The sequence below is a fragment of the Agromyces sp. Y558 genome (assembly GCF_059445415.1).
In genome coordinates, this window is record NZ_JCAIUH010000004.1 from 1 (window position 1) to 56,322 (window position 56,322).

A 56,322-nucleotide genomic window follows, 5' to 3' on the forward strand; every position below is an offset into this window, starting at 1 on the left:
CCGGATGGGGTTCAAAAATTGGCATTGAACATAGTGCACGCTGTTGAGTTCTCAAGGAACGGACGCACCCGAGTTTCAGCCACATGGCCTGCCCTCAGGGCAACCTATCTACCGTACCACTTCAATCGCCGGACCCGATCACTCGGATTCACACGGCTGTTGCTCTCACAACAAGAACACGACTCGAGAGCCATGTTCGTTCTGAAGTGGGGGTTTCATCTTAGGCTTGAAATCACCGAGTCGCAATGCGACTTCGAGGCTATTTGGCTAAGAATCTCGCCGTCTCGGCCGGGAAGCCCTGATCTCTCAGCCGCTTCCCGCACCGCCGTGGCGATAAGTAAGAATTTACGCGGATCCCCGCACCCCGGCAAATCCGGTGTACATCCCGGGCGTGTCGCGCCGAAACGCGGGGATCCGAGGCATCCGCTCAGTTAACGTCGTCAGGGTGCGAGCCCACCCGGCCCTCGCGCTCGAGCGCGGTGATCGCCTGCACCTCGGCCTCGCTCAGCTCGAAGTCGAAGACGTCGAAGTTCTCCGCCATGCGCTCGCGCCGATTCGACTTCGGGAAGACGATGTGGCCGCGCTGGATGTGCCATCGGATCACGACCTGCGCAGGACTCTTCCCGTGCGCGGCAGCAGCGTCGGCCACCTCCGGCAGCTCGAACAACGGGTACTTGCCCTGGCCGAGCGGCCCCCACGCCTCGATCGCGATGCCGTGCGCCTCGGCGAACGCGGTGGTCGCCGGCTGCTGGTGCGCGGGGTGCAGTTCGATCTGGTCCACCGCAGGCACGACGTCGGTCTCGGCGAGCAGCCGCTCGAGATGCGGAACGAGGAAGTTCGAGACGCCGATCGAACGCACCCGGCCGCTCGCGCGGAGCTGCTCGAACGTCTTCCAGGTATCGACGTACCGGTCGTTCGCCGGTGCCGGCCAGTGGATCAGATACAGATCGAGGTAGTCGAGGCCGAGCCGCTCAAGGCTCGCGTCGAACGCGTCGAGCACCGATTGTGTGCCCTGGTCGTCGTTCCACAACTTGGTCGTGATGAAGAGCTCTTCACGCGGGATGCCGGAATCGGCGAGCGCGGCGCCGACTCCCGCCTCGTTGCCGTAGATGCGGGCGGTGTCGATGTGGCGGTAGCCGACCTCAAGCGCATCCGTCACGATGCGCTCGGTCTCCTTCGGGTCGACCTTGAAGACACCGAAGCCGAGCTGGGGAATCGAGTGGCCATCGTTGAGCTGGATGCGGGGAATAGAAGTCATGCTCCATCCCACCACGCCATCCGAAGCATGCGACAGACCGGTTCGCTGCCCGCGAATCACGCCGCAGCGTCTTCGTCGGTGGCGGGCGCAGCGAGCAGTGGATGCCTCGTGGCGAGCCGCTCCCCCGCGCGCAGTGCGACCGGCCAGCCGACGACCTCGGTGCCCTGCACCCGCCAGCGACCGGGCGCACCGGTGAATTCGACCACGACCTCGCTCACGCCGCATACGATGGAGGGCTGTGCTTGCTGCGATCACCTACCCCGCCGAGCTGCCCGTCTCCCGGCAGCGTGAGGAGATCGCGCGCGCCATCCGCGAGAACCAGGTCGTCATCGTCGCCGGCGCGACCGGCTCGGGCAAGACGACGCAGCTGCCGAAGATCTGCCTCGAGCTCGGCCGCGAGGCCATCGGCCACACCCAGCCGCGACGGCTCGCCGCACGCACGATCGCCGAGCGCATCGCCGAGGAGCTCGGCGAAGAGGTCGGCGGGCTCGTCGGCTACCAGGTGCGATTCACCGACAAGGCGACGGCATCGACCCGCATCAAGCTGATGACCGACGGCATCCTGCTGAACGAGATGCACCACGACCGGATGCTGCGCCGATACGACACGATCATCATCGACGAGGCGCACGAGCGCAGCCTCAACATCGACTTCCTGCTCGGCTACCTCAAACAGCTGCTGCCGAAGCGACCCGACCTCAAGGTCATCGTCACGAGCGCGACGATCGACCCCGCGAGCTTCGCGAAGCATTTCGCGGATGCTTCGGGCGAGCCCGCCCCGATCATCGAAGTGTCCGGGCGCACGTATCCGGTCGAGATCCGGTACCGGCCGCTCGTCGCTGAAGATGCCGGGTCGGACGATCCGGACGACGACCCGGTGGTTTCGACAAGCTCAACCAGCAAACGGGCAGGCTCAACCAGCAGCGGGGCTTCGACCGGCTCGATCAGCGGGAAGGCCGACGACAAGGACTACCTGCAAGGCATCATCGAGGCGCTCGACGAACTCGACAGGGAGTCGCGTGGCGACGTGCTCGTGTTCCTGTCGGGTGAGAACGAGATCCGCGACGCCGAAGAGGCGGTTCGCGGCCACTACGCCGGCGGCGGGGCATCCGTCACCGAAGTGCTGCCGCTCTACGGCCGCCTGTCATCGGCCGACCAGCACCGCGTCTTCCAGCCCTCGACGGTCGCCGGTGTGCGCCGACGCGTCGTGCTTGCGACGAACGTCGCCGAGACGAGCCTCACCGTGCCCGGCATCAAGTACGTCATCGACGCCGGAACCGCCCGCATCAGCCGCTACTCGGTGCGCTCGAAGGTGCAGCGGCTGCCGATCGAGGCGATCTCCCAAGCCTCGGCGAACCAGCGAGCGGGCCGCTCGGGGCGCACGAGCGACGGCATCGCGATCCGGCTCTACTCCGAAGACGACTTCACGAGGCGCCCGGAGTTCACCGAACCCGAAGTGCTGCGCACCAACCTCGCCGCCGTCATCCTGCAGATGATCTCCCTCGGTCTCGGCGACATCGAAGCGTTCCCGTTCCTGACACCACCCGACTCTCGCGGCGTCAAAGACGGCGTCGAGCTGTTGCGCGAGCTGGGAGCGGTCGCCCCTTCGACAAGCTCAGGGAGCGGATCGACCGGGTCAGGGCGCGGATCGACCGCATCGGGAGCCGGGCCGCGGCTGACGAAGGTCGGTCGCGCACTCGCGAAACTGCCGATCGAACCACGTTTCGGTCGCATGGTCGTCGAGTCGAAGCAGCACGGCGTGAGCCGTGAGGTGCTCGCGATCGTCGCGGGTCTCACGATTCAAGACCCGCGGGAGCGACCGCTCGAACGGCGCCAGCAGGCCGATGAGCGCCATGCCCGGTTCGTCGACCCGACGAGCGACTTCATCACGCTGCTGAACCTCTGGAATCACCTCGAGACGCAGCAGCGCGAGCTCGGCTCGAGCGCGTTCCGGCGCATGTGCAAGAACGACTTCCTGAACTACCTGCGCGTGCGCGAGTGGAACGACGTCTATCGGCAGCTGCGGCAGATGGCGAAGCCCCTCGGGCTCACGATCGACGACCCTTCGACAGGCTCAGGGAGCACAACGGGCTCAGGGAGCACAACGGGCTCAGGGCGCATAAAGGGCTCAGGGAGCACAGCCGATCTCATCCACAAGTCGCTGCTCGCGGGCCTGCTCAGCCACATCGGGCTGAAGGATGCCGCGGCGAGCACCCAGCAGCCGGCGACACGAGGCGGAGCGACATCCGCTGGCCGGAAGCTCAGGGGCGAATACCTCGGCGCCCGGCAGTCGCGGTTCCTGATCTTCCCGGGTTCGGCGCTCGCGAAGAAGCAGCCCGACGCGATCATGAGCGCCGAGCTCGTCGAGACCAGCAGACTCTTCGCCCGCATGAACGCGGCGATCGACCCCGCGTGGGCCGAACCGCTCGCGGGTTCGCTCGTGAAGCGCAGCCACAGCGAGCCGCACTGGGAGAAGCGGCAGGGATCCGCGGTCGCCTACGAGAAGGTCACGCTCTACGGTGTGCCGATCGTGCCGCGCCGGCGCATCCAGCTCGCGCGCATCGACCAGGCGTACGCCCGCGAGCTCTTCATCCGGCACGCGCTCGTCGACGGCGACTGGCCGAACGACATCCGCCGCGACCGGCTCTTCGACTTCGACCGGCAGAACCGCAAACTCCGCGCGGAGCTCGAAGCAGTCGAGGAGCGCAGCCGCCGCCGCGACATCCTCTTCGACGACGAGGCCGTCTTCGACTTCTACGACTCGCGCATCCCCGCCGACGTCACGTCGACGCGTCTGTTCGAGACGTGGTGGCGAGCGACGAAGCCGGAGTCGCCCGAACTGCTGACGATGACCGCCGAGACGCTCGCTCCCGATGACGCGCCGGCGATCGACGAAGCTGCGTTCCCGCCGACCTGGCGGCAAGACGACCAGACGCTCACGCTGCGCTACCGCTTCGAGCCCGGGGCATCCGACGACGGCGTGACCGTGCAGGTGCCGCTCGTGCTGCTCGCCCGGCTGCGGCCGGAGGGCTTCGACCGGCAGGTGCCGGGGCTCCGCACCGAGCTCGTCACCGCGATGATCAAGGCGCTGCCGAAGATGATCCGCCGAAACGTCGTGCCCGCTGCCGACTGGGCTGCGAAGATCGTCGCCGAGTTGGGCGAGACGGATGCCCCGGCGGGCATGTCGTTCGCCGACGAGGTCGCCGCCGTCATCAAACGCCTCACCCACACGCCGGTGACCGCCGCCGACTTCGCGATGGACCGCATCCCGCCGCACCTGCGGATGTCGTTCCGCGTCGTCGACGGCCGAGGCAAGCAGCTCGCCGTCGGCAAGGACCTTCGCGCGCTCCAGGCCCAGCTCGCAGAGAACACACGAGACGCGATCGCCGACACGTTCGCGAATCCCTCCCGCGGCGAGCGCGGGCCCCGCGGGCCGAAGCCCGTCGACGGCACCGGCGGAGTCACGCCGGGCACGATCGCGGCAACGGGCGAGGCGCCCGGCGCCGGCATCGAGCGCAGCGGCCTCACGAGCTGGGACTTCGCCGAGTTGCCCCGTTTCGTCGACACGACCGTCGGCGGCAATCGGGTGCGCGCCTACCCCGCCCTCATCGATGACGGCGCGGTCGTGAACATCAGGCTGCTCGCAACCCCCGAGGAGCAGGCGCGGGCGATGCCCGGCGGCATCCGTCGCCTGCTCATGCTCGCGACCCCTTCACCGGTGAACTACGTGCAACAGCACCTCACGGGCAACGAGAAGCTCATCCTCGCCACGAGCCCGTACCCGAGCACGGCCGCCCTGTTCGCCGACTGCCTCGTCGCCTGCGTCAACGACGTGCTCTACCGCGTCAAGGAAGACGGCATGCTCTTCACGAAAGTGGAGTTCGACACCGTGCGCGACCGCGTCTCGGGCGTCGTCATGGACACGATGTTCGAGACGGTCGGACTCGTCGCCGGCACCCTCGGCGCGCTCCGCACTGCCGAGAAAGCGGTGAAGTCGGCGACCAGCATGGCGCTGCTGCCCGCCCTCAGCGATGCGAAGGAGCAACTCGCCGGGCTCGTGTTCCCCGGCTTCGTCGCACGCACGGGGCTCGAGCGGCTGCGGCATGTGCCGCGCTACCTCGAGGGCGTCACGATGCGGGTCGGCAAGCTCGTCGACAACCCGGGGCGCGACCGGGTGTGGATGAACGAAGTGCAGACGGCGCTCGCACGGTTCGCCGACGCCGGTGGCACGATCCCGCTCTCCCCGGACGCCCCGGCGAACCTCGTTCGCGCGCGCTGGCTGATCGAGGAGCTGCGCATCAGCCTCTTCGCGCAAGAGTTGCGCGCTGCCGAGAGCGTCTCGCTGCAACGCATCACGAAGCTGCTCGCGGGCTGATCCCGCTCGCGGAGCACGGACCCGAACGCGGCAATCGAACTCGCCGCCGCGGCGTTCGCGAGCGACGCGATTCTCCTCCGAGGCAGGTGCCTCCGCGGCATCCGCCTCGATAGAGTGATCGCACCGTGGGAAGCTACTCCGATCTACTGAAGACCTCGGGCGTCGCTCGCATCATCGCCGCCCAGCTGACGGCACGATTCCCGTCGGGAATGCTCTCGCTCGCGTTCCTGCTGCACGTCGAACAGCAGACGGGCTCGTACGGTTACGCCGGCCTCGTGCTCGCGGCCGCCTCGATCGGCCAGGCGATCGCCGGTCCGCTGACGAGCCGGCTCATGGGACGACTCGGCATGCGACCCGTGCTCATCACAACCCTCATCGTCTGCGTCGCGGCCGTCGTCGCGATCGGCGTGCTGCCGCTCACGGTGCCCCTCTACATGGCGGTCGGCTTCGTCGCCGGCATCGCGACACCGCCGGTGCAGCCGGCCGTGCGCACGATCTACCCGAAGATGGTGAACTCCCGTCAGCTCACCCCGTTGTTCTCACTCGACGCGTCGGCACAAGAGATCATCTGGGTCGTCGGGCCCGTCGTCACGACCTTCGTCGCGACGCAGGTCGGCACGGTCTGGGCGATCCTCCTCGCCGCCGTGCTCATGGTGATCGGCGGCATCTGGTTCATCTCCTCTCCCGAACTCGGGCGCGTCCGCATCCCGCGTTCGAAGCGGCGATTCGGCGTCGTGCTCGGCCGGCCGGCCGTGCTGCTCGCGACGATCGTCGGCTTCCTCCTGATCGGAGCGACCGCGGCGGTCGAGGCCGGCGTCGTCGCCGTGTTCGGTCACGACGGCGCCGAAGCGGGCATCGTGCTCGCGATCTTCGCGCTGGGCTCGCTCGCGGGCGGCCTCTTCCTCGGGCACGTGCCGATCGGCCCCTGGTCGACCGCGCGCCGCATGTTCATCGTGTTCGCGGGCATGTCGCTCGCAGCCGGGCTCATGGACTTCTGGTGGCTCTCCGCCACCCTCTTCATCGCGGGCATCGGCATCGCGCCCGCGCTCGCCGTGCTCTTCGCGATCGTCTCGGCGAGCGTGAAGTTCTCCGACACCGCCGAAGCCTACGGCTGGGTCGGCACCGGCCAGCTCATCGGCGCCGCCCTCGGCTCGGCCCTCGCCGGATTCCTCATCGACGGCTACGGCGCGCAGGGCGCATTCTGGGCAGCCGCGGCGCTCGCGCTGCTCGGGTTCATCGTGCCGGTTCTCGGTCGGCGATGGCACCCCGACCTCAGGAACCGCGATGCGAGCCCGATTCCCGACACCGAGCCCGTTCCACTGCAACCCAGCTAGACCGATTCAGAGAGGCGCTCCAGATGCCGCAACCACTCCCTCCCGCACCGCGCGTGCCGCTCGCCGACGGTGCGAGCATCCCGCAACTCGGCTACGGCCTGTACAAGGTTTCGCCGACGGATGCCGCACGCCTCTGCCTCGACGCGATCGATGCGGGCTACCGGCATCTCGACACGGCCGCCTTCTACGGCAACGAGCGCGAAGTCGGTGAGGCGGTGCGCGCATCGAGTCTGCCTCGCGATGAGCTCTTCGTCACGACGAAGGTGTGGAAGGACGACAACGGGTTCGATCGGGCGTTGCGCGCGTTCGACGACTCGATGCAGCGTCTCGCGCTCGAACAGCTCGATCTCCTGCTCATCCACTGGCCGGTGCCTTCGACCGACCTCTACGTCGACACGTGGCGTGCGCTCATCCGGTTGCGCGATGAGGGACGGGTGAACTCGATCGGAGTCTCCAACTTCCACACGCACCACATCGAGCGGCTCGTCGAGGAGACCGGTGAGACCCCAGTCGTCAATCAGGTCGAACTGCACCCGTGGCTGCCGCAGACGGCGCTGCGAGAGTTCGATGCTGCGCGCGGCATCCGCACCGAGGCGTGGTCGCCGCTCGCACGCGGGCGGGTGCTCGGCACTCCCCTGCTCGACGACCTCGCGGCCAAGCACGGTCGCACGCCCGCGCAGATCGTGCTGCGTTGGCATGTGCAGCTCGGCAACCTCGTGATCCCGAAGGCGTCATCGCCCGAGCGCATCCGCGAGAACCTCGACGTGTTCGGCTTCGAGCTCGACGCCGACGATCTCGCTGCGATCGCCACGCTGGAGACGGGCGAACGCATCGGGCGCGACCCCGACGACGACTGAGTCGGTCGTTGAGCCCGAGGCGACGCCGGGTCTCGTTGCGCCCCTTCGACAGGCTCAGGGGGCTTTTCACAAGCTCAGGGAGCTTTTCACGAGCTCAGGGAGCGACTGAACGGGCGAACCGCGCCGAACGTTGTGGCCGCCCGATCATTCACAGCGAAGCGCAATTCGATCGTGATCCGACTCCCAGTGGGCTTCCAGACATCGGGTTCCGGCCGCGGAATACAGTGAGCGCATGAGACGACGACTCGCACCGACAGCGGCAGCAGCGGCAGCGCTCACGGCCCTCCTTCTCACCGGATGCAGCGCCACCGGCACCAGCAGCCAGAGCGCCGATCACGGCGTCTCGACGGGCGAACTCGCGCCGGTTCCCGACGCGCCCCAGTCGTTCGAGGGCGGCGACGCCGCGGCCGACGGCCCCACGCTCAAGGCCGAGGCCGAGCGCAGCGTCATCACGACCGGATGGATCTCGGTCACCGTCGACGACCCCATCGCGACGGCCGAAGACGCCGCCGGCATCGCCGAGCAGTCGGGCGGGCGGGTCGACAGCCGCACCGAGACGCCCGCCACCGACACCCAGCCGCCGAGCGCATCGCTCACGATGCGGGTGCCCTCCGACGAACTCGACGGCGTGGTGGCGAAGCTCCGCGAGCTCGGCTCCGTGAACTCCGTGTCGATGAACGCCTCGGATGTCACGCAGCAGCGCCAAGACCTCGACGCGCGAATCGACGCGCTCACGGCGTCGGTCGATCGGCTACGCGAGCTCCTCGGCACTGCCACCTCGATCACCGACCTCATCGAGATCGAGTCCGAGCTCACGACCCGGCAGGCCGAACTCGACAGCCTCACCCAACAACGCGACTGGCTCGTCGACCAGGTCGACTACTCGACGATCACCCTCGAGCTCATCACCGAGGATGTGGCTCCCGATGCGGCGCCCGGCGATTTCTGGAGCGGCTTCGTCGCCGGGTGGGGCGCACTCGTCGCGTTCGCATCGTGGATCGGCGTCGCGTTCGGCGTGCTCCTACCCTGGCTCGTCACGGCGCTCGTCATCGCCGCGATCGTCGTGGCGATCGTCGTGGCCTCGACACGCGGCCGGCGCAACGGGCGAGCGGATGCCGCGGCATCCGTCGAGCCTGAAGCGGTCGTCGACGGGTCCGCCGTCTCGGCCACGCCGCCCCGGTCGGGCACCACCCCTGAGGCGTAGTCTGGCGGCGTGAGCGCCACGCCGGAGACCCCGAGACCCGAGACCCTGCTGCACGACGATCTGCTTGAAGGCTTCCGCGAACGCGCGGCCGGCTACGACCGTGAGAACGCGTTCTTCGACGAGGATCTCGCCGAACTCCGTGAGGCGGGCTATCTGACCGCACTTGTGCCTGTCGAGCTCGGCGGGCTCGGCTGGGGCTTCGCCGACGCCGTTCGCGGACAGATGCGACTCGCGGGCGCGGCACCGGCGACCGCCCTCGCAGTGAACATGCACCTCGTGTGGACGGGCGTCGCGAAAGTGCTCCGCGACCGCGGCGACGACTCGCTCGACTTCGTGCTCCGCGAGGCGGGCGCGGGCGAGATCTTCGGCTTCGGCATCAGCGAGGCCGGTAACGACCTCATGCTCTTCGGATCGCGCACCGACGCAGACCCGCAGGAGGGCGGCGGCTACCGGTACACCGGCCGCAAGATCTTCACGTCGCTCTCACCGGCATGGACCAAGCTCGGCACGATGGGCCTCGATACGACCTCGGCTGACGCGCCGAAGATCGTCTACGGCTTCATCGACCGCGAAGACCCCGACGTGCGCATCCTCGACGACTGGGACACGATGGGCATGCGAGCGAGCCAGAGCCGCACCACCGTGCTCGATGGCGCGTTCGCGGCAGCCGACCGCATCGTGCGCCGGCTCGACCCCGGACCGAACGCCGATCCGCTCATCTTCGGCATCTTCGCGAACTTCGAACTGCTGCTCGCCTCGGTCTACGTCGGCATCGGCGATCGCGCGCTGCAACTCGCCGTCGCGGCGGCGCACCGGCGCACCTCGATGAAGAACGACGGCAAGCCGCTCTCGCAAGATCCAGACATCCGGTGGCGCATCGCCGACGCGGCGCTCGCGCAAGAGGCGATCGAGCCCCAGCTCCTCGCGATCGCGCGCGATCTCGACGGACTCGTCGACCACGGCGGCTTCTGGTTCGCGAAGCTCGTCGGGGTCAAGGTGCGCGCGACCGAGACCGCCAAGCACGTCGTCGACCAAGCCGTGCGGGTGTCGGGAGGATCGACGTACTTCGCGGGCTCTGAGCTCGGCCGCCTCTACCGCGACGTGCTCGCGGGCATCTTCCACCCCTCCGACGACGAATCCGCCCACTCGACCGTCGCGAACGCATGGCTCGGCCCGCTCGAATCGTGACCCCGTCGGGCGCGCCGCCCGAACGATAGACTTGGCCGGGCGGTTCGGACCGCCACCGGAATTCTGGAGGTCGCTGTGAACGTCGTCGCCTTTCTCATCTCGATGGGACTCTTCATCTTCGGCCTGTGGCTCATGGGCACGGCGCCCGTCGCGACCGAATTCCAGGCGCCGCTGTTCTTCGGAGGCATCGTGAGCGTGTCACTCGCGATCGGGATCCCGTTCCACGTGCTCGGTCGCAGCGACGGCGTCTGAGCCTCGAGTTGCTTCCCTCGCGCGATACCCGCATCACGTACGCCGACGGCGCCCTCGAGGCCGAGTCGTTGGTGCTCCATGTGGAGACCGCCGGTGACGGACTCCTCGCCGTCATCACCGAGACGACGAGCTTCCATCCCGTCGACGCGGCTTGGCCTGACCAGCCGGCCGACACGGGCGCGATTCTCGCGGGCGGCACCGAGTTCCCGATCGTCGACGCCGTTCTCGCCGCGACCGACGGCAGTGCTCTCTTCCTCGGCACCGACATCCCCGTGCGCAAGGGCACTGAGGGCTGGGTGTTCCTCGTCGCGCACCTCGTACGCGACGATGCCGCGATCGGCGAGGGTGATGCGGTGACGGTGCGAGCGGATGCCGCGACGCGACGCGCCCTCTCGATCGGACACACCGCCTGCCACGCTGCCTCCCTCGCGTTGAACCGCGCGCTCGCAGGGCACTGGTCGAAGCCCGCCCGCGAAGACGCACTCGGCAATCCCGACTTCGACGGCATCGCGATCACCTCGAGCCGCATCCTGCCCGACGGCTCAGTCGACGTCTACCGGCTGAACAAGTCGCTGCGCCGCGCCGGGTTCGACACCGGGGCGCTCGCGGCCGACGGGCTCGGCGAGCTCGCGGCATCCGTCACCGCCGCCATCGCGGACTGGGCCGACGCCGGCGTCGCGGTGCGCGTCGAACGCGAGGGCGATGGTCTCACCGACCGCCGGTTCTGGGTGGCCGGGCTTCCGGGCGGCGATGCCCGCATTCCGTGCGGCGGCACGCACGCCGAATCGCTCGCCGAGCTGGGCACGGTGACGGTCGAGCTCGAGGCCGGCGACGACGACGGCACCCCCGTGCTGACCATGCGCACGCACGCCGAATCGCGCGGCTGAGCGCGGCGGGCCGCGTCACCCTCGCGCGGGGTTACGATTGCGACGTGGGTATTCGCATCGAAAAAGTCGACCTGCCCGGGATCGGCATTCGTCACGACCTCGTCACCGAAGGTGGACGTCGGGTCAGTGTCGTGTCTCATCGTGACGGTGAGCGCGACCTCGGACTCTTCGACGAAGACGACCCCGACGCATGCCGGTACTCGATACCGCTGAACGACGACGAGGCCGCTGCGCTCGCCGACGTGCTCGGCGCATCGGTCATGCTCAGCCGCCTCACGAGCCTCAGCGATGAGACCGCGGGGCTCTACACCGAGCAGATCGCGCTGCCGACCGACTCGCCGTACCTGAACCGCACGCTCGGTGCGACGAAGGCCCGCACTCGCACGCACGCCTCGATCGTGGCCATCGTTCGCGACGGCACGATCATCCCCTCACCCACGCCGGCAGAGATGCTGCGCGCGGGTGACGTCGTCGTCGTCGTCGGAACTCGTGAAGGACTCGACGGAGTAGCCCGCCTGCTCGCCAACGGCCCCGACTGAGGCCCGGCGTATGCACGAGACCACGCTGCTCCTCATCGAAGTCGGCGCGCTGCTTCTCGGCATGAGTCTGCTCGGTCGCCTTGCCAACGCGCTCGGCATCTCGCCGGTCCCGTTCTACCTGGTCGTCGGCCTCGCCTTCGGCAATGGCGGACTGATCCGACTCGACGCGAGCTCCGAGTTCTTCGAGACCGGCGCTGAGATCGGCGTCATCCTTCTGCTTGCACTGCTCGGTCTCGAGTACACCGCTTCCGAGCTGTTCGGGAGCCTGAAGTCGGCGCGCACCGCCGGCCTCCTCGATGCAGCGCTGAACGCCACACCGGGCGCCGTGCTCGCGCTGCTCCTCGGGTGGGGGCCGGTCGCCGCCGTCGCCATGGCGGGCGTGACCTGGGTGTCGTCATCGGGGGTCATCGCCAAGCTCCTCCGCGACCTCGGGCGTCTCTCGAACCGCGAGACCCCGTCGATCCTCGCGGTGCTCGTCATCGAGGACCTCGCGATGGCGTTCTACCTGCCGGTGCTCTCGGCGCTGGTCGTGGGAGTGAGCCTCTTGCAGGGATCCATCGCGGTCGCGATCGCCGTCGGAGTCGTCGCTCTGCTCCTCTACATCGCGCTACGCCACGGGCACATCGTGTCGCGCCTGTTCCCGGCCGACCAGCACGAGCCGTTGCTGCTCGGCGTGTTGGGGCTCACGATGCTCGTCGCCGGCCTGGCCGCCGAGGTCAGCGTGTCCGCCGCGGTCGGCGCGTTCCTCGTGGGCATCGCGCTCTCGGGCCGAGTCGCGGCCAACGCGAGCCAGGTGCTCACGCCACTCCGCGATCTGTTCGCCGCCATCTTCTTCGTCTTCTTCGGTCTCACGACCGATTCGTCCGCGCTGCTGTCGATGCTGCCCGCAGCCCTGGCTCTCGCGCTCGTGACGATCATCACGAAGCTCATCACGGGCGCGTATGCGGCCCGACGCGCCGGAGTCGGCACGCTCGGCCAGTGGCGCGCCGGGCTCACCCTCGCACCCCGGGGCGAGTTCTCGATCGTCATCGCAGGGCTCGCGGTCGGCGCAGGGGTGGCGCCGGAGCTCGCGCCGCTCGCCACCGGCTATGTGCTCATCACGATCATCGCTGGCACGTTCCTCGCGAGGCTGCCCGAGGCGACGTGGTTCAGGGCAGCCGTGCGCAAACGGCGGCCGTCAGCGGCGTCAAGCGCCGCGCCACCTCCCGTGTGAGTGCCGAAGCGGGCTGCGGGTCGAGCCCTCGAGCGGGCGGTAGGGCCGGTTTCGACAGGCTCAACCGGCAGGGCCCGCCGGTTCAGTCGAGCGGCCGGTCGGCGGATGCCGCGGCATCCGCTCGATCTGCAGCACCGAGGTCAGCGACCGCCGCGAGTTCGGCATCGGCGGCATCGGCGCCGGCGAGGAGTTCGCGAACGCGCGGAACCACGTCGGTGGCGTACAGCTCGATGCTGTGCATCATCGCCTCGTGCCCCAGCCCGCCGTTGGAGTACTTGAGATCGAAGCGGGTCGCCCCGATCGAGCGCATCGCCCCGGCGATCTTCACGGCCACCTTCTCGGGTGAGCCCGCGTACAGCGCGCCGTTCGGGCCTGCCTCGTCTTCGAAGTGCTCACGACTGACCGGCCCCCAGCCGCGTTCGCGGCCGATGCGATCGATGATGATCTTGTAGTGCGGCCAGAGCGTGTCGAGCGCCTCGTCATCGCGGTCGGCGATGAAGCCGGGCGAGTGGATCGCGATCGGCTGCAGCGGATTGCCGAACTGTGCGAGGGCACGGCGGTAGAGGTCGGCGAGCGGGGCGAACCTGGCCGGGCTGCCGCCGATGATCGCGAGCACGAGCGGCAGGCCGTAGCGCGCAGCGCGGACGACCGATTCGGGGCTGCCGCCGACACCGATCCAGGTCTTCAGCCGGCCGTGCTCGACGCGTGGAAACACGAGTTGCTCGGTGAGCGGCGCTCGGAGATCGCCGTTCCAGGTGACGGGCTCCTGCGGGAGCAGCGCGGCGAAGAGGTCGAGCTTCTCGTCGAAGAGCTCTTGGTACTGGTTCAGCTCGAAACCGAAGAGCGGGAACGACTCGATGAACGAGCCGCGGCCGAGGATGACCTCCGCCCGCCCACCCGAGACGCCGTCGAGGGTCGCGAAACGCTGGAAGACGCGCACGGGATCGTCGGAGCTCAGCACGGTGACGGCCGAGCCGAGGTGGATGCGCTCGGTGCGCCCCGCGATCGCGCCGAGCACGACCTCGGGCGCCGAGACGGCGAATTCCTCACGATGGTGCTCTCCGATGCCGAAGAAATCGAGGCCGAGCCGGTCGGCGAGCACCGCCTCCTCGACGACGTTCCGCAACACCTGCGCGTGCGGCAAGGGGGCCCCATCGGGCCCGATCGTGATGTCGCCGAAGGTGTCGAGTCCGAACTCGTAGCGCTCAGGCATCCTGTTCCCCTTCCGTGGTTCCATGCCTCTGCATGCACATGGCGGAACTCCCGTGAGGTCGAGACTATTCCCCGGATCCCCCGCGGTCACGCCGCGGGAATGCACTCCGCGCAGCGCACGTTCCATTCCATGACGACGCATCGATCGAATGCGCCGATGGATGGGAGAATCGAAGCGTGACGGATCGGCCGATCATCGGAATCTACGGCGCGGGCAAGGTGGGCACCGCTCTCGCCCGGCTGCTCGTCGCATCCGGCCACCGCGTGCTCATCGCCGGCTCGCCGCGCCAGACCGCCCTCGAGCTGCTGGTCGAAGTCGTCGCTCCCGGCGCCGAGGTCACCACGCCAGAGACTTTGGCACACACCGCCGACGTCATCATCGTCGCCGTGCCGTTCAGCAAGGCGGGCACCGTGCCGTGGCCCGAGTTCGACGGACGCATCGTGGTCGACGCCATGAACTACTGGCCCCCGGTCGACGGCAACATCGCCGAGATCGACCACGACCCGCGCACGACGAGCGAGATCAACGCCGCCCGCAACCCTCGCGCCCGCGTCGTCAAGTCCCTGAACCACCTCGGATACCACGAGATGGAAGATGACACCATGGAAGCCGGCTCCCCGCTTCGTCGGGCTCTCGCGGTCGTCGGCGACGACCGCGAAGCACGCGCCGTCGTCGCCGCGATCATCGACGACCTCGGGTTCGATCCGGTCGACGGCGGCGACCTCATCCACGGCGTCGCCCTCGAGCCGGGCCACCCCGCCTTCGGCCGTGAACTCTCCGCCGGCGAGCTCGCGGCTCTCCTCACGCCCGCCGCCCATCTGGCCGCTTGAGGCACAGGGAGGGTGTGATGCACCCATCGCGAAGGAGCCTCCATGTCGCGCGCTGTCAGGCTCGGACCGGTCGCTGCGATCGTCGGATTCCTCGCGTTCGTGCCGAACTCGCGTTCTCAGACAGCCCTGTCGCCGAGGCATCCGCCGCCGTACGCTGATCCCCGAAGACGAGAGGCGTCGATGACGGATGCCGCGGGGCTGATCGCGACGCTCGAAGGGCTCGCGAGCGACGAAGAGCGTGAGAAGTACACGAAGTACTTCCCGCCCGACCCCGACGCGCCGTTCATCGGGGTGCGCATGGGCGCGGTGTTCGAGCTCGCCAAGTCGGCCCTCGAGCTCGCGCCGGAAGAGCTCGAGACGTTGCTCGAGCAACCGACGCACGAAGTGCGCGCGCTCGCCTGCAGCATCATGGGCAAGTCGGCTGCACGTGCAAAGACCCCCGAGGCCCGGCGCACCGAGCTGTACGAGCTCTACCTCCGGCGACACGACCGCATCGACCAGTGGGACCTCGTCGACCTCGCCGCTCGCGATGTCGTCGGCGGCTACCTGCTCGAACGTGATCGGGCGCCGCTCGACGGGCTCGCGGCATCCGCGTTCTGGCCCGAACGCCGCACCGCGCTCGTGGCGACCTTCACCTTCCTCCGCCGCGGCGAACTCGACGATGCGTACCGGTTCGCCGAGATGCTGGCCGACGATGCGGAACCGTACGTGCAGAAGGCGCTCGGGTGGGTGCTCCGCGCGGCGGGCGACCTCGACCGGGCACGTCTCACCTCGTTCGTCGACGCGCACGCGGCGACGATGCCGCGTACCGCACTTCGGGCGGCCATCGAACACTACGACAAGCCGGAACGCACTCGAATCCTCGCTCTCCGCTGAGGCGATCAGGTATTCGGGCGGTCGGGCATCTGCGCGGTCAGCCAACTGCGCGGTCAGGCCTCGCCGATGTCCGCTCCGCCGAGTGCGCTGCGCTGACGCCGACGCGCCCCGAGATCGGCCACGCCGATCGCGAAGGCGATCGCGACGAGAATGGCCACAGCGAGCATGCCCACGCCGTAGGCGTCGTGGTAGACGGCGAGGTCGGGATCGCCGTCGGACTCGCGGAAGATCGTCGAGTAGAAGAGCGAGAGCGTCACCGCCGTGCCGATCGCCGTGCCGATGCGCTGGCCGAGCTGACCGACCGAGCCGGCCAAGCCACCCTGCTTCACCGGGATGTCCATGAGCGTGAGCGTCTGGTTCGGCGAGACGACGAGACCACCGCCCGCACCGCCGACCACCATCGCACCCGCCATCGCCCACGGCGTCACCTCAGGCGGCGTCACGATCGCGAACAACACGAGCAGTCCGATGCCGACGAGGAGCAGCGCGAGGCCCCACACGACCAGCGGCCGCCCGAGGCGGTTCACGAGCGTGCCGCCGACCCATGACCCGACCGCGCTCATGAGCGCGAAGCCGATGCTGACCATGCCCGCGAAGACGGCTTCGAGCCCGAGCCCGAGCTGCAGGTAGAGGGTCGTGAGCAGGAACATCGACGGCATCGCGGCGAAGTACACGCTCGCGAGCGCCGTGCCGTTTCGAAACGAGCTCACGCCGAAGAGCGTGAGCGGCACGAGCGGGTGCTTGCCGGATGCCGTGTAGCGCCGCTCCCACGCGATGAAGGCCGTGATCGCGAAGACGAAGACGACGAGCACCCACCATCGGGCCGGGTCATCGCTCGGCGAGCCCGTCGTGAAGAGGAATGGCCACAAGAGCGAGATGACGGTCACCGCGAACAGCGCGAGCCCGACCGGATCGAGCGACAACGGCTTCGTCGACGGATGCCTCGTGACCGGCAGCAGCCAGATCGCGGCCGCGATCGCGGCGAGCGCGAGCGGCACGTTCATCCAGAAGATGCCGCGCCAGCCGTCTTCGGCGCCCCCGATCGCGATCGCGAGGCCACCGAGCGTCGGTCCGAACGCGGTCGCGAGGCCGATCGTCGCGCCGAACAGGCCGAATGCCTTGCCGCGCTCCTTGCCGGTGAAGAGCTCTTGGATGATGCCGAGCACCTGCGGCATCTGGATGCCGGCGGCGACGCCCTGCAACAGCCGGGCGACGAGGAGTACCGTGACGTTCGGTGCGAGCGCCGCAACGAGACTCGTGATCGTGAAGAGACTGAGACCCACGACGAAGAGGGTCTTGCGCGAACGCTGGTCGCCGATGCGCCCGGCCGGCACGAGCGTCAGCCCGAAGGTGAGCACGTAGCCGGCCACGATGAGCTGAAGCTCGGTGGAACCCGCGCCGAAGGCCTCCTCGATCGCCGGGAGGCCGACGTTCACCTTCGACAGGTCGAGGATCGTCAGCGCCGCGACGGCGACGCACACCCAGTACGCGCGCCACCGGTGCCCCTCGGGCAATGTGATCGACCGGGTCTCAGGCGCTTGCGACATCCGTTCCACCATATGCCCGGTGTGCTCCGGCCCGCGCTCGGAGCGCGCGCATCGCTGAGATCGCCCGACGATCGCGAATGGTTCGTCGGTACCGGGCACCGGCTCCATGGTGTTGGCCCGGGCGCGCTCGAGGATCGCATCGAACGTCTGCCCCAGCACCGTGCCACTGCCGGAGACGGCAACAGCCCTGCCTCTCGAACGGGGCAGGACTGTCGCTTCGGATTGGTGGACCCAGGGGGATTCGAACCCCCGACCTTCTCATTGCGAACGAGACGCGCTACCAACTGCGCCATGGGCCCGAGCGAGAAAGAGCTTATCATCTCGCGAGTGGCGACTCGGACCAGTGCGGCCGTCAGCCTGCCTGTCGACGGCGGCGCAGCACGGCATCGAGATCGTCGATGCCTGGTCGCGTGTCATCGACGATACCCATGCGGGCATACGGACTCGCGGGAGCGTTCTCACGCAGTGCCCCCGCTACCTGCCGAGCACGGTCAGCGGATGCCGCAGCCGGCGCGACCGGCCTGATGACGGGCACCTCGGGCACGAGCTCGGCGGCCCTGCGCGCGATGTCATCGCCGGCCCCGGCGCGCTTCAACTCTGCTGCGGCTTCGATGGAGGCCATCGCCGTCGCAGCGATCGTGCCGCGTGAGAGGTGCAGCGGTCGCGGGAGCGGCTGAGGGGTCCAGCTCTCGGTGAGCGGCTCTGTTTCGGGCAGATCGATCGGTTCGAATGTCGCAGCTTCGACGGTACGCGCGGGTCGCGACGCGCCGGCGACGGCCGGGCGCACGCGAGCGAGTCGGGCGACACCGGCGATCGCGAGTACGACACCGAGGGCGCCGACGGCAGGCACGATGAGCGTCGCGCCGAACGCAGCGGCGATGCCGCCGGCGACGAGCGTGACGAGCGAGACCAGCAACACGAGCGAGCACAGCGCTCGTTTGCGCCGAAGCGCACGGCGGGCGGCTGCGCCGGTGCCGACCGTGCCGCGTTCGCTCGTCGACGACTTGGGCGCTTCTGCAGCGGCGTGCGTGACCACGGAGATCGGCTCGCTGACAGCGGCCCCGGTGGCGAGCGCCTCAACCGCACGACCGCGCGCGGCATCCGCTGCCTCTTCTGCTGCGCGGAACTCGGCGAGTGCCTGCTGCTCGGCTGCTTCGGCGGTCAGCCTGGCCGTGGCTTCACGCTGCTGGAGGATGCGCTGCTGGGTGGCGACCTCGCGGGCCGTCGCTTCGACTCGAACGGGTTCGGGCGTCTCTGCGGTCTCGGCGAGGATGCGGAGGGTCTGTTGGAGGCGAACGGCATTGCGCTCGGTCGCGAGGTATTGGCGGCGCCCCAGCCAGCTCGGCAGGAGGTACGCGATCCACAGCGCGGCTGCCACAGCCACGAGCAGTCCCCCACCGATCACGTCCATGGGACAACGCTAGATCACTGCATGCCTTCAGCCGTACTCGACGCCCGCGTGTTCATCGATCGGCGAGCGGCAGGGGGTGGGCGGATGCCGCGCGGTCCTCTGCGTTCACCCGCGCGACCCCTTCGGTCACCCGCCCTTCACGCCAGCGCCGCAGGACTCCCCGGGGTACCTCTTCGGACACGAGCGCGAACGCGAAATGGTCGCTCCATGCGCCATCGATGTGGATGAAGCGCCGCCGGAATCCCTCATAGCGGAAGCCAAGCTTCTCGACCACGCGCAGCGACGGACCGTTCTCGGGGCGGATGCAGATCTCCATGCGATGCAGGCGAAGCACGCCGAAGCAGTAGTCGGTCGCGAGCGCGACGGCCGTCGGCGTGATGCCTCGCCCCGCCACGTCTTGCGCGACCCAGTATCCGATCGCCGCCGAGGAGAGTGAACCGTACGTGATCGACGACACGTTCAGTTGGCCGACCATTTCACCCTCGAATTCGATGATGAACGCGAGGGCATGACCGGAACGGGTATGCGCCAGGAGATTTCGAATGCTCGAACGTGTGTCGATGACCGAGCCGCCGCCCGGATACGTCGCCTCCCACTGCCGCAGCCATCCGCGATTGGCCAGCAGCACCCGTTCGAGCGACTTCGCATCGCGAACTCGGATCGGGCGCAGCGTGACGTCTCCGTCGCGCAACGTGGGAACGGCGACTGCGGGCATGCTCAGACTGTATCGAGTCCTGCAGCGTACTCGACGAGCCATGGGCGCAGCTCGGGGCCGAGATCGTCACGATCCACGGCGAGCTGGATGACCGCCTTGATGTAATCGAGCTTGTCACCCGTGTCGTAGCGGCGCCCGCGGAAGATGACGCCGTAGACACCGCCGGTGCCCTCGACATCGTTCGCCATCGTCATGAGCGCGTCGGTCAACTGGATCTCGCCGCCCTTGCCGGGCGGAGTCTGCTCGAGGATCGCGAACACCTCGGGCTTCAGCACGTACCGGCCGATGACGGCGAAGTTCGACGGTGCGACCTCCTTCGCGGGCTTCTCGACCATTCCGGTGATGCGCACGACGTCGGGATCGTCGGTGGGCTCGACGGCGGCAGCGCCGTAGAGGTGGATCGAATCGGGGTCGACCTCGAGCAACGCGACGATCGAGGCATCCCTCGCGACCTGCTCGTCGAGCATGCGGGTGAGCAGCGTGTCGCGGGCGTCGATGATGTCGTCACCGAGCAGCACGGCGAACGGCTGGTCTCCGACGTGCATGTGGGCGCGGAGCACCGCGTGGCCGAGACCGAGCGGGTCTCCCTGACGCACGTAGTGCATGTCGGCCAGGTCGGTGGACTCGTTCACCTTCGCGAGCTTGGCCGTGTCGCCCTTCGCTTCGAGGGTCGCCTCGAGCTCCGCCACTCGGTCGAAGTGGTTCTCGAGCGCATTCTTGTTGCGCCCCGTCACCATGAGCACGTCGGTGAGTCCGGCTTCGACCGCCTCCTCGACGACGTACTGGATCGCGGGTTTGTCGACGACGGGCAGCATCTCTTTCGGCATGGCCTTGGTCGCGGGCAGGAAGCGGGTCCCCAGTCCGGCTGCGGGGATGACGGCCTTCGTGATGCGTGAGGTCATGCATTCGAGCGTAACGGTCGGGACCGCCTAGCACACGGGGCGCGGGGCGAGCGCAGCTGCATCCGCCTAGGATGTGTGCCATGCCCGAGGATCCGGATGTCCAGAAGCGCGTACTCCGCGCGGAACTCCGCGAACGCCGGCAGAACATGCCTGCGCATGAGCGCGAGCTTGCGACCGAAGGCTTCACCGCTCGGCTCGAAGAGCTGATCGGATCGACCGAGGCCGAGTCCATTTCGTGCTACCTCTCGATGCCGACCGAGCCCGACACCCGACCGTTCGTGAACTGGGCTGAGGCCCGTGGCATCCGCGTGCTGTTCCCGGTGACGCGCGAAGACGGCCTGCTCGACTGGACGGTCGGTGAGGAGGAGACCGAGACGCCCGGCCTCTACGGCATGCCGGAGGCCGTCGGTGAACTGCTCGGCCCGATGGCGATCAACGACGTCGACCTCATCATCGTGCCGGCAGCGGCGATCGATGCGACCGGCATGCGGCTCGGCTGGGGTCGGGGCTATTTCGACAAAACCCTCGGATCAATGGGAAAATGTCCTCCGGTGTACGCCGTCGTCTTCGACAGCGAGTTCATCGAGACCGTGCCCCGCGAAGTGCACGACCAGCCCGTGAACGGCGTCGTGACGCCCACACGCATCATCGCGTTCTGACCGGCCCGGTGCCGGCGCGCGACCAGAAATCGGAAGAAGCTCCATGCCCACGTATTCCTACCGTTGCACCGAGTGCGACAACGCCTTCGACATCCACCAGGCGTTCACCGACGACACGTTGAGCGTCTGCGAGGTCTGCGGCGGCAAACTGCGCAAGCTCTTCAACACGATCGGCGTGACGTTCAATGGATCGGGCTTCTACAGCACCGATTCGCGGAGCGATGGATCCGGGTCGGGTTCGAAGGCCGGCTCCGGCGGATCGAGCGGCTCGTCGGAGTCCGGCTCGGGCTCCGGCTCGTCGGGGTCCGGTTCGGGCGGGTCCGGTTCGGGCGGCTCCGGCTCGTCGGGCTCCGGTGGCGGATCCTCCGCAAGCGGTTCCGGATCGTCATCATCGACGGGCGGCAACTCCTCCGCTAGCGTGGCCTGAAGGAGGCCACCCACGCGGCCTCGACTCCAGGAGGAACCATGCTCAAGGGTTTCAGGGATTTCATCACGCGAGGCAATGTCATCGACCTCGCCGTCGCGGTCGTCATCGGTGCCGCGTTCACCGCAGTCGTGAATGCGCTCGTCGACAGCCTCATCAATCCGCTCGTCGGACTCCTGTTCAACGCCGAGAGCCTCAATGACGCGATGATCGTCGCAGTCGGCGACGCGCAGCTCAAATTCGGCGCCGTCCTCGCCGCGATCATCACCTTCCTCGCGGTCGCACTCGTCGTCTATCTCGTCTTCGTACTCCCGATGAACACGTTCCGAGAGCGTCAGGCAGCGAAGGCAGCGGCCGGACAACCGACCGACGAGCCACTCACCGAGGCCGAGCTGCTGACGCAGATCCGCGACCTCCTCGCCGAGGCGCGGGGTGGCAGCGGAGCCCACCGCGACTGATCAGGTCTGCTTCCAGTGAGGCGGCCGGTCCCGCGTCAATCGTTCGTCATCGGATGACGCGGGGCCGGCCTTCTCCGTCTGGGTCGGCGCTGGTCCGTCAGGGCGGTCGACCGGCACCTCCGGCGACGGATCTGAGCCCGGTGCCGGCGTGAGCTTGGCACGGCGTGCCCGGCCCGCCGCACGTTCGACGCGCTGACGTGGTTCCTCGGTCATCGGTGCGCGGCTGCGGCATCCGTCGACTGCTCGGCCTCGGGCCGTCCGAGCAGTGACGCGACCCTCGAGGCGACCGCCTCGGGGTCGCCGAAGAGTTCGAAGCTGTGCACCCGCAGATAGTGCCAGCCGAGACGGCGCAACACGTCGGGGCGCAGCCGGAGCGACTCGCGAAGGCTGAGACCGGTGAGCGCGTCGTCGGTCTCGACGACGACGGCCTTGCCTGCGCTCGCGGCGGCGAGCGCCAGCCGGCCACGGTGACCGACGCTCACCCGGATACCGCGGCGCTCGAGTCTCGCCGCGAGATCGTGCAGCATCGATGGCGCGTCGCCGGTCTCGTCGGCTTCTGCCGCGCGCTCCTCGGTCTGCGTGAGTACGTTCGCGAGGGCGAGCACGCCGTGGCTCTGCCGGTCTTCGTCGATGTCGTCGGGGCGGAACGCCGAGACGAGGTCCATCGATCGCCTGGCGCGGGTCATGCCGACCGCGAGCAGGCGGTCTCCACCCGGTTCGCCGAGCGAGCCGAAGCTCGAGAGCAGGCGGCCGTGCGGTGTGCGACCGTAGCCGACCGAGAAGATCACCCGGTCACGGCTCTGCGCCACGGCCTGCTCCAGGGTGAGTACGGTGAACGGTTCCGCCCGATCTTTCAGGATGAAATCGGAGAGGTCGGTGCGCTTGGCGAACGCGGCGAGCACCGACTGGTGCACGCGGGCGGCATGCCTCGTGCTCGCTGTGATGACCATGAGCGATTCGCGCGGGCGCTTCACCGCATGCTCCATGACGAGCTCGACGACCTTCGCGACCTCGGAGTCGATCGACTCGACCGTGCCCGTCACCGAGTCGGGCAGGCCATTGCCCGAGACGTAGTGCAGAGCGAGGCTGCCGTGGCCGAGGAAGCTGCCGGCCCATGGCAACGACACGATGCGCCCCGCGTAGAAGCGGTTGTTGACGAGTTCGGCGAGGTCTGCGCCGCCCGCCCGGTAGCTGCGAGTGAGCGTGAGCGTGGGCAGCAGCTCGCCGAGGCGGGCGAGGGCGGAATCGGCGTGGAGGGCGTCGACGCCGTGCTCCGTCGCCGGCGCGCCCGACTGCTCGACGTCGTCGATACCGGTCTCGAAGACGGTCGGCGTCTGAGTCACGGGGTCGCCGAACGCGACGACCTGCTTCGCGCGGCGGATCGCACCGAGGTTCTCGGCGATGCTCGTAGCGCCGGCATCGACGAGGATGACCGTGTCGAATCCGATCGAGTCGTCGATCGCAGCAACGTCGTAGGGCGACGCGAGCCAGACGGGGGCCAGCGCGCGGAAGAGGTGCGGTGCGTCAGCCTGCAGGGCCTCGGGGCGTACACGATCGCCACGGAGCATCCGCTTCAATCGACCTGCCTCGTCGGGATGGTCGACGAGCGCGACCTTCCAGTTTTCGGCGAGCCGCCATGCGAGTTGCGGCCCGGCGGCGGAGGCATGGGCTTCGTCGACGAGCCGGAAATCGCTTTCGAGCCGGTCGAGCACCGTCGTGTTCGCACCGAGCAGGGCCTTCTCGCCGGCGAGCACCGATTCCAGCACCGACTGCCACCAGGCCAGGTCGAGCTCGGCCGCGACGGCCCGCTCGGGCACATGGCGCTTGGCGAGGTCGAGCAGCAGCGGGTCGAGACCCAGGTCGCGAAGGCGCCCGAGCACCGCAGTGCGTTCCTGCAGGTTGGTCAGAACTTCGGACTCGGCGGCGAGTCCGGCGAGCGTCGAGATCAGCTCGCGCACCGGTCGGGCGGCGAGCTGCCGCGGCGTGCCGACGATGCCGAGCGGGGCGTCGAGGGCTGCGAGATCGGTGGCGACGTGCTGGTAGGCGACGTGCACGTCGTCGATGCCGACCGGCACGCCGGGGATCGCCCCTGCCTCCGAGTAGCGCTGCCAGAGCGTGCGCTGTTGCTGGATGCCGCGGAGGGCGGAGTTCAGGTCGGTGACGTGCACGCCGGGGCGCACGTATTCGAGCGCGTGCCGGCGCAGACGCCGGCGATTCGCACCCGACATGCCTGGCGAGTCGCGCCGCGAGGACGTCGCGGCGATGAGTTCGCCGAGCGGACGGTCGAAGACGGCGGGCTGGAACCGGTCGAGCGTCTCGCGCACGTCGAGCAGCAGCCTGAGGAACACCCCGAGCTCGGCCACCGACTCGAACTCGCGCACGCGGGTCTGCGCGATGAGAGCGCGGCCGCGATCGAGCAGTCGCGGCAGGTCAGTCGCCGAGAGGCGCTTCGCGAGACCGTGCGCAGTGCTCGCCTCATCGGACGAGGTGAAGGAGGCGCCGTACCACGGCGAATCGCCTGGGCCGTAACGGAATTCGCCGAGCGCTGCCGCACGAGCGAGGTCGCGAGCGACTTCGTCACGGCCGTCGGCGATCGCGACGAGCGCGTGATGGTCGAGCCGCGCGGTGGTCGATGGCGACTCGGGCGCGAGCGCGAGACGCGCGAGCTCGCCGAGCGCTTCGAGCACTGAGACGTGCAGATCGGGGTCGCTGCGGGTGAGCGCCGTTCGATAGTCGAGGAGCACCTTCCGCAGGCGAACGAGTGCGTCGTCGACGTCGGCGACTCTCGGTCGCTCGGCCTTCTCGTTGCGCGAGATCGACTGGATGAGTTCGCGGCGAAGGCCGGCGGTCGTCACCGCGGCGCCGCCCAGCCCGACCTGGCCGAGCCGGTGGGCGATGCCGTCGAGGCTCGCTCGGCGCGCTCCGACGACGAGCACGCGCTTGTCTTTCGCGACGAGTGCACCGATCGCGTTCACGATCGTCTGAGTGCCGCCGGTGCCGGGCAGGGTCTTCACGACGACCGAGTTGCCGGCCTCGATCTCGGCGACGGCCTGCTCCTGTTCGGGGTCGGCGTCGAGCAGCAGGGTGTCGGTCGACGGTGGGCGGGCATCCTGCGACACCGCGCGCACTCGTTCACCCGTCGCTGCGACGACGATCGCGCGAGCAGCGGGGTTGCCGGCGATCGCATCGATGACGGGGTGGTCGAGTTTCGCGGCATCCGCTGCCATCGACGGCCCGACCTCGGCGAACGAGGACACGACGAGCCGCGGGGCCACGTGGAACCAGGGCAGGTGGCTCGTGAGGCCCCGAAGCCGGTCGATCACCGGCTGCGGCTTGAACACGCCGTTGGTGATGGCGAGGGCGACGAAGGCTTCGGCGTCGAGCGTGATCTGAAACTGCTCGCGAAGCTCGCGGGCGAGGGCGGGGTTCAGGAATGGCTGGCCCTTGAGCTTCAGCTCGAAGTCACGGCCGTAACGACGGACGGCGAGCGGCCGCAGCAGCACCGGGGCGAGGTACTCTTCACCGGCGTTGCGCCACGACGCGAGCCCGATGGCCAGATGCACCGACTCGATGCCGCGCACGGAGCGCAACTCGATACCCTTCTGGGTGATCTCGGCAGCGGCCAGTCGGGCGTTGCGGAGGGCCAGCTCGTCGCGGATCAGACTCGAGAGCAAGGTCGACTTGCCGGTGATGAACTGCGGCAGGCCCCCCGGATGCGTCGTCGAGAGCTCGATGCGAGTGCGCGGAGTGTCGATGAATCGGGCAAGCGGCGAGCGGCCGCCGACGCCGGCGAGCTCACTGTGCCAGCGATGCCACGCGGGCTCGGCGACATTGCCCGCGACGAGTTCGGGGTCGCCGAGGCTGAGGCCGTCAGGGCTGGTCAGGTCGTGTCGCATGGGATCCGGTGTGAGTTGTTCTGCGGCAGCATCGGTCTCGGAGTTGAGGATGTCCTCCTCGTCGTGATTTCGATCGAGCCGCCGCACACGGACACCATACGTGGTACCACGCGGAATCCATGGCAGCATCGCCGCAGCGCTGAGGACTGAGACCCCGGGTAACGTTGGATGGCACCCTCGCCGACCACTCCAGGAGCTCCGATGCGATCCGCCATTCCCCACGACGTGCACGCGATCGCCGACGCCGTCATCCTCGATGTGCGCGAGCCGCACGAGCTGACACAGGCCCGCATCGATGGCACGCTCGACATCCCGCTCGGCGAGCTCGTCGACCGAGTCGGCGAAGTGCCTCGTGACACGACCGTCTACGTGATCTGCCATGTGGGCGGGCGCAGCGCGCAAGCCGTGGCGTACCTCGAGTCGCAGGGCGTCGACGCTGTGAACGTCGAGGGCGGCATCGTGGCGTGGCACCGGGCGGGCCTGCCGGTCACCCTCGACACTCCGTCGGTCTAGTGCACAGAGCCCCCGCCGGTCGAGTAGCGCGAAGCGCGTATCGAGACCCGTCGGGTCGAGTAGCGCGAAGCGCGTATCGAGACCCCTCGCGAGGTCTCGATGCGACCCTGACGGAGGCTACTCGACCGCCGCGCAGGTCAGATCGACGCGAGTTCGAGTCCGTGCGCGGCGGCGACTCCCTCATTCGTCAGGCGGCCGGCCGTCGCGTTCAGCCCCTTGGCGAGCGCGGGGTCGGCGGCGAGGGCGGCCTCCCAGCCGAGGTCGGCGATCTTCAGCGTGTACGGCAGAGTCGCGTTCGTGAGCGCAGGCGTCGAAGTCGCGGGCACCGCACCGGGCATGTTGGCGACGCAGTAGTAGATCGCATCGTGCACGCGGAACGTCGGGTCGGCGTGCGTGGTCGGGCGCGAACCCTCGAAGCATCCGCCCTGGTCGATCGCGATATCGACGAGCACTGAGCCCGGCTTCATCGCGGCGACCATCTCGTCACTGACCACCTTCGGTGCCGCGGCGCCCGGCACGAGCACTGCGCCGACCACGAGGTCAGCGTCCCTCAGCTGGCGCGCGATCTCGTACGGCGACGACGCCAGCGTGTGGATGCGGTGGTCGTAGCGGGCGTCGATCTCGCGCAGCTTCGGCAGGGAGATGTCGAACACGGTGACGTCGGCGCCGAGGCCGAGTGCGGTCGCGGCTGCCTGCTCGCCAGCGACGCCCCCGCCGATGACGACGACCTTGGCGGGCGAGGTGCCAGGAACGCCCGCGAGGAGCACGCCGCGGCCGCCCCTCGAAGCGAGCAGCTCGGCGGCGCCGACCTGGGGCGCGAGGCGGCCCGCGACCTCACTCATGGGGGTGAGGAGCGGGAGCGACCGGTCGGCGAGCTGCACGGTCTCGTACGCGATCGCAGTGACGCCCGAGTCGAGGATCGCCCGAGTGAGCGGCAGGTCGGCCGCGAGGTGGAGGTAGGTGAAGAGCGTCAGGTCGTCGCGGAGGAAGCCGTACTCGGCGGCGATCGGCTCCTTGACCTTCAGCACGAGGTCGGCTGACCACGCCTCCGCGGCGGTCGCGACCATCGTGGCGCCCGCGGCGGCGTACTCGGCGTCGAGGCAACCGGCGCCCGTGCCGGCTCCGGCCTCGATCGCGACGTCGTGACCGCGCCCCGCGAGCGCGTGCACCCCGGCCGGCGTCATCGCGACGCGGAACTCGTTGTTCTTGATCTCTGCGGGCACGCCGATGCGCATGGGTTGCTCCGATAGCTGTGGGCCGAATGTCGTGATGGTGAGTGTCATCATTTTCGCTGGTTGTTCGACCGGCCGGAAGATCATCCGCACAGAATTCGGTAGAATCGATGCATCCGCTGCACTCATTCGAATCAAGGACGTCTCGATGCCCGATGCACCGCAGATCAGCGCACCCGGCGCCGAACCGACGCCGGTCGTGCTCGATGCTGTCGACCGTCAGATCATCGCCCGTTTGCACGAGAACGCCCGCACGCCGAACGTCGACCTCGCGCGCGCCGTCGGAATCTCCCCGTCGACCTGCCTCGCCCGGGTGCGGTCGCTGCGCGAGCGCGGGGTCATCGTGCGCTACACCGCCGAGATCGACCCCGCCGCGCTCGGCTACCATCTGCAGGCGCTCGTCAGCGTGCGCATCCGCCCTGGCGCCCGGCACCTCATGGAGCAGATCTCCGACGAGCTGCGCACCCAACCCGAGGTCGCGCAACTCTTCTTCCTCGGCGGGTCCGAAGACTTCCTCATTCACGTGCGCGTGCGTGACAGCGATCACGTGCGGCAGTTCGTGCTGAAGAACCTCTCGGCGAACCCGGCCGTCGCCCTCACCGAGACGAATCTCGTCTTCGAGCACCACACCGCGCTCTCCGCAGGGCTCCGCGCGGTGATCTGAGCCGCCCGCTCTCGCCAGCGGCGCATCCCCTGATCTGAGCCGCCCGCTCTCGCCAGCGGGCGCATCCGGTCATATCGTTGCCGCCCGGTGATCTGAGCCGCCCGCTCTCGCCAGCGGGCGCATCCGGTCATATCGTTGTCGGCATGGCGCCCAACGAGATCGTCGCTCCCATGCTCGCCAAGGCCGTGCCGACCGTGCCCGAGCCCGACTCCGTCGCCGGCGGTCTCGCCTACGAGCCGAAGTGGGACGGCTTTCGCGGCATCGTCGCATTCGACGGCGAGCACGTCGAGATCGGCAGCCGCGGGGCGAAGCCGCTCACGCGGTACTTTCCCGAACTCGTGGAGGCGTTCACGCGCCTACTGCCCGGGCCGTGCGTGCTCGACGGCGAGATCGTGGTCGCCACCGGGCCGACCGGCAGCGCGCGCCTCGATTGGGAGGCGCTCTCGCAGCGCATCCACCCCGCCGCGAGCCGGGTCGAGCTGCTCTCCCACGAGACGCCTGCGATGTTCGTGGCCTTCGACCTGATCGAGGAGGGCGGCGTCTCGCTCATCGACGAGCCGTTCTCCGCACGCCGGGCCGCGCTCGAGCGACTCGTCGGCGAACTCGGCGACCCGATCAGCTTGACCCGCATCACGAGCGATGTCGCGCTCGCCCGTCGCTGGTTCGAGGAGTTCGAGGGCGCCGGGCTCGACGGTGTCGTCGCCAAGCCGCTCGCGGCACCGTACTCCCCCGGCAAGCGCGTGATGTTGAAGGCGAAGCACCACCGTACCGCCGACGTGGTCGCCCTCGGCTACCGCATCCATGCGTCGGGCAACGGAGTCGGATCCATACTCCTCGGTCTGTATGACGACTCGGGGCAGTTGCGCAACGTCGGCGGAATGTCGGCGTTCAGCAACGCGCGACGGCTCGAGCTCATCGACGAACTCGAGCCCTACGTCGTCCGCGGCGACGACGGCGGCGCGGTCACCGGCGAGACCGAGCGCAGCCGCTTCTCCTCCGGCCGCGATGTCTCTTTCGTGCGCCTGCGCCCCGAACTCGTCGCCGAGGTGCGCTTCGATCAGCTCGAGGGCGAGCGCTTCCGGCACACCGCCCAGTTCGAGCGCTGGCGCCCCGATCGCGAGCCGCGCTCCTGCACGTTCGAGCAGATCGATCGCCCGGTCGCGTACGATCTCGGCGAAGTGCTCGGCTGAACCGTCTCGGGCTGAACCGTCTCGGACTGAATCGGTTCGGGCTCACACCTGCGCGGGTAGCACGCACCCCTCGAAGGGTCAATCCCTTTCGGTACGGACCGTACGCGCGTAGCTTCGATGATGTCGGCCCGGATGCCGTAGCCGACTCGAACGAGGAGTACACACCGATGAGCGATCCCGCCCCTTCCGTATCGCGCCCGGAGGACGAACTCGACCAGGCCGTCGACGCCGTCGAGCAGCACCAGCAGGCCGAAGAAGACGCCGACCCGAACGAGCAGGTCGTCGTCCGCGACCCCGAGACGGGCCGCACGAGCGAGAAGGCCGCCCAATGAGCTCGATCCTCGACGACCCTGCGCACGACGAGCGCGCCCGGCGCTCGCACGGGCTTCCGCCGATCGGGCTCTGGTGGCCGATGCTCGAACGCCCGCTGCAGATGGAAGTGCTCGAGAACCTCGATGCACCGCTCCGAGCTGTCGTGGTTCGCCGCATCTTCGAGCTCTGCGAGCTCGAGCCCGGCCGCACGCCCCACCTCGGCGTGCGGCTCGGCGAGAACGAGCGTGCGTACATCGCCGGCTGGATGCACGCGGCCGACTGGGACTGACACAGAACAACGGCGGGTCGGATGCCGCGCGGCGCCCGCCCGCGGCAGACTCGTGCCGTGAGCGCGGCAGCAGAGCACGAGCGAACGTATCCACGGGATTCCGTCGAGTTCGCGCGAACTTTCGCGTTCCTCGACGCCGTCTACGCCATCGCACTGACCCTGCTCGTCGTGAACATCGACCCGCCCGCGGCATCCGATTGGGAGAGCCTGACGACCTTGCTCGACAGCGGGCTCGGCTGGCAGCTCCTCGGTTTCGGAATCAGCTTCGCGGTGATCGCGGTGTTCTGGCGGGCGAATCATCGCATCGCCGCCGGCTTCGACGCGATCACCTCGGCCATCATCGTGGTGAGTCTCGTGGCGATCGCCTTCGTCGTGCTGATCCCCTTCTCGACGCAGGGCATCAGCGACTCGGAAACCGCCGACCAGCCGCTCGCGGTGTCGGTATACGCGCTGAACATCAGCGTGGCGGTACTGGCCCAGGCCGCGGTCTTCTTCGTGGCGCGTCACGATGGCGTCGTGAAGGATCCCCTCCCGCGCCGCGCCGACACCGTCAAGCTGCTCGACACCCTGACGACCCCGGCGGTGTTCCTCGCCTCCATTCCCATCGCGTACCTGTTCGGCGCCGATTGGGCGCGGTACACGTGGGCGCTCCTCATCGTCATCGGTCCCCTCACCGGGCGGTGGGCGGCGCGTCGCATCGCGCGCATCCGGGCCTCGGCGAGCGCGCATCCGTCAGTTCGAGACCGTTGAGGGGCGTGGGCGAACCGTGAGCGGCGGATGGTGTGCAGCGAGGCGCACGGCGGTCATCGTCGGCGTCGTCGTCGCATCGACCGGCATCGCAGGCTGCACGGCGAACCTGCCGTCGACGCCCCCCACCCATTCGACCGCGACCGGTAGCGCGTCGCCGGATGCGTCAGCGCAGTCGTTCGACCGGTCGCTCCACGACGAACTCCTTGCCATGCTCGAACGCGATCAACTGGATCGTACGGGCGGGTCGAGCGGCGAGAGCGATCAGCAGCGCACCGATCGGCTCAGGGAGATCGTCGACGAACACGGGTGGCCGACGATCGCGCTTGTCGGCACGGACGGCGAGGACGCCGCGTGGGCGATCGCGCAGCACTCGGACCTCGATCCTGAGTTCCAGCGCGAAGCACTCGAGCTGTTGCGCGCGGCGGTCGACATCGGCCAGGCATCTCCCGGCAACCTCGCCTACCTCGAAGACCGGGTAGCAGTCGCGAACGACCAGCCGCAGCGCTTCGGCACCCAGGTCGGTTGCGGACCCGACGGACCGGAGCCGGCCACACCGATCGAACCGCAGGCCGGGCTGGAGGAGCGGCGGGCCGAGGCCGGCCTCGAGCCCTATGCCGACTACCTCGCCGAGATGACGGCGATCTGTGCGGAGCCCATGGAGTAGCAGGTCGGGCAACGCGATGGCAGTCGCGGTACATCGGTGTCCGCGCAGGGTGCGACGATTGAAGGATGACCGTCGACACGTACCCGTTCGTGGAGGAGCTCGCGATCGCGAGATTCGTCGGTCCGCTGAACCTGAGCAGGGGGCGTACCGCCGAACGCGCCGGCGCCGTCGTCGCGCTCACCTGGGACCCCGCGCACTTCCGGCTGAGCGCCGACGTTCGCGGCACCGCGCCCGAGCCGTACCGCTCGAACGTGAAACTCGACCTCGGCATGCCGGGGCGTGCGACGATCCTCGCGGGCGCATGCACGTGCCCGGTCGGCCGCAACTGCAAGCACGTCGCCGCGACGCTGCTCGCTGCTGCCGAACACCACCGTCGTGCGCGATCCGAGGCCGCGGAGGCGGCGTCGCGCGATGCGGAGGGCGCGGCGGAAGACGGATGGCGCGGCGAGCTCGCGGCACTCGCGGGTGCAACCGGCGGGTCGGGCGAAATGGATGCCGCCGCTCCACGCCAGCCGCTGGCGCTGCAGTTCGAGCTGCGTGAGCGAGTCGCCCGTCGCGGCAGCGGTCGCCAGTCGGCTCGCGACGAGCCGGCGTCGTCTGCGGCATCCGTCGACCGTCTCGCGGTTCGCCCGGTCACGCGCGGTACGCGCGGTGGGTGGATCAAGGGAAACCTCACGTGGCAGAACGTCGGGTTCCAGGGCCACGCCGGCGGATTCGACCCGGCTCAGGCGAGATGGTTCGCCGAGTTCTCCCTACTCAAGGGCACGCGGCATTCCGCGTTCGCCGAGTTCGGGTCGGCGTGGATCTCGCTCGACGAGTACGAGAGTCACACTCTCTGGGCTTTGCTCGAGTCGGCGCCTCGCCTCGGCATCGAACTGGTCGGCACCACGGCGCGGGGCATCGTCAGTGTCGCGGGCGCCGCGGTGATCGGCCTCGATGCTCGTCGCGGCGAGCGCGAGCCCGCGCCTGCTGGCGGCCTCGATCTCGAGCCGGCATCCGCAGCCGGCCCGAAGCCCGAGCCCGATCTCGTGCTCACGCCCTCGGTCACCGTCGGCGAAGACGTGTACCCCACCGACCTGGTGCGACTCATCGGCGACCACGGCGTCTACGTGTACGACTTCGCCCGCGGCACGATCACACTCGCGCCGCTCGCCGCGCCGTTGACCCCTGCCGGGCGCGCGGCTGTGCGGCGACGGTCGCCGATCGTGGTTCCGTCGGCCGAGGTCACGGCGTTCGTCGAGGAGCAGTACGCGCCGCTCGCCCGTTCGATCAAGGTCGGCAGCGGCGACGGAAGCTTCGACCTGCCCGAGCTTCCGCCCGCGACGCTCGTCGTCACGATGCATCACGAGCCGCAGCACGTGGTACGACTCGAGTGGGAATGGGAAGCCGACGGCGGGCGGCGATTCGCCCTCGACGCGCCCGACGCCGAGTTCCACGACCCCGAACGAGAGCGGCTCGTCGCGGCATCCGCTGCCGCTGTGCTCGCCGACGACCCGGCCGGGCTGCCTTCGGTGACGCCCGGTGCAGAACCTGCCCTTCGTGCCGGAGCGGTGCTCCGCGGCCTCGCGAGCGCCGAGTTCACGGCGCGGCTGCTGCCGCGGCTGCAAGAACTCGAGCAGCTGCGCGTCGACGTCGTCGGCGACCCACCGGCCTATCGCGAACTGGTCGAGGCGCCGAAGCTCACGGTCACGACCGTCGAGAGCGAGCGCACCGATTGGTTCGACCTCGGTGTGGTCGTCACCGTCGAGGGCAAGCGGGTGCCGTTCGGGCCGCTGTTCAGTGCGCTCGCCAAGGGGCGGGCGAAGCTCATGCTGATCGACGGCACCTACCTCTCGCTGAAGCAGCCCGTGTTCGACCCGTTGCGAGAGCTCATCGAAGAGGCCGGGTCGCTGCGCGAATGGGATGTCGGGCTGCGCATCAGCCGCTACCAGACGAGCCTCTGGGCGGAGTTCGAAGACCTCGCCGACGAGTCGGAGACGGCCGTCGCCTGGCGTGAGACGGTCGCGGGGCTCCGCGCGGCCGACCGGGTGGAAGAGATCGCGCCGCCCGCTGGGCTCGCCATGGAACTCCGGCCCTACCAGCTCGCGGGCTACCGCTGGCTCGCGTTCCTCCACCAGCACGGGCTCGGCGGCATCCTCGCCGATGACATGGGCCTCGGCAAGACCGCGCAGACACTCGCACTGATCGCGCACGTGCAAGAGACGAGCGACGAGGCCGCCCGCCGGCCGTTCCTCGTCGTCGCTCCGACCTCCGTCGTCTCGAACTGGGAGATCGAAGCCGCGCGCTTCGTACCGGGCCTCCGAGTCGAGTCGGTCACAACGACGCAGGCGGCGAGCCGCACACGACTTGCGGATGTCGCGGCTCGCGCCGACATCGTGGTCACCAGTTACGCGATCCTGCGCCTCGACGCCCCCGAGTTCGCGGGCCTCGACTGGGCCGGCCTCGTGCTCGACGAGGCTCAGTTCGTGAAGAACCCGTCATCGAAGGCCAACGCGGCGGCCCGCGACATCCGTGCCCCCTTCAGGCTCGCAGTCACGGGCACGCCCGTCGAGAACAACCTCATGGAGCTGTGGGCGCTCCTGAAGATCGTCGCGCCCGGCCTGTTCCCCTCGGCTCCCGGGTTCGCGGAGCGGTTCGCCCGGCCGATCGAGAACGACCACAACGCCGAGCGGCTGGCGACGCTGCGCCGCCGCATCCGCCCGTTCATGCTGCGCCGCACGAAGGAGGTCGTCGCACCCGAGCTGCCGCCGAAGCAGGAACAGGTGCTGACGGTCTCGCTCGACGCCGAGCACCAGCGCATCTACGACGCGTTCCTGCAGCTCGAACGGCAGAAGCTGCTCGGACTCATCGAAGATCTCGACCGCAACCGGTTCACCGTGTTCCGGTCGCTGACGCTGCTGCGCATGCTGAGCCTGCACGCCGGGCTCATCGACCCCGAGCAGTACTCGGCCGTGCCCTCGGCGAAGCTCGACGCGCTGTTCGAGCAACTCGACGAGGTGGTCGCCGAGGGCCACCGCGCGCTCGTCTTCAGTCAGTTCACGTCATTCCTGCGACTGGCGGCTACACGGCTCGAAGCCGCGGGGGTGCCGTACGCCTATCTCGACGGGTCGACGACGCGGCGAGCCGACGTCATCGCGAAGTTCCGCGAAGGCGACGCGCCGGTCTTCCTGATCAGCCTGAAGGCGGGCGGGTTCGGCTTGAACCTCACCGAGGCCGACTACGTCTTCCTCCTCGACCCGTGGTGGAACCCCGCGAGCGAGGCGCAAGCCGTCGACCGGGCGCATCGCATCGGCCAATCGAAATCGGTCAACGTTTACCGCATGGTCGCCGAGGGCACCATCGAAGAGAAGGTCATGGCGCTGAAGGCGCGCAAGGCGAAGCTCGTCTCCTCACTCATGGACGATGGCGAACTCTTCAGCGAGACGCTCACGGCCGACGACATCCGGGGGCTGCTCGGCGGCTGACGCGCCGACGGTGCCGCCTCCCCGACCGGGCCTAGCCCGCTGGATCGCATCGGGCTATCGTGGAGCCAGGGGGACGAGGGGCCCGTTGCGGGTTCCGCGGAGGGGGCTGGGCCATGCATGTACCCGATGGATTCCTGGACATACCGGTGTCGATCGCGACCGGAGTCGTTGCGGCGGGGGCGATCGGAATCGCACTCACGCGGGCACGCAGGGAGATCGTCGACGACCGCAAGGCCCCGATGGTGGGCATCGTCGCGACCGTCGTCTTCGCAGCGCAGATGATCAACTTCCCGGTCGGCGCCGGCACGAGCGGACACCTCATGGGCGGGGCGCTCGCCGCCGTGCTCGTCGGCCCATGGACGGGAGTGCTCTGTCTCAGCGTCGTACTCATCGTGCAGGCATTCCTCTTCGCCGATGGCGGCATCACGGCGCTCGGCACGAACATCACGCTCATGGGAGTGGTGACCGTGGCCGTCGGCTGGGGGGTGTTCCGCCTCATGATGCTGGTGCTGCCCGGCCGGCGATGGTCGGTCGCCGTCGCCGCGGGTCTCGGCGCCCTCGTCTCGGTTCCCGCGGCCGCTGCGGTGTTCGTCGGCCTGTTCGCGATCGGCGGCAACGTCGACGTGCCGCTCGGCGCCGTGTTCGGGGCGATGGTGGGTTGGCACACCATCATCGGGTTGGGCGAAGCCGTGATCACGACGCTCATCGTCTCGGCTGTTCTGGCCACTCGCCCCGACCTCGTCTATGGTGCCCGATTCGCGCGTGCTGACGGTCGACCACTCGATCGGGTCACCTCTCCGAAGGGGGCGCCCGTATGAGCGGGCGCCGCATCTCCACTCGAGCGTTCACGATCGGCGCGGTCGCATTCGCCGTGCTGCTGGCATGCATCGTGAGCCTGTGGGCCTCGAGCCACCCCGACGGCCTCGAGTTCGTCGCCGAGTCGAACGGATTCCTCGGCGCCGCCGAGGACAGCGCCACCGCCGGCAGCGCGCTCGCCGACTACGGCGTCGCGGGCATCACCAACCCCTGGCTGTCGGTCGCGATCGCGGGCGCGGTCGGCTGCGCGATCACCTTCGCCCTGGCTTGGCTGATCGGGCGGGCGTCGAAGCGACGTGCCGACTGACGTGCCCACTCCCACCGGCGTGGAATGGGGCTATCTGAACGGCAGCTCCCCGCTCCACCGAGCGACCGCACGCAGCAAGGTGCTCGCACTCATCGGCTTCGCCCTCATCGTGGTGGCGACCCCACGCGAGTGGTTCGCCGCGTTCGCCGTCTACGCCGGGGTGCTCACCGCGCTCGCCATCAGGGCACGGATCCCAGCCGGGTTCATCGCGCGGAAGCTCGTGTTCGAGGTGCCATTCGTGGTGTTCGCGCTGCTGATGCCGTTCATCGCGACCGGGCCGCGTGTCGAGGTGCTCGGCCTGTCACTCTCGATCGGGGGGCTCTGGGGGGCATGGGCGCTGCTCGTGAAGGCCACCCTGGCGCTCCTCGCCTCCACCGTGCTGATCGCGACGACACCGCCGCGCAAGGTGATCCAGGCGTTCGAGCAACTGCGCCTTCCCCGTGCGCTGACCTCGATCATGGGGTTCATGCTGCGCTACCTCGACCTCATCATCGAAGAAGGGCGGCGCATGCGCACCGCACGGCTCTCGCGCGGCTTCGAGGCGACCGGCCCGGGGTCGTGGAAGGTCATCGCGCGCGGCGTCGGCAGCGGTTTCGTGCGGGCGCACGGCCGGGGCGAACGCGTGCACCTCGCGATGCTCGCCCGCGGCGGGGAGGGCGAGGCGTGAGTGCGATCTCGGTTCGCGGCCTCAGCTTCGCCTACCCCGACGGCACCGAGGTGCTGCGCGGCGTCGACCTCGAGGTCGAACCGCACGAACGCGTCGCCGTGCTCGGCCCGAACGGGGCGGGTAAGACGACCCTCATGCTGCACCTGAACGGCATCCACGCTGCACAGTCGGGTTCCGTCTCGATCGGCGGCCTCACGATCGACCGCACCACGGTGCGCGAGGTGCGCCGGCGCGTCGGTCTCGTATTCCAGGATCCGGACGACCAGCTCTTCATGCCGTCCATCGGCGATGACGTCGCCTTCGGCCCGGCGAACTACGGCGTCACCGGCCCCGATCTCGAGATGCGGGTCGCCGCTGCGCTCGAGCGGGTGGGCCTCGCCGATCTCGCCGAGCGGGCACCGCAGCACCTGTCGCTCGGCCAACGCCGGCGAGCCGCGATCGCCACGATCCTGTCGATGGACGTCGACGTCGTCGTGCTCGACGAGCCCACGTCGAACCTCGACCCCACGGCGCGGCGCGAACTGTCGACCGCGCTCGACGCGCTCTCGTCGACGATCCTCGTGGTAACGCACGATCTGCCCTACGCCCTCGAGCTGTGCCCCCGCGCCGTGATCCTCGACGGCGGCAGGATCATCGCGGACGGACCGACGAGAGAGATCATGGCCGATGCCGCGAGCATGGCCGCGCATGGCCTCGAGCTGCCGTACGGCTTCGACCCGACGGTCGCGCCGCCGCGGGCCTGACCCGTCGCTCTCTTGGGCGGATTCGCGTACGCGAACTGGGCGGCACCCAAGTGGCGCGCGACGAAGGCCCGCAAGGCGAAGCTCGACTCCTCACTCATGGACGACGGCGAACTCTTCAGCGAGGCGCTCACGGCCGACGACATCCGGGGGCAGCTCGGCGGGTGAGCCGCATCGAGCAGATCTGAAGAAGCGGCCGCGAAGGCGGGCGAATAGCGTCACTGGCATGAACACACTCAAGACTCAGACGCTCATCGATTCGGTCACGCTCGAAGTCGCCGACGTCCCCGCCGCCGAGCGCATTCTCGCCGCCTTCGGACTCGGTACTCACGTACGCGTTCGCGCCTCGGATGCCCCGAGCACCGGGTTCCGCGGATTCACGCTGTCACTCATCGTGGCGCAGCCCTCCACCGTCACCAGCCTCTTCGAAGCAGCACTCGCCGCCGGCGCCACGACGCTGAAGCCCGTCGAGAAGTCCATGTGGGGCTACGGCGGCAGTCTCCAAGCCCCCGACGGAACGATCTGGAAGGTCGCGACGTCGGCGAAGAAGGACACCGGCCCGGCGACCCGGCAGATCGACCAGATCGCGCTGCTGCTGGCGGCCGAAGACGTGGCCGCGAGCAAGCGGTTCTACGTCGATCACGGGTTCACCGTCGGCAAGAGCTTCGGCAGCTACGTCGAGTTCGCCTCACCGGCCAGCGCCATCAAGCTGGGGCTCTACAAGCGCCGCGCCCTCGCCAAGGACGCCGGCGTCTCCCCCGACGGCACCGGCTCGCACCAGATCGCGATCGGCAGCGACGCCGGTCCGTTCACCGACCCCGACGGCTTCGTCTGGGAGGTCGCCTCGGTGTGAGCCGGCACTGCCAGCGTAAGAGAAACGTTGCAGGTTGGAACGTCGAACATTCAGTGCTCGTGGCTGGACAAGGTCAGTCCGGCTTCACGTTGACGGAGGTCGGCGCGCTTCGAGGTCGCACAGGACGCTAGCCTTCTGAGGCTCGCCCTCGGGATTCGTGAGCCGCGATCGCCAACTGCACACGGTTGTCGAGTGCGAGCTTCGCGAGCGAACTCGAGATGTGCGTCTTGACGCTGCCCATCGAGAGAAAGAGTCGCTGGGCGACCTCGGCATTGCTGAGACCGTCGGCGACGGCGAGCGCGACCTCGCGCTCGCGGGCAGTGAGCGGATCGAGTGGATCGATGGTGTCTGCACTCACGCTCGCGACATGATCGATAAGCTGCCGCAGCACTCCGGGGGAGACAGTCGCTTCCCCGATCGCCGCCGCGCGGATGGCTGTCACGATGTGTTCGGGAGCGGTGTGTTTCAACAGGAACCCGGATGCTCCGTGGCGCAGGGCCTCAAGCACGACACTGTCGGTGTTGAAAGTCGTCAACATGATGATCGCGGGCTGCTCTCCCGGTCGCGAGCGGAGCTCTCGCAGGGCTGTGACACCATCCATTCGCGCCATTCGCACATCGAGAAGCACGACATCCGGGTCATACAGTGTCACCGCATCGCAGAGCTCGTCGCCATCCGAGGCCGAACCGACGACCTCGAGGGCGGGCGCGCCTCCGAGCAACAGTCGCAGGCCCGTGATGACGAGAGGATCGTCGTCGACGAGAAGTATCCGGATCGTCATCGTGGCACCGCCGGAAGGGTAGCGACGAGAGTGAAGCTGCCATCGGCCACTCCGGTCTCGAACGCGCCTCCGTCGATACGCACCCGTTCGTCGAGACCGACGAGCCCATTCCCGTGGGTCGCGACTTCGGTGCTCGTCGTGCCAGGCGGCAGAGGATTGGCCACGGTGACGATGACTGCATCGTCACGCTGCTCCACGCGAACAGACACTACCGCCAAGGTGGAGTGCTTGCGGGCGTTCGTCAACGCCTCCTGCACGACACGGAAGACCGTGCGCTCGGTGCTCTCCCGCACCTGACCGAGTTCGACGTCGCTCACGAATTCGACACGCTGTCCCGCCTCGTGAGCGTCCTGGATGAGTCCAGGCAGATCAGAGAGCCGGGGCTGCGGCATGCCAGTGCCGAAGGCATCATCGCTGCGCAGGAGCCCGAGAAGCTCGCGGAGATCCTCAACAGCCTCACTCGCGTTGTGACGGATGACCCCGGTCGCCTCCCGGATCTCCTCGGGAGTCAGCGGTGTCGGCGAAGTGGCGCGGTATTCCAACGCCCCCGCGTGAACCGAGAGCAGTGACATCCGGTGCGCGAGAACATCGTGCATCTCTCTGGCGATGCGATCGCGTTCGTCGCGACGAGTTCGCGCGAGCTCGTCCTCGTAACGCTGCCGATCGCGCACCCCTGCCTCCCGAAGGTTCACGATCAGCTGCCGACGGGCTCGTCCCAGTAAACCGATACAGAGGCTCAGCGAGTAGATGAGCGGGATGACGACGACCCACACCTCGCCCGGCAGCCCGGGCATCGGAGCAACAGCGTGGTAAGGGAGCGCGGTGACGATGTGCACGATCGTGATGGCCACGGCGAGCCAAAGCCTGCCCAGCAGCCCCATGCGGTACACGGAAACCAACACTGGAACCGCGGAAGTGATCGCCAGTGCCCCTGGAACGATCATGATCGCCCCGATGGTGAGTGGGTAGCGCCTCGTCCACCAGATCAGGACGCACGCGATCATCCCCATTACCCAGTCGAACGGCCACCACGAGTCGGAGATCTGGGGGTTGGTCATGGGCCGTCCGCTGAGGTACCAGTTGACCAGAGCGATACCAAAGAAGACACTATCTGTGACCCATTCGCCGGCCGTGCGATGGGCCGCCGGCGACAGTGCGCGAGCGAACGATCGCAGCAAGCGGCGCGCGCTTATGGCGTTGGGCATGATCCGATTCTAGGAACCGCCGTCGATTCTGCGCCGGGCGCTGCACACGAATGGCCATTCGGTCGCGATCGTAGCCAGATGGCTGATCCGCCGGGTGCGTCACCGATCCACGATGGAATCATGGATGCGACAACCACACCCCCGGGGACGCCAGCGCTCGAGTTCCGAAGACTACGGCGGGAGTTCGGTGACAAACTCGCCGTGAGCGATTTCGACCTGAGCGTGCCAGCCGGGTCGTTCTTTGGCATGGTCGGACCGAACGGCGCGGGCAAGACCACCGCGCTCTCGATGGCGGTGGGCCTGCTCAGGCCGTCGGCCGGGCAGGCCTTCGTGAGTGGAGTGGATGTCTGGGCAGATCCGGTCGAAGCGAAGCGGCGACTCGGGGTACTTCCGGATGGCCTCGCCCTACCGGAGCGGCTTACGGGTGGGGAACTGCTCACCTACTGGGGGCGGTTCAGGGGCATCCCGAAAGACATCGTCGCTTCTCGCACCGAGGAGCTGCTGCGCATCCTCGAACTTCAGGAGGCCGAACAGCTCGGCACCCTCGTCGGTGAGTACTCGACCGGCATGCGCAAGAAGATCGGGCTCGCGACGGCTCTTCTGCACACGCCCAAGGTGCTCGTGCTCGACGAGCCCTACGAGGCCGTCGACCCGATCAGCGCGCGAGTGCTGACCCGTATCCTGCGGCGGTTTACGGCGACCGGGGGCTCGGTGATCATCTCGAGTCACGTTATGGCTCTCGTCGAACAGCTCTGTGACCGTGTGGCGATCGTTGCGCGCGGCCGGGTCGTCGCGAACGGCACCCTGGACGAGGTGCGCGCAGGTTCGACGCTCGAGGATCGCTTTATCGAACTCGTCGGGGCATCCGACTTCGAAGAGGAGGAGCTGTCATGGATCGGGGGATGATTTCACTCAAGTTCGCGATGCTGCGCAACTCCTCGGCGGGACTGCGCAAGGCAGGGTGGGTGATCGGTGCTCTGTTCGTCATCGGAACCTGGGAGGTTGCCGTCTTCGCGGCAAACGACGAGGCGCGCCACTCCGCGCTGACCCTCACCCTGTTGATCTGGGCGGTCGGAGGCATGTTTGGCCCCGTCATGATGAGTGGTGCAGGAGTACTGAGACCGGACTACTTCTCGCTGCTCCCGATCTCGCGCGCGACTCTTGGCAGGTCATTGCTTGTCACCGTGTTCGTCGGAGTCGCGTCGGCATACGTTCTCCTGGCGATGCTCTCGCCTGCCTGGCATGCTTGGCAGCTCGCTCCCGCCACCATTCCGCTGGCGATTGTCGGAGGCATCCTGACCTGGATCTTCGTCATCACCCTGTCGCGGCTGACCTACGGGCTTCTGGGAGCCGCCATGCAGTCGAAGCTGGGGATTGAGATCGCCGGAGTGCAGTTCGGGGTGATGTTCGCTGGAATGTTTGCGGGCTGGATCGTTGTCGCTGCGGCCATCCAGACGGTCCCGCAGCTCCTCACGAGCGGCCTCCCGGACGGTCCGATCACGGCAGTCATCGACGCGGTTCCCACCTCCTGGGGGGTTCTCGCGATCGAGTCCGCCGCGGACGGGAACCTCGTGCAAGCCCTCATTCTGCTCGGTGCATTGCTGCTGGTGGATGCCGTGATGATCGTCGCGACGATTGCGCTGCTCGTTCCGCGATCGCAGCGCACAGCTCGACGACGCGGTCGAGCGCGATCGACACGGCTCGTCGGCGGCGGTGGGCTTCTGCCCGCGACCCCGACCGGAGCGGTGGTCATGAAGGAGATCCGCCAGTGGCGTCGGGACCCGTGGCGCGCGCTCGAGTCGAGCACGGGGCTCTGGACCGGGGCCATGATCGGGCTGTTCTCGCTCGTGGGTGGCTACACGGCACCCGCGGCACCGTTCGCCGGTGTCATCGTGGCCGTCATGCTCGGTGTAGCGGGCTGCAATCTCTACGGTCAGGATGGAACGGCCGTCTGGCAGAACATCGTCGGCGAGAGTCGCGGCTCCGTGCGAGCGGATGTTCGGGGGCGCCAATGGGCCATGGCACTCATCTTTCTTCCCCGCGCTCTTATCGTCTCGGTGATATTCATCGCGATCAGCCAGGCGTGGTGGGCTATCCCCTTCGTGATCGCGTCGATTCCCGTCGCGATCGGAGCCGGCACGGGTGCCGCAGTGCTGACCTCCGCGATCGGGGTCTCGCCCGGTGTCGATCCTCGTCGCAGGAGCGGACCGAACGATGCGAACGGCAACATTGCTGTGCACTTCTGGGTGGTTCTCACCGCCATGGCTATCGTCATGGTCCCGACAGTTGGCGCGATTATCTGGGCCGCCGGAAGCGGGTCGATGGCAATCGCGGTGGTCGCCGCCGTCATCGGTATCGCCAACGGCTTCTTCGCGGCCTGGCTGCTCGGGCGGATCGCCATCGGCTTTCTGTCCACCCGCATGGTCGACGTGTTCAGCCGCATCCGGTATGGCCGCATCTTCCGGGATGCCGGGTCCGGCGTGCTGGGCTGGATCGAGTCGAGCACCCTCAAGGGGGAGCAGGAAATGCTCGCCGCCAAGCAGAAGGAACGGGACCGCAAGATCGCGAAGGCGAGCGCGTAGTAAGTGCAGCACGAACGTCGAACATTCAGTGCCCCTGGAGGGATTCGAACCCCCAACCTGCTCCTTAGGACGGAGTTGCTCTTCCATTGAGCTACAGAGGCTGGCCGCATCAGAGTCTACCCGGCCCGCGGTAGCGTGTTCAGCGGCGCGCGTGCGCCTTGGCGAACAGCGGCGGGGCCGCAGAACGGGGGCGGCATGAGCGAGTCGACGGGCACGAGGTTCTGGGTGGGCGCTTCGACGACCGGCATGCTGGGGTCGGCGGCACGAGGCATCCGGCCGCTGGATGTCGCGGCCGACGGCCGGGCGACGCTCGGCGAACCCGTCGACGTGGGTCCGAACCCCATGTACCTCGCCCTCTCCCCCGCGACCGGCGTGCTCGGCATCGTGCACGAGCTCACCGACGGCCTCGTCTCGACGTGGATGCTCGAAAGCGACGGCCCCGTGCCGTTCGGCCGGCCGGGAGCCACTGGCGTCGCGGGCCCCTGCCATCTCGCCTTCGATGAGTCGGGCGGCCTCATCTTCGTCGCGAACTACTCGGGCGCCCGGCTCTCGGTGCACCAGGCGACGTGGGATGCCGCGGCAGACGTCGTCGTCGCTGCCGACTTCACCGGCACTGGCCCGAATCACGATCGGCAGCAGTCGTCGCACCCGCACCAGGCCGTGCTCGACTCGGTGCGCGACCACCTGCTCGTACCGGATCTCGGCACCGACCGCATCCGCGTGCTCGGACTCGGCGGGCTTCCCACGAGCCTCGACCACGACAGCGCCGACGACATCGTGCTGCACGCCGGCGCCGGCCCCCGCCATCTCGTCATCGACGGCGACCTCGCGATCACCGCGAACGAACTCGACCGCACTGCGAGCATCATCGACCTCGTCGAGGGGCGTGAGGTGGCGTGGTTCTCGATCGGCGACGACGTCGAGCCGAGAGGCCTCGGTTGCTCGGCGATCCGGTTGACGCGCGGCGGCATCGTGCTCATCGGCGACCGCGACGCCGACGCGCTGCGCGCGTTGCGCTTCGACGCAGCGGCGCACACCCTCGAGCTCGTGGCGACGGTGAAGACCGGCGGGCGGCATCCGCGCGACCTGAACGTGACCCACGACGAGCGATTCGCGCTCGTCGCCGATCAGGGTTCGGACTCGATCGCGGTGATCGCGCTTGACGCGAGGGGCGTGCCGACCGAGGTCGTCGGTGTCGTCAAGACGCCGGCGCCGGCGTGCTTGGCTCGGGTGTAGGTCTCGATACGGCCCTGGCGGGCCTACTCGACGAGCGGAGCGACGGCCCTGGCGGGCCTCCTCGACCAGCGGAAGGAGTCAGGCCGGCGGGTACAGGTACAGGGCCTCGCTGATCTGGATCGTGCGCCGATGGTACGAGTGGTCGGAGTTCTGGTTGTACTCCTCGATGTTCACGGTGCCGTCGCCATTGACCGACTGCACGTAGGCCACATGGTTGTAGGGGAACCAGGCGACCGCGCCGACGACGGGTTCGCTCGAGGTCGGCCAGCCGCGGCTCGCCCACTCGTCGGCCCATGCATAGGCGCTACCCGACGCAAGGTTGCTCCAGTCCCACTTCCAGGGGGCACTCGTCACGCCGGCATCGCGATTCATGCGCCAGGCGACGAAGTCGACGCACTCGCGGAAGAAGTACCGCAGCGGCGACAGCCCTCCGCCGTAGTCGTCGGGCGTCTGGTCCCACCAGGGGTAGTCGTCGCCCTCGGCCTTGACCGTGTAGACCGCGTACTCGCCGGTGCCGCGCGAAGCGAGGTTTGCCGCCCACGCCGCCTTGTCGAGAGCCTCCTGATCGACGCGAGCCGCCTCGATCTCGGCCTTCGTCGTGACCGCATACGAATCACCCGAGAGCGGTGCGCCACTCGCGAGCGAGGAGACCTCGATGTCTTGTGCCTCGGCCTTCGACAGGCTGAAGGTTCCGGATGTACCGAACGTCTCGCCGCCCGGCATGAATGCGTATGCCGGCAGTGCCACGGTGCCCACGATCGCGGGCACCACGAGCACGGTCGCGAAGACGCGCATCGGCCCGTTGCGGCGAGTGGTGCGCGGAGCATGAGCCACGGCTTTCGCGACGTCGGCGGCCGGAGTCGAACGATTCGTTTGCACTGCGACTGATGCCGCGGCATCCGTTCTGCCCTGACTTCGCCGTTTCGGCGCCTTGGCGGCGCTTCGTCGCGCTCGACCTCGGTCGGCCGACCGACGCACTGAGCGGGGGCGCTCGTGTGCGTCGTTCGTCTCGTCACCGTTCAACAGCTGGACCTCCGGGCACCGTGTCGAGGCCGCAATGCAGCCTGGTTACGGAGTGGCTTCTCGGGTAGCGGCGACCTGTGGGCCGCCGGACTCGTACCACAATAGGGCACGTGGCGTGCCTTTGTCACGACTCGATCACGCGGCTGTCGCGAGGTATTCGTCCCACTGCGGCAGTGGGCGCTCGAAGCCGCGGGCCGCCCAGCCTCGCCCATTGGGCCGGCCCGGCGTGATGCGCAGCTCCCAGCCCATTTCGGCGGGAGTACGGTCGCTCTTCGTGTTGTTGCAGCGCAGGCAGCAGGCGACGAGATTCTCCCACGTGTCCCGGCCACCTCGCGATCGAGGCAGCACATGGTCGATCGTTGCGGCGGATCTGCCGCAGTAGGCGCAACGGTGATCATCGCGTCGCAGCACGCCTCGCCGGCTCACCGGCGCCTGGTTCGCGCGTGGGGCACGCACGTACCGGGTGAGCAGGATGACGCTCGGCCGTTGCCACGAACCGCTCGCCGCGCACACGGGGTTGCCCTCTTCGTGCTGGATGACGGTGGCCTTGTGGTTCATGACGAGGAGCAGCGCCCGCTTGAAGGAGACGATGGCGAGGGGCTCATAGCCCGCGTTGAGCACGAGTGTGCGCATGGAGTGCCTTTCGATCGGTGCTGGATGGCTTCCAGCCGCGTGAACGGTTCGGCGTTCCGAGAAAGTGGTCGGGTCGGGTCTGCACCGCCGGAATTCGGCGGATCGAACTGCCCGGAGAACAGAGAACGGGCACCGTCGTGGTGACAGTGCCCGTCGGAGCGTTCGCCCGGTTCGTGCTCGATTGACTACTGCGCCGTTGGTCGACGGACGCGCGCGCACCCGCGGAATGGATGCTGCGCGACTTGACCAACGGCTTCCCCTGCCCGGTTTTCTCGGATCGTCAGGGTTTCAGGTTAGAACACGAATGGCGCACCGGGAACTTCCGGCGCGCCATTCACGTGTCGAGTCACGCGATGTTCAACGATCAGATGCCGATGCGAACGATGTAGTAGTCGCTCGACCAGATGGGCTGAACACGAACGGATGCCCCTTCGTAGGGCGCGTGCAAGATCATGCCGTTGCCCGCGTAGAAACCGTCGTGGCCCGGCATGATGACGAGGTCGCCGGGCTGCGCGTCGGCCTCGGAGATGCGGGTGCCCATGGCGCCCTGACCGTTCGAGGAGTGGGGCATGCCGACGCCGAACTGCGCATACACGTACATCACGAAGCCCGAGCAGTCGAAGCCGGCCGGGGTCGCGCCGCCGTACACGTACGGCGTGCCGATGTACTGCGTCGCGACGTTGTAGACGCTCGCGAGGTCGAAGGTCGGGTAGGGCGGGTTGGCGAGGAAATCGCCGACCGACGGGCCGGAGTACGACTCGGCGTACGAGGTCATCGCCGTCTCTGCCGCGACACGGGCCGCCTCGGCCTCTGCTGCGGCCTGCGCGGCAGCCTGGATCTCGGCGCCCGAGACTGCGGCGTAGCCGTCTTTCGTCATGGGCGCGGCGATGACGTCATCGGTCACCTCGACGGACTGCGCCTGCGCCTTCGTGAGCTTCGTCTCGTCGGTCTGGGCGAACTGAGGGCCGCCGCTGCCCGGAGCGAACGCGTACGCCGGAATGGCGAGCGTGCCCACGATGCCGGCAGCGACCGTCATGACGAGCACGTTCGCAAGCCGGCCGCGACGCAGCCGACGAGTCGACGGCAACCTCGACGCGGCGACGCGGGCCGCCGCATCCGGCTGTGGAGAGGCAGGGGAAACGGGAGGCTTCGAGGCGATGACCGCCTTCGTAGCGGCCCCGCGAGCGTGGCTGCTGGTGAACCGACGCCGAGAGAATCGAGCCAAAATGTGTACCTCCGTCGCCTCTCGACATCAGATGTCACCCCACCGGGTGCGCGCAGCGGCGCTTTCGGGTACTTGATCGAGCGGTGGGCTTGGGAGGCGTCTCGACCCTGGTCCTCCGACTGGCTTCTTGCCGGCGGACTCGAATGAGACTACGCCAGCCGTGCCCGAATGTCACATTCTGATCACGGCGCGGCTCTGATCGGGCCTATTCCGCGATGAAGATATGGCCGGCGACTTCGCTCGGCAGCTCGAGTCCGCCTTCGACTCCATCGACCTCGACGAGCACGTACCCACCGACGCGGCTGAACGACGCCGTGGCGCCGGGCATCACACCGGCCTGCTTGAGCTGACCGAGGAGCTCGGGGTCGAACTGCACGGGTTCTGCGAGGCGGCGAACCACGCCGCGCACCGGGGTCTCACTCGCATCGACGGCCTCGACGACGTTGACGACGCCCGACATGAACGCATCTGCTGCGGGGAGACCGAGCTCTTCGAGGCCCGGGATGGGGTTGCCGTACGGCGATTCGCGCGGGCTGCCGAGGATCTCGATGAGGCGACGCTCGACCTGTTCGCTCATCACGTGCTCCCAGCGGCATGCCTCGACGTGCACGAACTCCCACTCGAGCCCGATGACGTCGGCGAGGAGCCGCTCGGCGAGTCGGTGCTTGCGCATGACGTGCACGGCCTTGGAGCGCCCCTCGGGAGTGAGCTCGAGATGCCGGTCGCCGGAGACGACCACGAGTCCGTCGCGCTCCATGCGGGCCACGGTCTGCGAGACCGTCGGTCCGGAGTGACCGAGTCGTTCGGAGATGCGTGCCCGAAGGGGCACGATGTTCTCCTCCTCGAGGTCGAGGATCGTGCGGAGATACATCTCCGTGGTGTCGATCAAGTCCGTCACGCGCGCCATCCTCCCGTTGTCACAGCCCGTCGTCCAGCCTACCGGGCGGCGCCCCATCGCTAGACTCGACCGCATGCCGAGCATCGTGATTCCCCGTGACCTGCTGCCCGCCGACGGGCGTTTCGGTTGCGGTCCGTCCAAGGTTCGGCCCGAGCAGCTCGCACACCTCGCCGAGGTGGGCCCATCGGTACTCGGCACCTCGCACCGCCAGGCACCTGTCAAGCAACTGGTCGGTCGGATCCGCAGTGGGCTGAGCGATCTCTTCGCCCTGCCCGACGGCTACGAGGTCGTGCTCGGCAACGGCGGATCGACAGCGTTCTGGGATGCCGCGGCATTCGGCCTCATCGAGCAGCGCGCCCAGCTCGCATCGTTCGGCGAGTTCGGCGCCAAGTTCGCCGCTGCGGCCGCCGCACCGTGGCTCACCGCCCCCGACGTGCGCAAGGCCGATCCGGGCTCGCGGGCGGAGCTCTCGCCACTCGAGGGTGTCGACGTCTACGCCTGGCCGCAGAACGAGACCTCCACCGGCGTCATGGCGCCGGTCACCCGCATAGCCGGCGACGAAAGCGCACTCACGGTGATCGACGCGACGAGTGCCGCGGGCGGCATCCACGTCGACCCCACGCAGTTCGACGTCTACTACTTCGCTCCGCAGAAGAACTTCGCCTCCGACGGCGGCATCTGGTTCGCCCTCCTCTCGCCGACGGCGATCGAGCGCGTCGAGCGCGTCGCAGCGAGCGGTCGATACATCCCCGAGTTCCTGTCGCTGAAGAACGCCGTCGACAATTCTCGACTCGACCAGACCTTGAACACCCCGGCTCTCGCCACCCTGCTTCTGCTCGAGAACCAGCTCGAGTGGATGAACGCCTCAGGTGGTCTGACGTGGGCCGACGCCCGCACACGAGAGTCGTCGTCCGTGCTCTACGACTGGGCCGCGCGCACCCCGGTCGCCACCCCGTTCGTCGTCGACCCGGCGCACAGATCGCAGGTGGTCGTCACGATCGATTTCGACGAGTCGACGGATGCTGCGGCGCTCGCGTCGGTTCTCCGCGAGAACGGCATCGTCGATACCGAGCCGTATCGCAAGCTCGGACGCAACCAACTGCGCGTCGCGACTTTCACCGCCATCGAGCCCGACGATGTGCGTGCACTCACTGCCTCGATCGACTACGTGCTCGCTCAGATCGGCTGACCCGGCGTGCGATTCTGGCTCAGCGACGACGAACGGCGCCCGGATCCTGCGCCCGCCCGCGCCGACGCCCGCAAGGCGGTTGTCGCCGGCACTGCCGGGTGGGTGCTCGCACTCATCGCCTGCCTCGTGTTCCGCGAACCGCTCGAGTCGGCGGGGCTCGGCTGGTTCACGGCCGCCACGATCACCGGCGTCGTGCTCGGCGTCATCGGCCTCGCGGTCGTGCAGCTGATCCGCCGGCGGGACGTTCAGTCGACGGGGCGCTCCTCGACCTGATCGTCGTCGTCCTCGTCGTCCTCGTCGTCCTCGTCGTCCTCGTCGTCGGAATCGTCGTCCTCGTCGTCGGATTCAGCATCCTCGTCGTCGGAGTCGTCGTCATCTGACTCGTCGAGGGCATCGATGTCGATTCCATCGAACTCGTCGTCGTGGTCGTGGTCGACATCCTCGTCGTCGTGTTCGTCATCGTCGTCGAGATCATCGTCGTCGTCGTCGTCGTCGAGGTCGTCATCGCCCCCGTCGTCGGACCCCTCGGTGCCGTCGGCATCGCCTGATTCTCGGGCAGCGGCGGCCAGGGCGTCTTGTGCTGCACGGTAGTCGGCCAGGCGTTCCGACCACGGCACCCAGTCGGGCGCGAGCAAGGCCGTCTCTCCGGGCATGAGCTCGGTCTCGAGCACTGTCGGCTCGGCCTCGCCGTCGACTCGCGAGAGCGTGACGCTCCACCGCCAGCCGGGGTAGCCGCTGAGGTCGGAGGCGAAGAGCAGCGTGAGCACGTGCTCACCCTCGACGAGGTGTCCGACCACCGACCCGATCGTCTCGGGCGGGGTCACCTCGAGAAGCGCCCGCCGGGCGAGGTCTGCCGACGCCAAGAGCACGTCATCGGGCGCGCCGACGGGTGCGTCGACATTCGCCTCGACGGGTGCGCTATCGGGTTCGGTCGACTCAGGCATCCAGATCGTCTGCCACCTTGCGCAGCACCGCAGAGACGGTACGTGCCTTCGACTTCTCGGGGTAGCGGCCGCGACGGAGATCTGAACCGATGCCATCGAGCACCTTCACGACGTCTTCGACGATGATCGCCATGTCGTCGGCTGGCATGCGATTGATCTTGGTGAGGCTCACCGGCGTGTCGAGCACGCGCACCGAGAGAGCCTGCGCGCCGCGCTTGCCCTCTGCGACACCGAACTCCAGGCGGCTGCCCGCGCGCACGGTCGCGCCGGCGGGAAGAGCGGATGCATGGAGGAAGACCTCTTGGCCGTCATCGGAGCTGATGAAGCCGAATCCCTTCTCCTCGTCGTAGAACTTGACCTTGCCGGTGGGCATCGTGGAAACCTCGCTCATGTCTGCAGGCGCGCTCAAACGCTGCGCCGTCCACCGCCCAGTCTAGGGCTCCGGGGCACCCGCGAGTGGGTCGCCTGGCCTATTCTGGACCCGTGAGCGATTCCGGCCCCATCATCGACAATCGCGCCGAGCGCGTCCTCGCCTATATGTTCGCCGCCGTGGTCGGCCTTTCGATCATCTGCTTCTTCGCCGTCATGATCGGCACGTTCTCCGGCGTCACGCGCGAAGAGATGGGCTCGGGCTTCTGGGCCGTCGTCACGATGCTGCCCTGGTTCGGCCTGCCGATCGCCTTCCTCCTCCTGATCGCCCTCCTCATCATCAACGGCGTCCGCCGGGCCCGCACCTCACGAGCCGAATCGAGCTGACCGGAGACGATGCTCGAGCTCGCCGCACGACTCCGCGAGCTGTCGCGAGACTCTCTCGCGGCAGCACTGCAGTCGCGCGAGTTCGAGCCGTCGGGCGTGCGCGACCTCTTCGACCTCGCCGAGGCCGTTCTCACCCCCGACTCGATCGACCACGCGGTCGGCCGCCTCGACCGTCGCAGGCTCGCGGTGCTCGCAACCACGGTCGACCTCGCCGCGGGCGGCGACAGCACGGCCGAGGCCGTACGCGACGAACTGGCGCGTCACGCTGCATCCGCAGAGCTGTCGGATGCCGCGGGCGAACTGCTCGACGTGCTCGACTCGCTCCTGCTCGTGGTGCACGTCGACGGCCGCGTGCACGTTCCTGCAGCGATCATCGCGCGGGTCGCGCCGAGACTCGGCGTCGACCTGCCCACAGTGGCCGAGCTGGCGGAGCCCGCACCGCCGGTGCTCGTCTCCGGCGACGAGATCGACCGCACGATCCTCGAGCGACGTGCGGCCGAGACCGCGTACGCGACTGTGGCGGCGACAGCCGAGGTGCTCGCTGCACTCGGCACCCAACCGGCACGCGAACTCGCGAAAGGCGGGCTCGCACTGCCCGACTCCAAGCGCCTCGCCGAGGCGAGCGGCACGGCGCTCGACGCGTTGCCTCGACTCTTCCACCGCGCCGACGAAGCCGGTCTCGTCGTGCGCGAAGGTGCGTTCTGGCTCGAATCCGAGAACGGAGCCGCGTGGGCGCTCGAGTCGGCCGAGGGCCGGTGGCGACGTCTCGCGGAGTGCTGGCGCGACCGCATCCCCGAGGCTCTGCGAGAACTCGTGGCGCGACGCAGTGAGTCGCTCACCGCAAGCACCCTTCGTGACGACGTGCGCTGGTTCTACCCCGCGGGCGGGCGATGGCTCGATGAAGGGCTCGAGCGACTCATCGGCGAAGCCGAGGCGCTCGGGCTGGCGGTCGCTGGCGAACCGGGCACGATCGCACTCCTCGTGCTCGGGGGCGAGCTCGACCAGGCCGCAGCTCGACTCGCGGCGCATTTCCCCGCCCAAGTCGACAAGGTGTACCTGCAGCACGATCTCTCGATCGTCTCGCCCGGGCCGCCCGAACCCTCGCTCGATGCCCGACTCCGAGGCTTCGCCGACGTCGAGGGTCGAGACCTGGCCTCGACGTACCGCGTCAGCGCGGCATCCGTCAATCGCGGGCTCGCCGCCGGCGAGACAGCCGACTCGATCCTCGCGTTCCTCGGCGGACTCTCGCTCACCGGCATCCCCCAGCCCCTCTCGTACCTCGTGGGCGAGGCGGCCGCCCGCTTCGGCTCACTGCGGGTCGCCGTTGCGGCCGAGACGGATGCCCCGGCGCGCGCCGCGATCCGCTCCGATGACGAGCAACTCGTGCGCACGCTCGCCGTCGACCAGTCGCTCGCACCGATCGGCCTGAGACAGACCGGGACCCACCGTTTGCTCTCCCGGTTCGCCCCCGAAGTCGTGTTCTGGGCCCTCTCCGACGCCCGCTATCCCGTGGCTGCGGAAGACGCTGCCGGCAACATCATCCGACTCCGCCGGCACCACCTCGCGTCGGTGCCCGACCCCGCTCCGAAAGCCGACCCCATCGAGGCCCTGCTCGATCTCGTCCTCGCCGAGGGCGAGGCCGGCGCGACCGAACAGGCGTGGCTCGCGCGGCAGCTCGAGGCGGCGGCGCGGTCGAAAGAGACCCTCACGGTCACCGTGCGCATGCCGGGCGGCGACACCGCCGACTACCTCCTCGCCCCCGCGAGCGTCGCCAACGGCCGACTGCGTGCGCGCGACCGCAAGGCCGACATCGAGCGCACCCTTCCGCTGTCGGCGATCGCGGCTGTCTCCCCGGCGCCCGCCGGCACCTGACCGGCGCGCCTTCTCCGACCGGCCCAACGGCCCTGGCGATCCTGACCGGAGACAGGACGAACACGCCGCCGCGGCGACGAGAACAGGCGCGGTGTGGGCGTATGCGGCGGCGCTGCCTGTTCTCGTCGCCATGGCCACGCGGCCGTCCTCCCATGAACCGGGCGTAGACTCGACGGCTATGTCAGACGGCCCACTCATCGTGCAGAGCGACCGAACCGTCCTCCTCGAGGTCGCCCATCCGCTCGCCGAAGATGCGCGTCACGATCTGGCGGTGTTCGCCGAGCTCGAGCGCGCCCCAGAGCACGTGCACACCTACCGCATCACGAGGCTCGGACTGTGGAACGCCAGGGCAGCCGGCCACGACGCCGCAGACATGCTCGCGACCCTCGAACGGTACGCGAAGTTCCCGGTGCCGCAGACGGTCGCGGTCGACATGCGCGAGACGGTCGGCCGCTACGGCCGGCTCGTCGTCGATCGCACGGACGACGGCGCCCTGCGCCTGCACAGCGACGACGCCGCGGTGCTCACCGAAGTGGCCGGCGCCAGGCGCATCGCACCGCTCCTGACCGAACGCATCGACGAGCGGAGCTTCCTCGTCGCCGCGTGGGCACGAGGCGCCCTCAAGCAAGAGCTGGTGAAGCTCGGTTGGCCGGCTGAAGACCTCGCCGGTTACACCCCCGGCACACCGCACCAGATCGACCTCGATCAGGCCGACTGGCACTTGCGCGACTACCAGCAGAAGGCCATCGACAACTTCTTCGACGGCGGATCGGGCGTCGTCGTGCTGCCGTGCGGTGCCGGCAAGACCCTTGTCGGTGCCGGCGCGATGGCGACCGCGAAGACGACGACGCTCATCCTCGTGACGAACACTGTCTCTGCGCGCCAATGGCGCGCCGAACTGCTGAAGCGCACGAGCCTCACCGCCGACGAGATCGGCGAGTACTCGGGGCAGGTCAAAGAGGTCAAGCCCGTCACGATCGCCACGTACCAGATCCTCACCGCGAAGCGGAAGGGCGAGTACGCGCACCTCGCGCTCCTCGACGCGCTCGACTGGGGACTCGTGGTCTACGACGAGGTGCACCTGCTGCCCGCGCCCGTGTTCAAGCTCACCGCCGAGCTGCAGGCACGCCGCCGGCTCGGCCTCACCGCGACGCTCGTGCGTGAAGACGGTCGCGAAGGCGACGTGTTCAGCCTCATCGGCCCGAAGCGCTTCGACGCGCCGTGGAAGGAGATCGAGGCCCAGGGCTTCATCTCCCCGGCCGCCTGCTACGAGGTGCGCATCGACCTGCCGCAGTCCGAGCGGCTCACGTACGCGGCATCCGCCGACGACGAGCGCTATCGGCTCGCCGCCACCGCTCCCGCGAAGCTCGGCGTGGTGAAGGAGTTGGTCGCCAAGCATGCCGGCGAGCGCATCCTCGTGATCGGGCAGTACCTCGACCAGATCGACGAACTGGCCGATGCGCTCGGCGCCCCGAAGCTCACCGGAGCGACGCCGGTCGATGAACGCGAGCGGCTCTACCAGGAGTTCCGCGACGGGCGCACGCCCGTGCTCGTGGTCTCGAAGGTCGCGAACTTCTCGGTCGACCTGCCAGAGGCGACGGTCGCCATCCAGGTGTCGGGGTCGTTCGGCTCACGCCAGGAGGAGGCACAGCGACTCGGTCGCCTGCTGCGGCCGAAGGAGTCGGGCCTGTCGGCGAACTTCTACACCCTCGTGGCCCGAGACACCGTCGACCAGGACTTCGCGCAGAACCGCCAGCGGTTCCTCGCGGAGCAGGGCTACAGCTATACGATCCTCGACGCGCACTCGCTCGAAGCTGCGTGACCCGGCGGGCGCGAAGCGACGCTCCAGGTCACGAAAGGCGGAGCAGGAGCGTGAAGGGACGAAGTCGCTTCACGCGTGCTCGGCAGATTCGAGAAGGTGACTCCCGCCCTCAGCCACGCGAGTAGCGCAAGAGCAGGAGGTCGCCTGCGGGGATCGCGTGCACGAGGTGCATGCGACGCTCGAACTCGGGGGTGCCGCGCACGATGCGACCCGCGGTTCCTCCGACCAGCAGCGGACTGAGCGAGAGGCAGAGCTCGTCGACGACGTCTGCCTCGAGCAGCGATCCGAACAGGAGCGGCCCGCCCTCGCAGAGCACCTGCCGGAGCCCGCGCTCGGCGAGCACGTCGAGCATGGCGCGCACATCGACGGCGCGTTCGCCGACCACGACGACCTCGGCGACCTGCGCGAGCGCCTCGCGGCGCGCAACGGGAGACGCCGCGTGAGTCACGACGATCGGACGGGTCGCGGCCGCCGTGAAGAACGCGGCATCGGGATCGAGCTCGAGCGAAGAGGAGACCACGGCGACCCTCGGCTGCTGCGGCAGCCCGTGCGCGACGCGCCACGCGGCATCCGTCTCGCCGACCGCCAGCCCGCCGTAGCCTTCGGTGCGCACCGTGCCCGCGCCGACCAGCACGACATCGGCGAGCGCGCGCAACACCTGCATCGCGAGACGGTCGTTCGCATCGCCGAGGCCGCCGCTGCGACCCTCGACCGTCGCCGCGCCGTCGAGGCTCGCCACGAAGTTCATGCGCACCGCTCGCACTTCGCGATCGGATATCCCGTTCGCCGCGAAGAGCTCATCGCGGTCGAGAGCCTGCCCTGCGCCACTCATCGGTTGTGCTCCAGGAACACCGGCTCGCGCCACCCCTCGATCGCCCCGATCATGCGCATCGCATCGACCGTCTCGCGCACGTTGTGCACCCGCACGATGCGCGCGCCCTGCATGACGCAGTACACGGCGGCGGCGATCGAACCCTCGATGCGCTGTTCGCGAGGGCGGCCGAGGCTCTCGCCGACGAAGTCCTTGTTCGAGAGCGCCACGAGTGTCGGATAGCCGAGCGCGGTGATCTCACCGAGGCGGCGAGTGAGCTCGAGCGAGTGCAGCGTGTGCTTGTTGAGGTCATGGCCCGGGTCGACGATGATGCGATCGGATGCCACACCTCGCGACTCCGCGAGGGCCACCCGCTCGGCGAGGAACGCCGACACCTCGGCGACGACATCGCCGTACTGCGGCGAGGGATACGGCGTGCGCGGCTTCGCGAGGCTGTGGGTGACGACGATCGTCGCCCCGGTCTCGGCGACGACGTCGGCCATGGCCGGGTCGTGGATGCCCGTCGTGTCGTTGACGACGTGGGCGCCCGCCGCGATCGCGGCCCGAGCCACCTCAGGATGGAACGTGTCGACCGAGATCACGGCACCTGATCCCGCGAGTGCGGACACAACCGGCACCACGCGCTCGATCTCTTCGGCGGGCGAGATCGGCGGCCCCGGCGCGAACTTCGCACCGCCGACGTCGATCCAGTCGGCGCCGAGTTCGATCGCCCGGTTCGCCGCATCGACGGCTGCCGCGAGCGCCTCCGTGCGGCCTCGGTCGTAGAACGAGTCCGGTGTGCGGTTGACGATCGCCATGACGGCGACCTCACGTGCGAAGTCGAAT

General features: G+C 68.7%; 55 protein-coding genes and 2 tRNA genes (1 of these 57 only partly in view). 36 read left to right on the top strand and 21 right to left on the bottom strand.

Annotated features, from left to right (window positions below):
- Positions 1–427 precede the first annotated feature (427 nt).
- Positions 428–1,258, bottom strand: a complete 831-nt coding sequence (locus AC1C2T_RS17490; protein WP_495386135.1) for an aldo/keto reductase — start codon at positions 1,256–1,258, stop codon at positions 428–430.
- Between the two features lie 56 nt (positions 1,259–1,314).
- A complete protein-coding gene (locus AC1C2T_RS17495) occupies positions 1,315–1,476 on the bottom strand; it encodes a hypothetical protein (RefSeq protein ID WP_495386136.1) in 162 nt (53 codons plus the stop codon).
- Between the two features lie 20 nt (positions 1,477–1,496).
- Here AC1C2T_RS17495 and hrpA point away from each other — a divergent pair, with 20 nt between their 5' ends.
- The 9 genes from hrpA to AC1C2T_RS17540 all read left to right on the top strand — a co-directional run bounded on the left by hrpA (position 1,497) and on the right by AC1C2T_RS17540 (position 13,107).
- Entirely contained in the window at positions 1,497–5,633 is a 4,137-nt protein-coding gene (hrpA, locus tag AC1C2T_RS17500; RefSeq protein ID WP_495386137.1) for an ATP-dependent RNA helicase HrpA, read from the top strand.
- Positions 5,634–5,758: 125 nt separating this feature from the next.
- Positions 5,759–6,967 (top strand): MFS transporter, encoded by a 1,209-nt coding sequence (locus AC1C2T_RS17505; protein WP_495386138.1) that lies wholly within the window; start codon positions 5,759–5,761, stop codon positions 6,965–6,967.
- A 23-nt stretch (positions 6,968–6,990) separates the two neighbouring features.
- Entirely contained in the window at positions 6,991–7,824 is an 834-nt protein-coding gene (locus tag AC1C2T_RS17510; protein ID WP_495386139.1) for an aldo/keto reductase, read from the top strand.
- Positions 7,825–8,056: 232 nt separating this feature from the next.
- Positions 8,057–9,028: a DUF4349 domain-containing protein gene (locus AC1C2T_RS17515; RefSeq protein WP_495386140.1), complete on the top strand. Its 972-nt coding sequence runs from the start codon at positions 8,057–8,059 to the stop codon at positions 9,026–9,028.
- Between the two features lie 9 nt (positions 9,029–9,037).
- On the top strand, positions 9,038–10,216 hold the full coding sequence (locus AC1C2T_RS17520; RefSeq protein ID WP_495386141.1) for an acyl-CoA dehydrogenase family protein: 1,179 nt from the start codon (positions 9,038–9,040) through the stop codon (positions 10,214–10,216).
- A 75-nt stretch (positions 10,217–10,291) separates the two neighbouring features.
- Positions 10,292–10,468, top strand: coding sequence for a hypothetical protein (locus tag AC1C2T_RS17525; RefSeq protein WP_495362772.1), 177 nt, complete (start codon positions 10,292–10,294; stop codon positions 10,466–10,468).
- Between the two features lie 8 nt (positions 10,469–10,476).
- Positions 10,477–11,355: a metal-dependent hydrolase gene (locus AC1C2T_RS17530; RefSeq protein WP_495386142.1), complete on the top strand. Its 879-nt coding sequence runs from the start codon at positions 10,477–10,479 to the stop codon at positions 11,353–11,355.
- 44 nt (positions 11,356–11,399) lie between these two features.
- Positions 11,400–11,894 carry a cation:proton antiporter regulatory subunit gene (locus AC1C2T_RS17535; protein WP_495362774.1) on the top strand — a complete coding sequence of 165 codons (495 nt, stop codon included), beginning with the start codon at positions 11,400–11,402 and terminating at the stop codon, positions 11,892–11,894.
- Positions 11,895–11,904: 10 nt separating this feature from the next.
- Positions 11,905–13,107, top strand: a complete 1,203-nt coding sequence (locus AC1C2T_RS17540; protein ID WP_495362775.1) for a cation:proton antiporter — start codon at positions 11,905–11,907, stop codon at positions 13,105–13,107.
- An 82-nt stretch (positions 13,108–13,189) separates the two neighbouring features.
- Here the strand turns inward: AC1C2T_RS17540 and AC1C2T_RS17545 are convergent, their stop codons facing one another.
- On the bottom strand, positions 13,190–14,320 hold the full coding sequence (locus tag AC1C2T_RS17545) for an LLM class flavin-dependent oxidoreductase (protein ID WP_495362776.1): 1,131 nt from the start codon (positions 14,318–14,320) through the stop codon (positions 13,190–13,192).
- A 176-nt stretch (positions 14,321–14,496) separates the two neighbouring features.
- On the opposite strand from AC1C2T_RS17545, the gene AC1C2T_RS17550 reads away from it, so the two are divergent.
- Positions 14,497–15,150: an NADPH-dependent F420 reductase gene (locus AC1C2T_RS17550; protein WP_495386143.1), complete on the top strand. Its 654-nt coding sequence runs from the start codon at positions 14,497–14,499 to the stop codon at positions 15,148–15,150.
- Between the two features lie 42 nt (positions 15,151–15,192).
- Positions 15,193–16,026 (top strand): DNA alkylation repair protein, encoded by an 834-nt coding sequence (locus tag AC1C2T_RS17555; protein ID WP_495386144.1) that lies wholly within the window; start codon positions 15,193–15,195, stop codon positions 16,024–16,026.
- Between the two features lie 53 nt (positions 16,027–16,079).
- Here the strand turns inward: AC1C2T_RS17555 and AC1C2T_RS17560 are convergent, their stop codons facing one another.
- The 5 genes from AC1C2T_RS17560 to galU form a co-directional block, all read right to left on the bottom strand.
- Positions 16,080–17,573, bottom strand: coding sequence for an MFS transporter (locus AC1C2T_RS17560; RefSeq protein ID WP_495362779.1), 1,494 nt, complete (start codon positions 17,571–17,573; stop codon positions 16,080–16,082).
- A 223-nt stretch (positions 17,574–17,796) separates the two neighbouring features.
- A tRNA-Ala gene (locus tag AC1C2T_RS17565) sits at positions 17,797–17,872 on the bottom strand.
- Between the two features lie 53 nt (positions 17,873–17,925).
- Positions 17,926–18,984, bottom strand: coding sequence for a hypothetical protein (locus AC1C2T_RS17570; protein WP_495386145.1), 1,059 nt, complete (start codon positions 18,982–18,984; stop codon positions 17,926–17,928).
- A 52-nt stretch (positions 18,985–19,036) separates the two neighbouring features.
- On the bottom strand, positions 19,037–19,699 hold the full coding sequence (locus AC1C2T_RS17575) for a GNAT family N-acetyltransferase (RefSeq protein ID WP_495362781.1): 663 nt from the start codon (positions 19,697–19,699) through the stop codon (positions 19,037–19,039).
- Positions 19,700–19,701: 2 nt separating this feature from the next.
- Positions 19,702–20,601: a UTP--glucose-1-phosphate uridylyltransferase GalU gene (gene galU, locus AC1C2T_RS17580; protein WP_495362782.1), complete on the bottom strand. Its 900-nt coding sequence runs from the start codon at positions 20,599–20,601 to the stop codon at positions 19,702–19,704.
- 80 nt (positions 20,602–20,681) lie between these two features.
- Between galU and AC1C2T_RS17585 the strand changes: the two genes are divergently transcribed.
- From AC1C2T_RS17585 to mscL, 3 genes are read left to right on the top strand one after another with little or no spacing between them, the layout of a single operon-like run.
- Positions 20,682–21,260: a 5-formyltetrahydrofolate cyclo-ligase gene (locus AC1C2T_RS17585; RefSeq protein ID WP_495362783.1), complete on the top strand. Its 579-nt coding sequence runs from the start codon at positions 20,682–20,684 to the stop codon at positions 21,258–21,260.
- A 43-nt stretch (positions 21,261–21,303) separates the two neighbouring features.
- On the top strand, positions 21,304–21,687 hold the full coding sequence (locus AC1C2T_RS17590) for an FmdB family zinc ribbon protein (protein ID WP_495386146.1): 384 nt from the start codon (positions 21,304–21,306) through the stop codon (positions 21,685–21,687).
- Positions 21,688–21,725: 38 nt separating this feature from the next.
- Positions 21,726–22,142 (top strand): large conductance mechanosensitive channel protein MscL, encoded by a 417-nt coding sequence (gene mscL, locus AC1C2T_RS17595; RefSeq protein WP_495362785.1) that lies wholly within the window; start codon positions 21,726–21,728, stop codon positions 22,140–22,142.
- A gap of 209 nt (positions 22,143–22,351) precedes the next feature.
- On the opposite strand, the gene AC1C2T_RS17600 is transcribed toward mscL, so the two are convergent.
- Positions 22,352–26,125, bottom strand: coding sequence for an AAA family ATPase (locus AC1C2T_RS17600; RefSeq protein ID WP_495386147.1), 3,774 nt, complete (start codon positions 26,123–26,125; stop codon positions 22,352–22,354).
- Between the two features lie 114 nt (positions 26,126–26,239).
- On the opposite strand from AC1C2T_RS17600, the gene AC1C2T_RS17605 reads away from it, so the two are divergent.
- Entirely contained in the window at positions 26,240–26,551 is a 312-nt protein-coding gene (locus AC1C2T_RS17605) for a rhodanese-like domain-containing protein (protein WP_495386148.1), read from the top strand.
- Between the two features lie 137 nt (positions 26,552–26,688).
- Here AC1C2T_RS17605 and ald read toward each other — a convergent pair whose 3' ends face one another.
- Positions 26,689–27,786 carry an alanine dehydrogenase gene (ald, locus tag AC1C2T_RS17610; protein ID WP_495362788.1) on the bottom strand — a complete coding sequence of 366 codons (1,098 nt, stop codon included), beginning with the start codon at positions 27,784–27,786 and terminating at the stop codon, positions 26,689–26,691.
- 145 nt (positions 27,787–27,931) lie between these two features.
- On the opposite strand from ald, the gene AC1C2T_RS17615 reads away from it, so the two are divergent.
- The 13 genes from AC1C2T_RS17615 to AC1C2T_RS17675 all read left to right on the top strand — a co-directional run bounded on the left by AC1C2T_RS17615 (position 27,932) and on the right by AC1C2T_RS17675 (position 38,499).
- Positions 27,932–28,447, top strand: a complete 516-nt coding sequence (locus tag AC1C2T_RS17615; RefSeq protein WP_495353133.1) for an Lrp/AsnC family transcriptional regulator — start codon at positions 27,932–27,934, stop codon at positions 28,445–28,447.
- 143 nt (positions 28,448–28,590) lie between these two features.
- On the top strand, positions 28,591–29,637 hold the full coding sequence (locus tag AC1C2T_RS17620; RefSeq protein ID WP_495362789.1) for an ATP-dependent DNA ligase: 1,047 nt from the start codon (positions 28,591–28,593) through the stop codon (positions 29,635–29,637).
- A gap of 167 nt (positions 29,638–29,804) precedes the next feature.
- Positions 29,805–29,969 carry a hypothetical protein gene (locus tag AC1C2T_RS17625; protein ID WP_495362790.1) on the top strand — a complete coding sequence of 55 codons (165 nt, stop codon included), beginning with the start codon at positions 29,805–29,807 and terminating at the stop codon, positions 29,967–29,969.
- Positions 29,966–30,238 carry a hypothetical protein gene (locus tag AC1C2T_RS17630; RefSeq protein WP_495362791.1) on the top strand — a complete coding sequence of 91 codons (273 nt, stop codon included), beginning with the start codon at positions 29,966–29,968 and terminating at the stop codon, positions 30,236–30,238. The genes AC1C2T_RS17625 and AC1C2T_RS17630 overlap by 4 nt, the downstream gene beginning before the upstream one ends.
- Positions 30,239–30,295: 57 nt before the next feature.
- Positions 30,296–30,988, top strand: coding sequence for a TMEM175 family protein (locus AC1C2T_RS17635; RefSeq protein ID WP_495386149.1), 693 nt, complete (start codon positions 30,296–30,298; stop codon positions 30,986–30,988).
- 16 nt (positions 30,989–31,004) lie between these two features.
- A complete protein-coding gene (locus AC1C2T_RS17640; RefSeq protein ID WP_495386150.1) occupies positions 31,005–31,652 on the top strand; it encodes a DUF6624 domain-containing protein in 648 nt (215 codons plus the stop codon).
- Between the two features lie 65 nt (positions 31,653–31,717).
- Positions 31,718–35,116 carry a DEAD/DEAH box helicase gene (locus tag AC1C2T_RS17645; protein WP_495386151.1) on the top strand — a complete coding sequence of 1,133 codons (3,399 nt, stop codon included), beginning with the start codon at positions 31,718–31,720 and terminating at the stop codon, positions 35,114–35,116.
- Positions 35,117–35,229: 113 nt separating this feature from the next.
- Entirely contained in the window at positions 35,230–35,934 is a 705-nt protein-coding gene (locus tag AC1C2T_RS17650; RefSeq protein ID WP_495386152.1) for an energy-coupling factor ABC transporter permease, read from the top strand.
- Positions 35,931–36,239: a PDGLE domain-containing protein gene (locus tag AC1C2T_RS17655; protein ID WP_495386153.1), complete on the top strand. Its 309-nt coding sequence runs from the start codon at positions 35,931–35,933 to the stop codon at positions 36,237–36,239. Before AC1C2T_RS17650 ends, AC1C2T_RS17655 begins: the two co-directional genes overlap by 4 nt.
- Before the next feature lies 1 nt (position 36,240).
- Positions 36,241–36,906: a cobalt ECF transporter T component CbiQ gene (cbiQ, locus tag AC1C2T_RS17660; protein ID WP_495386154.1), complete on the top strand. Its 666-nt coding sequence runs from the start codon at positions 36,241–36,243 to the stop codon at positions 36,904–36,906.
- The gene (locus tag AC1C2T_RS17665) at positions 36,903–37,649 is read left to right on the top strand and encodes an energy-coupling factor ABC transporter ATP-binding protein (protein WP_495386155.1); all 747 of its coding nucleotides are present in this window, start codon (positions 36,903–36,905) and stop codon (positions 37,647–37,649) included. The genes cbiQ and AC1C2T_RS17665 overlap by 4 nt, the downstream gene beginning before the upstream one ends.
- Before the next feature lie 12 nt (positions 37,650–37,661).
- Positions 37,662–37,814: a hypothetical protein gene (locus AC1C2T_RS17670; RefSeq protein ID WP_495386156.1), complete on the top strand. Its 153-nt coding sequence runs from the start codon at positions 37,662–37,664 to the stop codon at positions 37,812–37,814.
- Positions 37,815–37,872: 58 nt separating this feature from the next.
- Positions 37,873–38,499: a VOC family protein gene (locus AC1C2T_RS17675; protein WP_495386157.1), complete on the top strand. Its 627-nt coding sequence runs from the start codon at positions 37,873–37,875 to the stop codon at positions 38,497–38,499.
- Between the two features lie 127 nt (positions 38,500–38,626).
- On the opposite strand, the gene AC1C2T_RS17680 is transcribed toward AC1C2T_RS17675, so the two are convergent.
- Positions 38,627–39,280, bottom strand: coding sequence for a response regulator (locus tag AC1C2T_RS17680; protein WP_495386158.1), 654 nt, complete (start codon positions 39,278–39,280; stop codon positions 38,627–38,629).
- A complete protein-coding gene (locus tag AC1C2T_RS17685; protein ID WP_495386159.1) occupies positions 39,277–40,485 on the bottom strand; it encodes a sensor histidine kinase in 1,209 nt (402 codons plus the stop codon). The genes AC1C2T_RS17680 and AC1C2T_RS17685 overlap by 4 nt, the downstream gene beginning before the upstream one ends.
- 120 nt (positions 40,486–40,605) lie before the next feature.
- On the opposite strand from AC1C2T_RS17685, the gene AC1C2T_RS17690 reads away from it, so the two are divergent.
- Together AC1C2T_RS17690 and AC1C2T_RS17695 are read left to right on the top strand one after the other, a co-directional pair.
- Positions 40,606–41,391 (top strand): ABC transporter ATP-binding protein, encoded by a 786-nt coding sequence (locus tag AC1C2T_RS17690; RefSeq protein ID WP_495386160.1) that lies wholly within the window; start codon positions 40,606–40,608, stop codon positions 41,389–41,391.
- Positions 41,388–43,067: a hypothetical protein gene (locus tag AC1C2T_RS17695; RefSeq protein ID WP_495386161.1), complete on the top strand. Its 1,680-nt coding sequence runs from the start codon at positions 41,388–41,390 to the stop codon at positions 43,065–43,067. Before AC1C2T_RS17690 ends, AC1C2T_RS17695 begins: the two co-directional genes overlap by 4 nt.
- A 29-nt stretch (positions 43,068–43,096) precedes the next feature.
- Here AC1C2T_RS17695 and AC1C2T_RS17700 read toward each other — a convergent pair.
- A tRNA-Arg gene (locus tag AC1C2T_RS17700) sits at positions 43,097–43,168 on the bottom strand.
- Between the two features lie 94 nt (positions 43,169–43,262).
- Between AC1C2T_RS17700 and AC1C2T_RS17705 the strand changes: the two genes are divergently transcribed.
- A complete protein-coding gene (locus tag AC1C2T_RS17705; protein ID WP_495386162.1) occupies positions 43,263–44,303 on the top strand; it encodes a lactonase family protein in 1,041 nt (346 codons plus the stop codon).
- Between the two features lie 78 nt (positions 44,304–44,381).
- Here the strand turns inward: AC1C2T_RS17705 and AC1C2T_RS17710 are convergent, their stop codons facing one another.
- The 4 genes from AC1C2T_RS17710 to AC1C2T_RS17725 form a co-directional block, all read right to left on the bottom strand.
- Positions 44,382–45,137 (bottom strand): CHAP domain-containing protein, encoded by a 756-nt coding sequence (locus tag AC1C2T_RS17710; protein ID WP_495386163.1) that lies wholly within the window; start codon positions 45,135–45,137, stop codon positions 44,382–44,384.
- Between the two features lie 324 nt (positions 45,138–45,461).
- Positions 45,462–45,959 carry an HNH endonuclease gene (locus AC1C2T_RS17715; RefSeq protein ID WP_495386164.1) on the bottom strand — a complete coding sequence of 166 codons (498 nt, stop codon included), beginning with the start codon at positions 45,957–45,959 and terminating at the stop codon, positions 45,462–45,464.
- A gap of 364 nt (positions 45,960–46,323) precedes the next feature.
- Entirely contained in the window at positions 46,324–46,995 is a 672-nt protein-coding gene (locus AC1C2T_RS17720; RefSeq protein WP_495362807.1) for a C40 family peptidase, read from the bottom strand.
- A gap of 394 nt (positions 46,996–47,389) precedes the next feature.
- A complete protein-coding gene (locus AC1C2T_RS17725) occupies positions 47,390–48,082 on the bottom strand; it encodes an iron-dependent transcriptional repressor DtxR (RefSeq protein ID WP_495362808.1) in 693 nt (230 codons plus the stop codon).
- A gap of 73 nt (positions 48,083–48,155) precedes the next feature.
- Between AC1C2T_RS17725 and serC the strand changes: the two genes are divergently transcribed.
- Entirely contained in the window at positions 48,156–49,271 is a 1,116-nt protein-coding gene (gene serC / locus AC1C2T_RS17730; RefSeq protein WP_495386165.1) for a phosphoserine transaminase, read from the top strand.
- 6 nt (positions 49,272–49,277) lie between these two features.
- Positions 49,278–49,544, top strand: coding sequence for a DUF2530 domain-containing protein (locus tag AC1C2T_RS17735; protein WP_495362810.1), 267 nt, complete (start codon positions 49,278–49,280; stop codon positions 49,542–49,544).
- On the opposite strand, the gene AC1C2T_RS17740 is transcribed toward AC1C2T_RS17735, so the two are convergent.
- Together AC1C2T_RS17740 and AC1C2T_RS17745 are read right to left on the bottom strand one after the other, a co-directional pair.
- On the bottom strand, positions 49,517–50,215 hold the full coding sequence (locus AC1C2T_RS17740; protein ID WP_495386166.1) for a DUF3027 domain-containing protein: 699 nt from the start codon (positions 50,213–50,215) through the stop codon (positions 49,517–49,519). The two genes, AC1C2T_RS17735 and AC1C2T_RS17740, sit on opposite strands and share 28 nt — an antisense overlap.
- The gene (locus AC1C2T_RS17745; RefSeq protein WP_495363107.1) at positions 50,208–50,588 is read right to left on the bottom strand and encodes a cold-shock protein; all 381 of its coding nucleotides are present in this window, start codon (positions 50,586–50,588) and stop codon (positions 50,208–50,210) included. Before AC1C2T_RS17745 ends, AC1C2T_RS17740 begins: the two co-directional genes overlap by 8 nt.
- 110 nt (positions 50,589–50,698) lie before the next feature.
- Between AC1C2T_RS17745 and AC1C2T_RS17750 the strand changes: the two genes are divergently transcribed.
- From AC1C2T_RS17750 to AC1C2T_RS17760, 3 genes are all read left to right on the top strand, one after another.
- Positions 50,699–50,971 carry a multidrug ABC transporter ATPase gene (locus AC1C2T_RS17750; protein WP_495362812.1) on the top strand — a complete coding sequence of 91 codons (273 nt, stop codon included), beginning with the start codon at positions 50,699–50,701 and terminating at the stop codon, positions 50,969–50,971.
- A 9-nt stretch (positions 50,972–50,980) separates the two neighbouring features.
- Complete coding sequence (locus AC1C2T_RS17755) at positions 50,981–52,843, top strand: helicase-associated domain-containing protein (RefSeq protein WP_495386167.1); 1,863 nt, start codon at positions 50,981–50,983, stop codon at positions 52,841–52,843.
- Positions 52,844–53,021: 178 nt separating this feature from the next.
- Positions 53,022–54,665: a DNA repair helicase XPB gene (locus AC1C2T_RS17760; RefSeq protein WP_495362814.1), complete on the top strand. Its 1,644-nt coding sequence runs from the start codon at positions 53,022–53,024 to the stop codon at positions 54,663–54,665.
- A 109-nt stretch (positions 54,666–54,774) separates the two neighbouring features.
- On the opposite strand, the gene AC1C2T_RS17765 is transcribed toward AC1C2T_RS17760, so the two are convergent.
- Together AC1C2T_RS17765 and folP are read right to left on the bottom strand one after the other, a co-directional pair.
- On the bottom strand, positions 54,775–55,497 hold the full coding sequence (locus AC1C2T_RS17765; protein ID WP_495386168.1) for a pyrimidine reductase family protein: 723 nt from the start codon (positions 55,495–55,497) through the stop codon (positions 54,775–54,777).
- A protein-coding gene (gene folP, locus AC1C2T_RS17770; RefSeq protein ID WP_495386169.1) for a dihydropteroate synthase crosses the window boundary here: on the bottom strand, positions 55,494–56,322 show its 3' portion. Its footprint extends 44 nt past the window's final position; the window shows 829 of its 873 coding nt (coding positions 45–873); its start codon lies off the right edge, out of view; it ends in the stop codon at positions 55,494–55,496. The genes AC1C2T_RS17765 and folP overlap by 4 nt, the downstream gene beginning before the upstream one ends.

What these genes read in the sequence shown, in the direction of transcription:
- AC1C2T_RS17490 (WP_495386135.1), bottom strand. Translation starts at nt 1,258, where the DNA reads ATGACTTCTATTCCCCGCATCCAGCTCAACGATGGCCACTCGATTCCC.
- AC1C2T_RS17510 (WP_495386139.1), top strand. Translation starts at nt 6,991, where the DNA reads ATGCCGCAACCACTCCCTCCCGCACCGCGCGTGCCGCTCGCCGACGGT.
- AC1C2T_RS17515 (WP_495386140.1), top strand. Translation starts at nt 8,057, where the DNA reads ATGAGACGACGACTCGCACCGACAGCGGCAGCAGCGGCAGCGCTCACG.
- AC1C2T_RS17540 (WP_495362775.1), top strand. Translation starts at nt 11,905, where the DNA reads ATGCACGAGACCACGCTGCTCCTCATCGAAGTCGGCGCGCTGCTTCTC.
- AC1C2T_RS17545 (WP_495362776.1), bottom strand. Translation starts at nt 14,320, where the DNA reads ATGCCTGAGCGCTACGAGTTCGGACTCGACACCTTCGGCGACATCACG.
- AC1C2T_RS17555 (WP_495386144.1), top strand. Translation starts at nt 15,193, where the DNA reads ATGTCGCGCGCTGTCAGGCTCGGACCGGTCGCTGCGATCGTCGGATTC.
- AC1C2T_RS17560 (WP_495362779.1), bottom strand. Translation starts at nt 17,573, where the DNA reads ATGTCGCAAGCGCCTGAGACCCGGTCGATCACATTGCCCGAGGGGCAC.
- AC1C2T_RS17570 (WP_495386145.1), bottom strand. Translation starts at nt 18,984, where the DNA reads ATGGACGTGATCGGTGGGGGACTGCTCGTGGCTGTGGCAGCCGCGCTG.
- AC1C2T_RS17575 (WP_495362781.1), bottom strand. Translation starts at nt 19,699, where the DNA reads ATGCCCGCAGTCGCCGTTCCCACGTTGCGCGACGGAGACGTCACGCTG.
- galU (WP_495362782.1), bottom strand. Translation starts at nt 20,601, where the DNA reads ATGACCTCACGCATCACGAAGGCCGTCATCCCCGCAGCCGGACTGGGG.
- AC1C2T_RS17585 (WP_495362783.1), top strand. Translation starts at nt 20,682, where the DNA reads ATGCCCGAGGATCCGGATGTCCAGAAGCGCGTACTCCGCGCGGAACTC.
- AC1C2T_RS17590 (WP_495386146.1), top strand. Translation starts at nt 21,304, where the DNA reads ATGCCCACGTATTCCTACCGTTGCACCGAGTGCGACAACGCCTTCGAC.
- mscL (WP_495362785.1), top strand. Translation starts at nt 21,726, where the DNA reads ATGCTCAAGGGTTTCAGGGATTTCATCACGCGAGGCAATGTCATCGAC.
- AC1C2T_RS17605 (WP_495386148.1), top strand. Translation starts at nt 26,240, where the DNA reads ATGCGATCCGCCATTCCCCACGACGTGCACGCGATCGCCGACGCCGTC.
- ald (WP_495362788.1), bottom strand. Translation starts at nt 27,786, where the DNA reads ATGCGCATCGGCGTGCCCGCAGAGATCAAGAACAACGAGTTCCGCGTC.
- AC1C2T_RS17615 (WP_495353133.1), top strand. Translation starts at nt 27,932, where the DNA reads ATGCCCGATGCACCGCAGATCAGCGCACCCGGCGCCGAACCGACGCCG.
- AC1C2T_RS17620 (WP_495362789.1), top strand. Translation starts at nt 28,591, where the DNA reads ATGGCGCCCAACGAGATCGTCGCTCCCATGCTCGCCAAGGCCGTGCCG.
- AC1C2T_RS17625 (WP_495362790.1), top strand. Translation starts at nt 29,805, where the DNA reads ATGAGCGATCCCGCCCCTTCCGTATCGCGCCCGGAGGACGAACTCGAC.
- AC1C2T_RS17630 (WP_495362791.1), top strand. Translation starts at nt 29,966, where the DNA reads ATGAGCTCGATCCTCGACGACCCTGCGCACGACGAGCGCGCCCGGCGC.
- AC1C2T_RS17645 (WP_495386151.1), top strand. Translation starts at nt 31,718, where the DNA reads ATGACCGTCGACACGTACCCGTTCGTGGAGGAGCTCGCGATCGCGAGA.
- AC1C2T_RS17650 (WP_495386152.1), top strand. Translation starts at nt 35,230, where the DNA reads ATGCATGTACCCGATGGATTCCTGGACATACCGGTGTCGATCGCGACC.
- AC1C2T_RS17655 (WP_495386153.1), top strand. Translation starts at nt 35,931, where the DNA reads ATGAGCGGGCGCCGCATCTCCACTCGAGCGTTCACGATCGGCGCGGTC.
- AC1C2T_RS17675 (WP_495386157.1), top strand. Translation starts at nt 37,873, where the DNA reads ATGAACACACTCAAGACTCAGACGCTCATCGATTCGGTCACGCTCGAA.
- AC1C2T_RS17680 (WP_495386158.1), bottom strand. Translation starts at nt 39,280, where the DNA reads ATGACGATCCGGATACTTCTCGTCGACGACGATCCTCTCGTCATCACG.
- AC1C2T_RS17685 (WP_495386159.1), bottom strand. Translation starts at nt 40,485, where the DNA reads ATGCCCAACGCCATAAGCGCGCGCCGCTTGCTGCGATCGTTCGCTCGC.
- AC1C2T_RS17690 (WP_495386160.1), top strand. Translation starts at nt 40,606, where the DNA reads ATGGATGCGACAACCACACCCCCGGGGACGCCAGCGCTCGAGTTCCGA.
- AC1C2T_RS17695 (WP_495386161.1), top strand. Translation starts at nt 41,388, where the DNA reads ATGATTTCACTCAAGTTCGCGATGCTGCGCAACTCCTCGGCGGGACTG.
- AC1C2T_RS17705 (WP_495386162.1), top strand. Translation starts at nt 43,263, where the DNA reads ATGAGCGAGTCGACGGGCACGAGGTTCTGGGTGGGCGCTTCGACGACC.
- AC1C2T_RS17715 (WP_495386164.1), bottom strand. Translation starts at nt 45,959, where the DNA reads ATGCGCACACTCGTGCTCAACGCGGGCTATGAGCCCCTCGCCATCGTC.
- AC1C2T_RS17720 (WP_495362807.1), bottom strand. Translation starts at nt 46,995, where the DNA reads ATGACGGTCGCTGCCGGCATCGTGGGCACGCTCGCCATTCCGGCGTAC.
- serC (WP_495386165.1), top strand. Translation starts at nt 48,156, where the DNA reads ATGCCGAGCATCGTGATTCCCCGTGACCTGCTGCCCGCCGACGGGCGT.
- AC1C2T_RS17740 (WP_495386166.1), bottom strand. Translation starts at nt 50,215, where the DNA reads ATGCCTGAGTCGACCGAACCCGATAGCGCACCCGTCGAGGCGAATGTC.
- AC1C2T_RS17745 (WP_495363107.1), bottom strand. Translation starts at nt 50,588, where the DNA reads ATGCCCACCGGCAAGGTCAAGTTCTACGACGAGGAGAAGGGATTCGGC.
- AC1C2T_RS17755 (WP_495386167.1), top strand. Translation starts at nt 50,981, where the DNA reads ATGCTCGAGCTCGCCGCACGACTCCGCGAGCTGTCGCGAGACTCTCTC.
- AC1C2T_RS17760 (WP_495362814.1), top strand. Translation starts at nt 53,022, where the DNA reads ATGTCAGACGGCCCACTCATCGTGCAGAGCGACCGAACCGTCCTCCTC.
- AC1C2T_RS17765 (WP_495386168.1), bottom strand. Translation starts at nt 55,497, where the DNA reads ATGAGTGGCGCAGGGCAGGCTCTCGACCGCGATGAGCTCTTCGCGGCG.